The 57671-nt window shown below is 31.4% G+C and carries 60 protein-coding genes, 1 other RNA gene and 3 riboswitches (2 of these 64 cut by a window edge); of the genes, 59 read left to right on the top strand and 2 right to left on the bottom strand.

Translation table 11 applies throughout. From position 1 onward, the window contains the following. The 21 genes from hrcA to ppdK form a co-directional block, all read left to right on the top strand. Positions 1-29, top strand: partial view of a heat-inducible transcriptional repressor HrcA gene (gene hrcA, locus CLHOM_RS01830; protein WP_082204334.1) — the end only. The gene continues 1042 nt to the left of window position 1, outside the view; 29 of the gene's 1071 nt are visible here — the last part of the coding sequence; its start codon lies beyond the left edge, outside the window; the stop codon is at positions 27-29. 10 nt (positions 30-39) lie between these two features. Then, on the top strand, positions 40-657 hold the full coding sequence (gene grpE, locus CLHOM_RS01825) for a nucleotide exchange factor GrpE (protein WP_242846724.1): 618 nt from the start codon (positions 40-42) through the stop codon (positions 655-657). A 51-nt stretch (positions 658-708) separates the two neighbouring features. Beyond that, a complete protein-coding gene (dnaK, locus tag CLHOM_RS01820; protein ID WP_052219975.1) occupies positions 709-2559 on the top strand; it encodes a molecular chaperone DnaK in 1851 nt (616 codons plus the stop codon). A gap of 93 nt (positions 2560-2652) precedes the next feature. Next, complete coding sequence (gene dnaJ / locus CLHOM_RS01815) at positions 2653-3777, top strand: molecular chaperone DnaJ (protein WP_052219974.1); 1125 nt, start codon at positions 2653-2655, stop codon at positions 3775-3777. 123 nt (positions 3778-3900) lie between these two features. Continuing rightward, on the top strand, positions 3901-4836 hold the full coding sequence (prmA, locus tag CLHOM_RS01810) for a 50S ribosomal protein L11 methyltransferase (RefSeq protein ID WP_052219973.1): 936 nt from the start codon (positions 3901-3903) through the stop codon (positions 4834-4836). 15 nt (positions 4837-4851) lie between these two features. Continuing rightward, positions 4852-5607, top strand: coding sequence for a 16S rRNA (uracil(1498)-N(3))-methyltransferase (locus tag CLHOM_RS01805; RefSeq protein ID WP_052219972.1), 756 nt, complete (start codon positions 4852-4854; stop codon positions 5605-5607). Next, positions 5607-6911, top strand: coding sequence for a tRNA (N(6)-L-threonylcarbamoyladenosine(37)-C(2))-methylthiotransferase MtaB (mtaB, locus tag CLHOM_RS01800; RefSeq protein WP_052219971.1), 1305 nt, complete (start codon positions 5607-5609; stop codon positions 6909-6911). Before CLHOM_RS01805 ends, mtaB begins: the two co-directional genes overlap by 1 nt. A gap of 72 nt (positions 6912-6983) precedes the next feature. Continuing rightward, positions 6984-7328, top strand: coding sequence for a histidine triad nucleotide-binding protein (locus tag CLHOM_RS01795; RefSeq protein WP_052219970.1), 345 nt, complete (start codon positions 6984-6986; stop codon positions 7326-7328). A gap of 139 nt (positions 7329-7467) precedes the next feature. After that, a complete protein-coding gene (rpsU, locus tag CLHOM_RS01790; RefSeq protein ID WP_052219969.1) occupies positions 7468-7650 on the top strand; it encodes a 30S ribosomal protein S21 in 183 nt (60 codons plus the stop codon). A 27-nt stretch (positions 7651-7677) separates the two neighbouring features. Further along, positions 7678-8121 carry a GatB/YqeY domain-containing protein gene (locus CLHOM_RS01785; protein WP_052219968.1) on the top strand — a complete coding sequence of 148 codons (444 nt, stop codon included), beginning with the start codon at positions 7678-7680 and terminating at the stop codon, positions 8119-8121. A gap of 125 nt (positions 8122-8246) precedes the next feature. Next, positions 8247-8534 carry a sporulation protein YqfC gene (gene yqfC / locus CLHOM_RS01780; protein WP_052219967.1) on the top strand — a complete coding sequence of 96 codons (288 nt, stop codon included), beginning with the start codon at positions 8247-8249 and terminating at the stop codon, positions 8532-8534. After that, positions 8531-9712 (top strand): sporulation protein YqfD, encoded by a 1182-nt coding sequence (yqfD, locus tag CLHOM_RS01775; RefSeq protein WP_052219966.1) that lies wholly within the window; start codon positions 8531-8533, stop codon positions 9710-9712. The genes yqfC and yqfD overlap by 4 nt, the downstream gene beginning before the upstream one ends. A gap of 48 nt (positions 9713-9760) precedes the next feature. Continuing rightward, complete coding sequence (locus tag CLHOM_RS01770) at positions 9761-11797, top strand: HD family phosphohydrolase (RefSeq protein ID WP_052219965.1); 2037 nt, start codon at positions 9761-9763, stop codon at positions 11795-11797. Between the two features lie 17 nt (positions 11798-11814). After that, a complete protein-coding gene (gene ybeY, locus CLHOM_RS01765) occupies positions 11815-12315 on the top strand; it encodes an rRNA maturation RNase YbeY (RefSeq protein ID WP_052219964.1) in 501 nt (166 codons plus the stop codon). A gap of 8 nt (positions 12316-12323) precedes the next feature. Further along, positions 12324-13022 (top strand): diacylglycerol kinase, encoded by a 699-nt coding sequence (locus CLHOM_RS01760; RefSeq protein ID WP_052219963.1) that lies wholly within the window; start codon positions 12324-12326, stop codon positions 13020-13022. A 77-nt stretch (positions 13023-13099) separates the two neighbouring features. Further along, a complete protein-coding gene (locus CLHOM_RS01755) occupies positions 13100-13498 on the top strand; it encodes a cytidine deaminase (protein ID WP_052219962.1) in 399 nt (132 codons plus the stop codon). A gap of 9 nt (positions 13499-13507) precedes the next feature. Then, positions 13508-14395, top strand: coding sequence for a GTPase Era (gene era, locus CLHOM_RS01750; RefSeq protein WP_052219961.1), 888 nt, complete (start codon positions 13508-13510; stop codon positions 14393-14395). A gap of 67 nt (positions 14396-14462) precedes the next feature. Then, positions 14463-15209 carry a DNA repair protein RecO gene (gene recO, locus CLHOM_RS01745; RefSeq protein ID WP_052219960.1) on the top strand — a complete coding sequence of 249 codons (747 nt, stop codon included), beginning with the start codon at positions 14463-14465 and terminating at the stop codon, positions 15207-15209. Between the two features lies 1 nt (position 15210). Beyond that, a complete protein-coding gene (locus CLHOM_RS01740; RefSeq protein WP_052219959.1) occupies positions 15211-15858 on the top strand; it encodes a DUF4342 domain-containing protein in 648 nt (215 codons plus the stop codon). 148 nt (positions 15859-16006) lie between these two features. Then, a complete protein-coding gene (ccpN, locus tag CLHOM_RS01735) occupies positions 16007-16648 on the top strand; it encodes a transcriptional regulator CcpN (RefSeq protein ID WP_139205641.1) in 642 nt (213 codons plus the stop codon). Between the two features lie 93 nt (positions 16649-16741). Further along, complete coding sequence (gene ppdK, locus CLHOM_RS01730; RefSeq protein ID WP_052219957.1) at positions 16742-19369, top strand: pyruvate, phosphate dikinase; 2628 nt, start codon at positions 16742-16744, stop codon at positions 19367-19369. Between the two features lie 47 nt (positions 19370-19416). On the opposite strand, the gene CLHOM_RS01725 is transcribed toward ppdK, so the two are convergent. Continuing rightward, positions 19417-20478: a CotS family spore coat protein gene (locus CLHOM_RS01725; RefSeq protein WP_052219956.1), complete on the bottom strand. Its 1062-nt coding sequence runs from the start codon at positions 20476-20478 to the stop codon at positions 19417-19419. 151 nt (positions 20479-20629) lie between these two features. On the opposite strand from CLHOM_RS01725, the gene CLHOM_RS01720 reads away from it, so the two are divergent. From CLHOM_RS01720 to CLHOM_RS17785, 18 genes are all read left to right on the top strand, one after another. Beyond that, positions 20630-21658: a deoxyguanosinetriphosphate triphosphohydrolase gene (locus CLHOM_RS01720; protein WP_052219955.1), complete on the top strand. Its 1029-nt coding sequence runs from the start codon at positions 20630-20632 to the stop codon at positions 21656-21658. Positions 21659-21875: 217 nt separating this feature from the next. Next, positions 21876-23663: a DNA primase gene (gene dnaG, locus CLHOM_RS01715; RefSeq protein ID WP_052219954.1), complete on the top strand. Its 1788-nt coding sequence runs from the start codon at positions 21876-21878 to the stop codon at positions 23661-23663. A 4-nt stretch (positions 23664-23667) separates the two neighbouring features. Then, positions 23668-24783, top strand: coding sequence for an RNA polymerase sigma factor RpoD (rpoD, locus tag CLHOM_RS01710; RefSeq protein WP_052219953.1), 1116 nt, complete (start codon positions 23668-23670; stop codon positions 24781-24783). Positions 24784-24852: 69 nt separating this feature from the next. Continuing rightward, the gene (locus CLHOM_RS01705) at positions 24853-25743 is read left to right on the top strand and encodes a PH domain-containing protein (RefSeq protein ID WP_052219952.1); all 891 of its coding nucleotides are present in this window, start codon (positions 24853-24855) and stop codon (positions 25741-25743) included. 11 nt (positions 25744-25754) lie between these two features. After that, positions 25755-26444: a tRNA (adenine(22)-N(1))-methyltransferase gene (locus CLHOM_RS01700; RefSeq protein WP_052219951.1), complete on the top strand. Its 690-nt coding sequence runs from the start codon at positions 25755-25757 to the stop codon at positions 26442-26444. Beyond that, entirely contained in the window at positions 26435-27250 is an 816-nt protein-coding gene (locus tag CLHOM_RS01695) for a Nif3-like dinuclear metal center hexameric protein (RefSeq protein WP_052219950.1), read from the top strand. Before CLHOM_RS01700 ends, CLHOM_RS01695 begins: the two co-directional genes overlap by 10 nt. Positions 27251-27345: 95 nt before the next feature. After that, positions 27346-27756: RNase P RNA component class A (gene rnpB, locus CLHOM_RS02170), an RNA gene on the top strand. Between the two features lie 97 nt (positions 27757-27853). Then, positions 27854-27957, top strand: a riboswitch (THF riboswitch). Positions 27958-28019: 62 nt separating this feature from the next. Beyond that, on the top strand, positions 28020-28538 hold the full coding sequence (locus CLHOM_RS01690) for a folate family ECF transporter S component (protein WP_052219949.1): 519 nt from the start codon (positions 28020-28022) through the stop codon (positions 28536-28538). Positions 28539-28634: 96 nt separating this feature from the next. Next, on the top strand, positions 28635-28799 hold the full coding sequence (locus tag CLHOM_RS18440) for a hypothetical protein (protein ID WP_175478658.1): 165 nt from the start codon (positions 28635-28637) through the stop codon (positions 28797-28799). A 182-nt stretch (positions 28800-28981) separates the two neighbouring features. Beyond that, positions 28982-30052 (top strand): C40 family peptidase, encoded by a 1071-nt coding sequence (locus CLHOM_RS01685; protein WP_052219948.1) that lies wholly within the window; start codon positions 28982-28984, stop codon positions 30050-30052. Between the two features lie 153 nt (positions 30053-30205). Then, positions 30206-30577 (top strand): four-helix bundle copper-binding protein, encoded by a 372-nt coding sequence (locus CLHOM_RS01680; protein ID WP_052219947.1) that lies wholly within the window; start codon positions 30206-30208, stop codon positions 30575-30577. Positions 30578-30834: 257 nt separating this feature from the next. Beyond that, positions 30835-31554 (top strand): hypothetical protein, encoded by a 720-nt coding sequence (locus CLHOM_RS01675; protein ID WP_052219946.1) that lies wholly within the window; start codon positions 30835-30837, stop codon positions 31552-31554. A 116-nt stretch (positions 31555-31670) separates the two neighbouring features. Beyond that, complete coding sequence (locus CLHOM_RS01670) at positions 31671-31937, top strand: metal-sensing transcriptional repressor (protein ID WP_052219945.1); 267 nt, start codon at positions 31671-31673, stop codon at positions 31935-31937. Between the two features lie 21 nt (positions 31938-31958). Continuing rightward, positions 31959-32108 carry an LDCC motif putative metal-binding protein gene (locus CLHOM_RS18435; protein WP_175478657.1) on the top strand — a complete coding sequence of 50 codons (150 nt, stop codon included), beginning with the start codon at positions 31959-31961 and terminating at the stop codon, positions 32106-32108. A 19-nt stretch (positions 32109-32127) separates the two neighbouring features. Further along, positions 32128-34578, top strand: coding sequence for a heavy metal translocating P-type ATPase (locus CLHOM_RS01665; protein ID WP_074782842.1), 2451 nt, complete (start codon positions 32128-32130; stop codon positions 34576-34578). A gap of 45 nt (positions 34579-34623) precedes the next feature. After that, positions 34624-34839: a heavy-metal-associated domain-containing protein gene (locus CLHOM_RS01660; protein ID WP_052219944.1), complete on the top strand. Its 216-nt coding sequence runs from the start codon at positions 34624-34626 to the stop codon at positions 34837-34839. A gap of 130 nt (positions 34840-34969) precedes the next feature. Next, positions 34970-35272, top strand: a complete 303-nt coding sequence (locus CLHOM_RS01655) for a hypothetical protein (RefSeq protein ID WP_052219943.1) — start codon at positions 34970-34972, stop codon at positions 35270-35272. A 77-nt stretch (positions 35273-35349) separates the two neighbouring features. Beyond that, positions 35350-35559: a peptide-methionine (S)-S-oxide reductase gene (locus CLHOM_RS17785; protein ID WP_082204333.1), complete on the top strand. Its 210-nt coding sequence runs from the start codon at positions 35350-35352 to the stop codon at positions 35557-35559. Between the two features lie 84 nt (positions 35560-35643). Here CLHOM_RS17785 and CLHOM_RS01650 read toward each other — a convergent pair whose 3' ends face one another. Further along, positions 35644-35889: a BhlA/UviB family holin-like peptide gene (locus tag CLHOM_RS01650; RefSeq protein ID WP_052219942.1), complete on the bottom strand. Its 246-nt coding sequence runs from the start codon at positions 35887-35889 to the stop codon at positions 35644-35646. A 314-nt stretch (positions 35890-36203) separates the two neighbouring features. Between CLHOM_RS01650 and CLHOM_RS01645 the strand changes: the two genes are divergently transcribed. The 20 genes from CLHOM_RS01645 to CLHOM_RS01550 form a co-directional block, all read left to right on the top strand. Next, positions 36204-36491, top strand: coding sequence for a hypothetical protein (locus CLHOM_RS01645; RefSeq protein WP_052219941.1), 288 nt, complete (start codon positions 36204-36206; stop codon positions 36489-36491). Positions 36492-36649: 158 nt separating this feature from the next. Then, a riboswitch (glycine riboswitch) is annotated at positions 36650-36754 on the top strand. Positions 36755-36818: 64 nt separating this feature from the next. Further along, a complete protein-coding gene (locus tag CLHOM_RS01640; RefSeq protein ID WP_052219940.1) occupies positions 36819-38174 on the top strand; it encodes an alanine/glycine:cation symporter family protein in 1356 nt (451 codons plus the stop codon). A 377-nt stretch (positions 38175-38551) separates the two neighbouring features. Next, complete coding sequence (gene nifH, locus CLHOM_RS01635; RefSeq protein WP_052219939.1) at positions 38552-39373, top strand: nitrogenase iron protein; 822 nt, start codon at positions 38552-38554, stop codon at positions 39371-39373. Positions 39374-39417: 44 nt separating this feature from the next. Beyond that, positions 39418-39744: a P-II family nitrogen regulator gene (locus CLHOM_RS01630; protein ID WP_052219938.1), complete on the top strand. Its 327-nt coding sequence runs from the start codon at positions 39418-39420 to the stop codon at positions 39742-39744. An 11-nt stretch (positions 39745-39755) separates the two neighbouring features. Beyond that, entirely contained in the window at positions 39756-40139 is a 384-nt protein-coding gene (locus tag CLHOM_RS01625) for a P-II family nitrogen regulator (RefSeq protein ID WP_052219937.1), read from the top strand. A 23-nt stretch (positions 40140-40162) separates the two neighbouring features. After that, the gene (gene nifD / locus CLHOM_RS01620) at positions 40163-41770 is read left to right on the top strand and encodes a nitrogenase molybdenum-iron protein alpha chain (RefSeq protein ID WP_052219936.1); all 1608 of its coding nucleotides are present in this window, start codon (positions 40163-40165) and stop codon (positions 41768-41770) included. Next, entirely contained in the window at positions 41764-43134 is a 1371-nt protein-coding gene (gene nifK / locus CLHOM_RS01615; protein ID WP_052219935.1) for a nitrogenase molybdenum-iron protein subunit beta, read from the top strand. Before nifD ends, nifK begins: the two co-directional genes overlap by 7 nt. A gap of 95 nt (positions 43135-43229) precedes the next feature. Continuing rightward, positions 43230-44600, top strand: a complete 1371-nt coding sequence (gene nifE / locus CLHOM_RS01610; protein ID WP_052219934.1) for a nitrogenase iron-molybdenum cofactor biosynthesis protein NifE — start codon at positions 43230-43232, stop codon at positions 44598-44600. 17 nt (positions 44601-44617) lie between these two features. Beyond that, complete coding sequence (gene nifB, locus CLHOM_RS01605) at positions 44618-47248, top strand: nitrogenase cofactor biosynthesis protein NifB (RefSeq protein WP_052219933.1); 2631 nt, start codon at positions 44618-44620, stop codon at positions 47246-47248. Positions 47249-47288: 40 nt separating this feature from the next. Further along, positions 47289-47597, top strand: coding sequence for a 2Fe-2S ferredoxin (locus CLHOM_RS01600; protein ID WP_052219932.1), 309 nt, complete (start codon positions 47289-47291; stop codon positions 47595-47597). Positions 47598-47713: 116 nt separating this feature from the next. After that, positions 47714-48799: a homocitrate synthase/isopropylmalate synthase family protein gene (locus CLHOM_RS01595; RefSeq protein WP_052219931.1), complete on the top strand. Its 1086-nt coding sequence runs from the start codon at positions 47714-47716 to the stop codon at positions 48797-48799. Positions 48800-48804: 5 nt separating this feature from the next. Then, positions 48805-49635 (top strand): beta/alpha barrel domain-containing protein, encoded by an 831-nt coding sequence (locus tag CLHOM_RS01590; RefSeq protein ID WP_052219930.1) that lies wholly within the window; start codon positions 48805-48807, stop codon positions 49633-49635. 231 nt (positions 49636-49866) lie between these two features. Next, a riboswitch (purine riboswitch) is annotated at positions 49867-49968 on the top strand. 121 nt (positions 49969-50089) lie between these two features. Then, the gene (gene purE / locus CLHOM_RS01585) at positions 50090-50569 is read left to right on the top strand and encodes a 5-(carboxyamino)imidazole ribonucleotide mutase (RefSeq protein ID WP_052219929.1); all 480 of its coding nucleotides are present in this window, start codon (positions 50090-50092) and stop codon (positions 50567-50569) included. Between the two features lie 2 nt (positions 50570-50571). Continuing rightward, a complete protein-coding gene (gene purC, locus CLHOM_RS01580; RefSeq protein WP_052219928.1) occupies positions 50572-51279 on the top strand; it encodes a phosphoribosylaminoimidazolesuccinocarboxamide synthase in 708 nt (235 codons plus the stop codon). Positions 51280-51299: 20 nt separating this feature from the next. After that, complete coding sequence (purF, locus tag CLHOM_RS01575; protein WP_052219927.1) at positions 51300-52727, top strand: amidophosphoribosyltransferase; 1428 nt, start codon at positions 51300-51302, stop codon at positions 52725-52727. A gap of 8 nt (positions 52728-52735) precedes the next feature. Beyond that, entirely contained in the window at positions 52736-53731 is a 996-nt protein-coding gene (gene purM / locus CLHOM_RS01570) for a phosphoribosylformylglycinamidine cyclo-ligase (RefSeq protein ID WP_052219926.1), read from the top strand. Continuing rightward, the gene (purN, locus tag CLHOM_RS01565; RefSeq protein WP_052219925.1) at positions 53719-54333 is read left to right on the top strand and encodes a phosphoribosylglycinamide formyltransferase; all 615 of its coding nucleotides are present in this window, start codon (positions 53719-53721) and stop codon (positions 54331-54333) included. The genes purM and purN overlap by 13 nt, the downstream gene beginning before the upstream one ends. Positions 54334-54351: 18 nt before the next feature. Next, positions 54352-55854: a bifunctional phosphoribosylaminoimidazolecarboxamide formyltransferase/IMP cyclohydrolase gene (gene purH, locus CLHOM_RS01560; protein WP_052219924.1), complete on the top strand. Its 1503-nt coding sequence runs from the start codon at positions 54352-54354 to the stop codon at positions 55852-55854. A gap of 99 nt (positions 55855-55953) precedes the next feature. Beyond that, a complete protein-coding gene (gene purD / locus CLHOM_RS01555) occupies positions 55954-57210 on the top strand; it encodes a phosphoribosylamine--glycine ligase (protein ID WP_052219923.1) in 1257 nt (418 codons plus the stop codon). Positions 57211-57236: 26 nt separating this feature from the next. Next, positions 57237-57671 carry the 5' portion of a phosphoribosylformylglycinamidine synthase gene (locus CLHOM_RS01550; RefSeq protein ID WP_052219922.1) on the top strand. It continues 3324 nt past the right edge of the window, so only the first 435 of its 3759 coding nucleotides appear in the window; it begins with the start codon at positions 57237-57239; its stop codon lies beyond the right edge, outside the window.

Below are 57671 nucleotides of genomic sequence, written 5' to 3'. Positions count from 1 at the left end.
TAGATAAAAAATATTCGGATGATAGGTAGGAGTGAAAAAATGGTAAATGACGAAAATTTAAATGAAATTAAAGAAGAAGCAATAAATGAAGAGGATAATATGGTTGAAGAAACTCTTGAGGAGTCAGAAGTAAATGAAGATATTGAGTTTGAACAATTAGATCAAAAGGATAAAACTGAAAGTGAAATAGAAGGATTGACTTCTCAAAATAAAAGCTTGGCAGAAGAAAATAAGAAATTATCAAATGAAGTAGAAACATTAAAAGATAGACTTCTAAGAATAAATGCTGAGTATGAAAATTTTAGAAAAAGAACAGAAAAAGAAAAGAAAGCATTGTATACAGATGCATGCTCTGATGTTTTAAAGTATATGTTCCCTGTTTTAGACAATTTAGAGAGAGCTGCCGCTGCTGAAGGAAATGCAGAAGACTTGAAAAAAGGAATAGAGATAACTTTAAAACAATTTGAAGATGCATTAAATAAGCTAGATGTAGAAGAAATAAAAATAGAAGAAGGTTTTGATCCAAATTATCATAATGCAATTATGCATATTGAAGATGAGAGTTATGGAAAAAATCATATTGTAGAAGTATTTCAAAAGGGTTATAAAAAAGGCGATAAGGTTTTAAGATTTAGCTTAGTTAAAGTTGCAAATTAACTTATTTAATATATTTTTAATTAAATCACATATATTTTAGGAGGTAAAAAAATGGGAAAAGTTATAGGTATTGATTTAGGAACTACGAATTCATGTGTATCAGTTATGGAAGGTGGAAATCCAGTTGTTATAGCTAATGCTGAAGGATCAAGAACTACTCCATCAGTTGTAGCATTTAAAGAAAATGGTGAAAGATTAGTTGGTCAAGTAGCAAAAAGACAAGCGATAACAAATCCAGATAAAACAATAATTTCTATAAAAAGACATATGGGAACAGATTATAGAGTAAACATAGATGGCAAGAAGTATTCTCCGGAAGAAATTTCTGCAATGATTCTTCAAAAGCTAAAGGCGGATGCTGAAGCATATCTAGGGGAAACTATAACAGAAGCAGTTATTACAGTTCCAGCATATTTTAATGATAGCCAAAGACAAGCAACAAAAAATGCTGGAAAGATTGCAGGACTTGAAGTAAAGAGAATAATTAATGAGCCAACAGCAGCAGCTCTTGCTTATGGTCTTGATAAAATGGATAAAAACCACAAAATATTTGTATATGACTTAGGTGGCGGTACTTTTGACGTATCAATTCTTGAACTTGGTGATGGAGTATTTGAAGTAAAAGCTACTAACGGAAATACAAAGCTTGGTGGAGACGACTTCGATGATAAAATAATGAATTATATAGCAGAAGATTTTAAAGCTAACTATGGTATAGATTTAAGAAATGACAAAATGGCTCTTCAAAGATTAAAAGAAGCAGCTGAAAAAGCAAAAATTGAATTATCTTCATCAACAAAGACTAACATTAATTTACCATTTATCACTGCAGATGCTACAGGTCCAAAGCATATTGATATGGATCTTACGAGAGCTAAATTTGATGAAATTACATCAGACCTAGTAGAAGCTACAATCGAGCCAATGAGAAAGGCTTTAAGTGATGCAGGCTTAACTATAAGCGATATAGACAAAGTTGTATTAGTTGGAGGTTCAACTAGAATTCCAGCTGTTCAAGAAGCTGTTAAAAAGTTTACAGGTAAAGAACCTTCAAAGGGAGTAAACCCAGATGAAGTTGTTGCTATGGGTGCTGCAATACAAGCAGGTGTTTTAACTGGAGATGTTAAAGATATTTTGCTATTAGATGTTACACCTCTTACACTTGGAATTGAAACAATGGGAGGAGTTGCAACTCCACTTATTGAAAGAAATACAACAATTCCTACAAGAAAGAGCCAAATTTTCTCAACTGCAGCAGATGGTCAAACTTCAGTTGAAATTCACATAGTTCAAGGTGAAAGAAAAATGGCTGGAGACAATAAAACTCTAGGAAGATTCCAATTAAGTGAAATTCCAGCTGCTCCAAGAGGAATTCCTCAAATTGAAGTAACTTTTGACATTGATGCTAATGGAATTTTAAATGTTTCAGCTAAAGATAAGGGAACAGGAAAAGAGGCTAATATAACAATTACAGCTTCAACAAACTTAAATGATTCTGAAATTGATAAGGCAGTTAAAGAAGCAGAAATGTTTGCTGCTGAAGATGAAAAGAGAAAAGAATCAGTAGAAGTTAAAAATAATGCAGACTCAGTAGCATATCAAACTGAAAAGACTTTAAAAGAATTAGGAGATAAAGTATCTGCTGAAGATAAACATCAAGTTGAAGAAAAACTAGAAGCATTAAAGAAAGTGAAAGATGGAACTGATACTGAAGCTATTAAGAAAGCTACAGAAGATTTAACACAAGTATTTTATGCAATATCATCTAAGATATATCAACAACCAGGTGCAGAAGCTGGTCCTAACATGGGAGATATGGGAGGAAATGCTGGTAGTGCTGGTGCAGAGAAAAAAGATGATAACGTAGTTGATGCTGATTTCAAGGTTGAAGATGACAAATAAATTGTGTATACTAGAAAAGGCAAGATATTAAGGGGATGGTTTTTAACCTTCCCTTAATTTAAGTTTTAGAAAGCAGTAGGTGGTGAAAAAAGGATGGCTAATAAAAACTTCTACGATGTTTTAGGAATACCAAAAGGTGCAAGTGAAGATGAAATTAAAAAGGCATATAGAAAGCTTGCTATGCAATACCATCCAGATAGAAATCAAGGCAATAAAGAGGCAGAAGAAAAGTTTAAGGACATAAATGAAGCATACCAAGTACTTTCAGATCCTCAGAAAAAAGCTCAATATGATCAATTTGGAACTACTGATTTTAGTGGAGCTGGCGGAGCTGGTGGTTTTGATTTCTCAGGAATGGGAGGATTTGAAGATATATTTGACTCTTTCTTTGGAGGATTTTCTTCTCAGAGAAGAAGAAATGGTCCAGAAAGAGGAGCAGATTTAGAGTATACAATAAGTCTTACTTTTGAAGAAGCGGTTTTTGGTGTGGAAAAGGAAATATCTATATCCAAAAATGAAAATTGTGATACTTGTAATGGAACAGGAGCAAAGCCAGGCACAAGTCCAAAAACCTGTGATAAATGTGGTGGAACTGGTCAAGTAAAATATCAAAGAAGTACTCCATTAGGCAGCTTTGTAACAACGAGTACCTGTGATAAGTGTGGAGGAAAGGGAAATATTATTGATAGTCCTTGTACTAGTTGCCACGGTAAGGGAACTGTAAGAAAAAATAAAAAGATAAAAATAAAGGTACCAGCTGGAGTAGATACAGGCAATGTACTTCCTCTTAGGGGACAAGGTGAACCAGGTAAAAATGGTGGACCAAGTGGAGATTTATATGTAAATATTAGAGTAGCTCCACATCAAGTATTTTCAAGAAAAGGATTTGACATATCCATCGAAGAACACATTAGTTTTGGTAAGGCAGCTTTAGGAACTGAGATAAGGGTTCCTACTATTGATGGAGATGTAAAATATAAAGTACCAGCAGGAACACAACCAGGAACTATTTTTAGATTAAAGGGTAAAGGTGTTCCAAAAGTCAATGGACATGGAAGAGGAGATCAATATGTTAAATTGATTGTGGATGTTCCTAAAAACTTAGATGATAAGCAAAGAGAAGCACTAATAGCATTTATGGAAGCTACTGGAGAAAAGGTTTCTGAAGGTAACAATAAGGAGTCTTTTGTTGATAAAATTAAGAAAAATTTTAAGTAAAAAACTTGTTTCTCTCCTTATGAGAGAAACAAGTTTTTTAAGTTTACATATAAGGTCAGTTGAATTATAATAAGTTAATATCGAATATTGAGAAGATATGAGGATAAAAGGAGAGATACTTGGATGGATAAAGTATGGTTAGAGGTAGAAATCGTTACTAGTAGTGAAGCAGCAGAAGCGGTGACTGGAATATTGTATAATACTGGAGTGCATGGTGTTGCGATTTTAGATGCTCAAGATATTAAAGAAAAGAAAGAGAGTAACGATGGCTTTGACTGGGTAGAGGTGGACTTTTTAGATAGAGTAGAAGGAGCAGTAATAAAGGCCTATTATAAAGAAGATGAAAAATTCAATGGTTATTTACAATACATAAAAGAAAGTTTAATGAATTTAGATAAATTCGGTTTTGATAAGGGTGAAGGAACAGTAACTGTAAAAAGAGTTGATGAAGAGGATTGGGAAAATAATTGGAAGGCATATTATAAAACAACAAGAGTAGGGGAAAATATAATTATTAAACCTGTATGGGAAAAATACGAAAAATCTGAAGGGGAAGTAATTGTTGAATTAGATCCAGGTATGGCCTTTGGAACAGGAACTCATGAAACAACTAGACTTTGCATTCAGGCCTTGGAAAAGTATGTAAACAGCAATTCAACTATATTTGATATAGGAACAGGTTCTGGAATACTTGCAATTACTGCTGGTAAACTGAATGCAAAAAAAGTTATCGGAGTTGATCTAGACCCTGTAGCAGTAGATTCTGCAAGAGAAAATGTTAAGCTTAATAATTTAGAAAATATTGAAATATTATATGGAAATTTGATGGATGTAGTAGAAGGAAAGGCTAATATTATAGTTGCTAATATTCTTGCTGATATAATCATAATACTCTCTGATGATGTGAAAAAGTTCATTGAAAAAGGAGGCTATTTCATATCTTCTGGAATTATATTAAGCAGAAAAGATGATGTTATAAATAAATTAGAGCAGTTAGGATTCACTATTGAAGAAATCAATACAGACGGAGAATGGTGCTGTATTATTGCAAAGGCTTAGAAAAGGAGAAGTACTATGCATAAATTTTTTGTAAGCCAAGATAATATAGATGATGATATAGCAGTTATAGAAGGCGAAGATGTAAAACATATATATAAGGTTTTGAGGCTTAAAGAAGGAGAAAAAGTAAACATAAACAATTGCCAAGGAGAAGAATTTATTGGAGAAATAATTGATATTAATAAAAATAGTGTACAGGTAAAACTGATAGATAAATTAGAAATCAATAATGAAAGCCCAATTGAAGTTTATCTTTACCAAGGATTCCCTAAGGGGCCTAAAATGGATTTAATTTCTCAAAAGTGCACAGAATTAGGGGTAAAAGAAATTACTCCAGTGATTACAAAACGTGTGCTGTCCTCTTTAGGGGAAATTAATAAAGACACTAAAAAGTTGGATAGGTGGAATAAAATCGCCTTTGAAGCTTGCAAACAAAGCAAAAGGACCATTGTTCCAGTTATTAATGATGTTATAGATTTTAAGGAACTTATTAATCAGCTAAAGTACATGGATTTAGTAGTAGTTCCTTATGAAAATGCAGAAGGTTATGGAATTAAGCAAATGGTTAATAGTATAATAAAAGAAGTTAAAAGAGTTGCTATAGTAATCGGTCCTGAAGGCGGCTTTGAAGAGGAAGAGATAGCTTCACTTAAAGCTACAGGTGCTAATATTATAACCTTAGGTCCTAGAATATTGAGAACTGAGACTGCTGGTTTTATCTGTTTAGGCTTAATTATGTACGAATTAGGAGATTTAGGAGGAAAACTTTAATGAAGGTTGCTTTTGCTACATTAGGTTGCAGAGTAAATCAATACGAATCTGAAGCAATGGCTGAAAAATTTATAAAAAGCGGATACGAAATTGTTGATTTTGAAGATGCTGCAGATGTTTATGTTATTAATACCTGTACGGTTACAAATATGAGTGATAAAAAATCTCGTCAAATGATTTCTAGGGCAAAACGAAGAAACAGTGATGCAATTATTGCTGCTGTAGGGTGTTATACTCAAATAGCTCCAGAAAAGGTTTCTGAAATAGGAGATGTGGATGTTATTTTAGGAACTAGAAACAAAGGAGAAATAGTTTACTGGGTTAATAGAGCAAGAGAAGAAAATAAATCAATTGTAATGGTTAATGAGGTATTAAAAGATAAAGTATTTGAAGACCTGAGAATAGAAAATTATCAAGAAAAAACTAGAGCTTTCTTAAAAATTCAAGATGGATGTAATAATTTTTGCTCTTATTGTCTTATTCCTTTTGCTAGAGGAGCAGTATGTAGTAAAAATCCAGAAACTATAATAAATGAGGTAAAAGAACTTGCAATACATGGATTTAAAGAAATTATTTTATCTGGTATTGATATTTCTTCCTATGGAGTTGATTTAGAAGGTAACTGGAATCTATTGAAGGTTCTACAAGAAATTGAAAAAATTCAAGGAATAAATAGGATTAGAATTGGTTCTATAGGTCCTGAATTTTTTAGTCAAGAAGTAATAGGTAATATAGGTAAGCTAAAAAAACTGTGTCCTCATTTTCACTTATCTCTTCAAAGTGCTTGTGATGAAACTTTAAAAAGAATGAATAGAAAATATAATACAGAACAATATAAGATAATAGTAGATTCTCTTAGAAAGAACGTTAAAGACGTTTCTATTACAACAGATATTATTGTAGGTTTTCCAGGAGAGACTGAAGAAGAGTTTAATAGAACCTATGAATTTTTAAAAGAGATCAAGTTATCTAAAATGCACATATTTAAGTTTAGTCCAAGAACTGGAACAAGAGCTGCTGTGTTTGAAGATCAAGTTGATGGAAAGGTAAAAGAAGAAAGAAGCAAAAGGCTTATAAAGCTCAATGAAGAAAATGAGAAAGAGTTTATGAATAAATTTATTGGAAGAGAAATGAGCGTACTTTTTGAACAAGGAAGTAATTATATGGAGAACTCTTATGAAGGGTATACTCCAAATTATATTAAAGTAGTTGCAGAAAGTAAGGAAGATTTAACTGGAAAAGTTATAAATGTTATTCTTAAAGAAGTAAAAGAAGATTTTATTTTAGGAGAAATAATTTTATAAAAATAGTCCTTTTTAGAAGGAAAATCTATTATAATGTTGAATATAAGATAAGTAGTTAAGGAGGTGATAAACATGGAAGATTGTATCTTTTGCAAAATCATAAAAGGTGAGATACCATGTAAAAAAATATATGAAGATGATATGGTACTTGGTTTTGAAGATATTAATCCAACAGCTCCAATTCATGTTCTCCTAATACCTAAAAAGCACATAAAGGATATAAATGAGATTGCTAATGAGGATTTGAATTTAATGGCTCATTCTTTAGGAGTTATAAAAGATATTGCAAAGCAAATGAATATCAAAGAAAACGGATATAGAGTTGTACTAAATTGTGGCAAAGACGGAGGACAAGAAGTACCACATATTCATTTTCATATAATCGGTGGAAGAAAATTGAATTGGCCACCAGGTTAATAATATGAAAATTTAGTAAAGTGCTGAAAACAGTTGACAGCTTGTAAAATTATGTTGTATAATTACCAATGTGCTATTTTGCCCTCGTACACTTCAAAGTACTTAGGTTTTAATACTGCTATGGAGGGAGGGATAATCGGTGTCAGAAGTTAAATTAAGAGAGAATGAAACATTAGAAAGTGCATTAAAGAGATTTAAAAGATCTTGTGCAAAAGCAGGGGTTTTATCAGAAGTTAGAAAAAGAGAACATTATGAAAAACCAAGCGTAAAAAGAAAGAAAAAATCAGAAGCAGCAAGAAGAAGAAAGACAAAGGTAAGATAAGAATTATTGAAAGAGGGTAGCTCAGGTATGTCTCTTAAAGAAAAATTACAAGAGGATTGGAAAGTCTCAATGAAAAACAAAGATAAATTGAGAGCCAGTACTATAACTATGGCAAAAGCTGCAGTTTTGCAGTCCGAAAAAGTTGACAATAGAACTTTAGATGATGAAGAAATTATTGAAGTTCTCTCTAGGGAAGTAAAACGCAGAAAAGAAGCCGTTGCCGAATTTGAAAAGGCAAATCGACAAGACTTAGTTGATCAAACTAATTCTGAAATAGAGATTTTATTGGAGTACCTTCCTAAGCAGTTGACCCAAGAAGAAATTGCTGATATAGTTCAACAAGTAATTTACGAGACCGGGGCGAATAGTATAAAAGATATGGGAAAAGTGATGTCACTTGCTATGACAAGACTAAAAGGTCGTGCAGATGGCTCCCTTGTAAGCTTATTGGTAAAACAGAATTTAAGTTAATATAATAGCTGTATAGCTTGTATAAGATCCAGTGTAAACTGGGTCTTTTATTTTGCCTTAATTTAGTAATTTATTATTAATTAGATTCATAAATTATTATGTAACAATTAATAAGGGGAACATAAATGAGAGGCAAATTTTATAATACAAAGGAAAACTTTGCAGAAAAGCTGGGGCTTCCTAGAGATGTTGTTTTGAACATACCCAAAATTATTATTACTGGGGATAGTGAAATAGTTATCGAAAACCATAAAGGTATAATAATATTTGAAGAAAATGAAATAAAAATAAACTCCAATGTTGGGGTAGTATCGCTTCGAGGGAAAAAGTTAGAAATAATATTTATTGGTGGAAGCACTATTATCATCGGAGGAAAGTTCAAAGATATTATTTATGAGGGGAATAGTTTATGAAAAATTTCAGCTTTAGCAAATATAAAAAAGGTATTATCAAAATAGAAATTAAATCAATAATGCCAGAAAAATTTATTAACCTTTTATGGAAGAATAATGTTAATCTAAGGAATATAAATAAAAAAGATATTACTACTGTTCATTTTGACAGTAACTTAAAGGACTACAGCACTATAAGTGAAATAGCTAAAAAAACTGGAACAAGAATTATAATATTAAATAGAAGAGGCATATCCTTTTTTATACTCAAAACTAAAAAAAGACAAACTCTTATTATAGGTGCAATATTATTTGCTGCAATAATTTATTATCTTTCAAATTTTATTTGGAGAATAAATATTGAAACAGAAAAAAACATTTCTCCTTATGAGATAAGAAGCCAATTAAAAAATCTAGGAATAAGGTCTGGAATTTATAAGGACAAGATAGATGTTTATAAACTAGAAGAGAAGCTTGTAATGGAAAATTCAGATATTATGTGGGTAAGAGCAAGAATTGAAGGGACTTCATTAAATATTAAGCTTGCAGAAAGGCAAGGACCTCCAGAAGTAGAGAATGAAAATACACCGAGTAATATAGTTGCTAATAAAGATGGAGAAATTGTTAGAGTTTATAGCAAAGCAGGAACAGCTGTAGTAAAGAATGGAGATATTGTAAAAAAAGGAGATGTTTTAGTCAAAGGAGAACAGGGTGCAGAAGGTAAAACTTATTTAGTACATGCAGAAGCAGATGTAATAGCAAGGACTTTCTATGAGGAAGTAGCATATGTAAATACAGTAATTAAGGAAAAGAAAAGAACCGGTAATGAAGAAAAAGAAATATATGTAAACTTATTCGGTAAGAACATTTTTATAAAAAAAGCTAAAAATAAATTTAAAATATATGATAAAGTAGAAGCAAATAAGTTTTTTATAAAAGAAAATATATATTATGAATTGGAAGAAAAGACAAAAAAACTAGATGAAAAGGAAATAATAGATGCGGTATCAAAAGAACTTTTAGATAACATAATTGTAAAATTAGATAAATCTGTTAGAATAGTAGATAAGGTTATAGATTCAAAATTTGAAGAAGATAAGTATAAAGTTCGAGTAGTATTAATTGTTGAGGAAAATATTGCAGAATCAAAAAAACTTGAAAATAATACGGAAAGTAATGAAAACATAAAAACTAACTAATCTAAATTAAACTTGAGAAAAGGATAAAATTTAAGGACGTGATATAAGATGATTAAAATTAGAGATACTATTGAAAGAAATCATTTTAAGAGAATACTCACCTTTATTTTTACTTTTATTTTTTTATCAGCAATAATAGTCACTTCCCTTGTTACTAAAAAATACGCCTTAAAAGAAGGCGATATTGCAAAGGTTGATATAAAAGCAACAAAAGAAGTTACAGACACTTTAAAGACTGAAGAAAAGCAGCAACAAAAGGCAGAAGCTGTACCATTGCAATATAATAAAAATTTAGAAATAAAGAATCAAGCTATTGACCAGTTAGATAATCTTTTTTTTAAAGCAAACAAGCTAATTGATACTACTTTAAGTGAAGATGCAAAAATTGAACAATTAAAAAAAGAAACTCAAGTTAATTTATCTGAAGATGAACTAAGGGTTTTGGTAAGTCTTAATAAAGCTCAGCTAAAAACACTACAAGAAAACTTGAATAATATTATGGATAAGGTATTAGATTTAGATATTAGAAAAGATAATGAAGAGGATTTGAAAAAAGCTCAAGATGCTATTTCCGTAAATTTCAATAGTTCAAAGCTTTCAAGAAGCCTTAGAGATTTAGGAATAAGGATTGGTACTCTAGAAATTAAGCCAAACTTTTTTTATGATGAAGAAAAAACTAATGAGTTAAAGGCAGATGCTAAAAAGTCTGTTCAACCAATTACTATTAAAAAGGGGCAAATTATTGTTAAAGAAGGAGAACCAGTAACAGAAAGAGATTTGATAATATTAAGAGATTTAGGCCTTCTTGATAATAATGACAATAAATTTACTTATATCTCTGTTGCAGTACTAGTATTATTATCTCTGTTTTTACAATGGTTTTATCTTTATAGATACTATAGAGAAATTTATTTAGACTCAAACAACATGATTCTAATCAGCATTTTAACTTGTTTATCTATTTTGCTGGCTAGAACTATAGCTATTATTTCACCTTTTTTAATTCCTTTAGCATGTGTTCCTATGCTTTTTACACTGCTAATTAATTATAAGGTTTCAGTCACCTCAAACATTATCAACTGTATTTTAATTAGTGCTGTAGTACAATTTAATATTGAAATAACTTTGTTAGCAATAATTAATAGTATTCTTGGAGCAGTAGCTTTAAAAAAGCTTCAGCAAAGAAATGATATTTTATATGCAGCATTATTTGTAGGAGTAATGAATGTAATTTTAACCTTAAGCGTAGGATTTTTACTTAGCAATAATGCTATTGAAGTATTAAAAAAAGCAGGATATTCCTTTGCAGGAAGCATAACTGCAGCGATTTTTACAATAGGCTTTTTACCTATATTTGAAAGTACATTTAATATTGTAACTACTATAAAGCTTCTAGAGCTATCTAACCCTAATCATCCGGTTCAAAAGAGATTACTTTTAGAGGCACCAGGTACATATCATCACAGTGTTTTAGTTGCAAATCTTGCAGAGGTGGCTACTGAAAAGGTAGGAGGAAATCCTGTACTTGCTAGAGTCTGTGCATATTATCATGATATCGGAAAGATAAGAAGACCAATGTTCTTTAAAGAAAATCAAGTAACAAAAGACAATCCTCATGATAAAATTAATTCTAATTTAAGCACTCTTATAATTACCTCTCATATTAAAGATGGGGTTGAGATTGCAAAAGAATATAAACTTCCAAAGGAAATAAGAGATGCTATACAACAGCACCATGGGACTTCTCTTGTAAAGTATTTTTATATTACTGCAAAGAATAATAGTGATAAACCTGAAGAAGTAAAAGAGGATGATTTTAGATATCCTGGCCCAATTCCTACGAGTAAAGAAATAGCTATCTTAATGCTAGCTGATGCGGTGGAAGCGGCTGTAAGATCAATAAGTGAGCCAACAAAAGGTAAGGTTGAGGAAATGGTTAATAACATAATAAAGGCAAGGTTAAACGAAGGACAATTAGATAATTGTGATCTTACATTAAAAGATTTAAATAATATTAGAGAAGCTTTTCTAAAGGCACTTTCTGGAATTTATCATCAAAGAATAGAGTATCCTACAGAGAAATAAAAGGAGATATTTTTGAAATGATTTATATAGACAATAGACAAAATAAGATACCGGTAGGAGAAGAATTAATTCAGAATGTAGAAAAAATAATTGAATATACTCTAGATAAAGAACAAGTTAATATTAAAACAGAAATAAGTGTAATATTTATTGATAATGAGAAAATTATGAAAATTAATGGAGAACAAAGAGGGATTAATAAGGTGACGGATGTGTTATCCTTTCCAATGCTCCATTATCCAAAGGGTAAGGTATATAAGGAAGTATATTTAGACTTTAAATTTGGAACTGAAGACTTGAATGAAGGCGAACTAATTCTAGGAGATGTTGTAATTTCTTTAGAAAAGGCAAAAGAACAAAGTGAAGAATTTGGGCACTCATTTTTAAGAGAGGTATCCTATCTTACTGTCCATTCTATACTTCATTTATTAGGGTACGACCATATGGCTGAAGAGGATAAGGCTAAAATGAGGCCTAGAGAGGAAGAAATACTAGAAAACTTTAATATAAGAAGGTAGTGATCTAAATTAAAAAAGTAAAAAAACTTGTAGATAGTTTTAACTATGCTATTCAAGGAATAATATATGCTGCTAGAACTCAAAGAAATATGAAAATACATATAATTGTGTCATTGATAGTACTTAGTGCATGTTTTTTTTACGATTTAAGTAAAGTTGAACTGTTAGTAATTACCTTAACAATAACAATGGTATTATTAGCAGAAATGATTAATACTGCTGTAGAGTGTGCAATAGACTCGACAACAAATTACTACCATCCCTTGGCTAAAATAGCTAAGAATGTGGCTGCTGGAGCTGTATTAATTACTGCAATAAATTCTGTTCTTGTTGGGTATATTATATTTGGAGATAGATTAATGCCCTTTACTTTTATTGTTATCAGAAAAGTGAAGGATTCAAATCCATATATGATTTTTTTAAGCTTGGTGATAGTTTCTTTAGCAACGGTTATTGTGAAGGCTATATTTGGGGAAGGTACTCCTCTTAAAGGGGGAATGCCAAGCGGCCATAGTGCTATAGCCTTTTCTATAGCTACAACAATAGCATTGCTAACAGAAGATCCTACAGTTATTATACTTAGTTACATTATGGCTTTTATAGTTGCACAAAGTAGAGTAGATTCAGAGGTTCACTCCATATTGGAAGTATTAGTTGGGGGAATATTTGGTTCCTTACTTACATTGCTTATATTCAAAATATTATAATATTTTGAAATGGACTAAATACATGGTATAATTTATACACTTAGTATATTTAATAAATTATCCTGTGGAGGAAAAATATGAAATATAATAAATTAATAAAAGAAGCCTTAAAATATAGAGAGAGAGCTTATGTGCCCTATTCTAAATTCAAGGTTGGGGCAGCAGTTCTTATGGAGGACGAAAATATATATGGTGGATGCAACATAGAAAATGCTTCTTTTGGTGCAACAAATTGTGCTGAAAGAACTGCCATATTTAAAGCAGTAGCTGAAGGAAATAAAAAATTAAAGGCAATAGCTGTGGTTGGAGATTTATCAACATATACATCACCTTGTGGTATATGCAGACAAGTGATTAGTGAGTTTGGAAGTAAAGATACAGATATTATTTTAGTAAAAAGTGAAGAAGACTATATAATAAAAAAGTTAGAAGATATGCTGCCGAAGGCATTTACTAAAGAGGATTTGGAGAAATAAGGAGGAAATATGTTTAAATCAGGATTTATTACTGTCTTAGGAAGACCAAATGTAGGTAAGTCTACACTAATAAATAGCATTATTGGAGAAAAACTTTCTATAGTGTCTTGTAAGCCTCAGACTACAAGAAATAATATAAGAGCAATGCTTACAAAGGAAGATTTTCAAATTATATTTGTGGATACTCCTGGTATTCATAAACCGAGACATAAGCTTGGAGAATACATGGTTAAAAGTGCAGAGGATACTGTAGGAGAAGTGGATTTAATTGCATTTATGACTAATCCACAAGAAGAGATTGGAAAAGGAGATGAAAGGATTCTAGAAGGATTAAGAAATACTAATAAGCCAGTATTCTTAATAATTAATAAAATAGATGAAAATCCTCCAGAATTAGTTGCTAAAACTCTTCAAGTATACTCTCAATATATGAATTTTGCTGAGGTAATTCCTATTTCTGCAAAGAAGTCAAAAAATATTGATTTACTTGTAGACTTAATGGTTAAATATATGCCTGAGGGACCTAAGTACTATCCAGAGGATATGATAACAGATCAGCAAGAAAGATTTGTAATTTCAGAAATCATTAGAGAAAAAGCCTTAAAGTTATTATCAGAAGAAGTCCCACATGGAATAGCTATAGAGATACTAACAATGAAAAAAGATTCTAAAGGTATGTATAATATAGATGCAAATATATTATGTGAAAAAGATTCACATAAAGGAATAATAATTGGTAAGGGAGGTCAAATGCTTAAACGTATTTCTACCTATTCAAGACAAGATATGGAAAAGTTCCTTGGAGCAAAGGTAAACCTTCAAGTTTGGGTAAAGGTTAAAAAAGAATGGAGAGATAGTAGCTTTCTTTTGAAGGAACTTGGTTATAAGGAAAAGTAAAAAAGAATCAAATAATTTAGTTATTTATTCCTAATATTAGGTTATAATATAATTAGGGGATGGTAGTCTGTCAATATTTAAAACCAATGCTATTGTACTTAAAACTCAAGACTATAAAGAAAATGATAAGTTAGTATGGATTTTTACTGATAAACTAGGAAAAGTATCTGCTATTGCACGAGGTGCAAAACGAAGTAAAAGCAAATTTCTATCATCCACTCAACCCTTTTGTTTTGGAGAATTTATTTTATTCAGAGGAAAGAATTTATATACTATAAATGAAGTGGAAATAATTGATTCTTTTCAAGGTATACTAAAGGATATAAATTCAATTACATATGGTACCTATCTTTGCGAACTAATAATAATTGCATTACAGGAAGAAGAAAGTGATAGAGAGTTGTTTAAGGATCTTATTAAATCATTTTATCTAATTTTAAATAATGCAGTAGATTTGGAGATTCTTGCAAGAGCTTTTGAACTGAGAATATTAAAATCTACAGGATATGGATTTAATTTCGATAAATGCTGTATTTGCAATAAAACAATAAATAAATCTAATTATTTAAGCATACAATATCATGGTGGAACCTGTAGTGAGTGCAATAAGTTAAATGGGCTAAATTTGAGCTATGGTTCCTATAATGTATTAAAATTTTTAGATAGGGTCACAATAGAAAATATACCTAGGCTTAATGTAACAGAAGAAATAAAAAAGGAAATATCTAAAATTTTAAGTATATTTATTTCTCAATGTTATTCAAAGAAGCCAAGTAGCCTAGAAATACTAAACTATTTAAAAGGGAGTGAATAAAATGGGTGAAATATCCTTAGAAAAAATCGACATAATAAGAGAAAGAACAGAAGTTACTTACACAGAAGCTAAAGAGGCATTAGAAGAATGTGATGGAAACGTAGTAGATGCTCTTATTTACATTGAAAATAAGCAAAAAGTTTCAAGAGATGATTTGTATACTACTAAAGATGAATTTGTTAAATGGATTAAAGATGTTGTAAATAAAGGAAATGTAACAAGAATAAGAATTAAGAAAGACAATAAAGTTTTAACAGATATTCCTGTAAATGCTGGTTTAGCAGCAGGAGTAGTTGCTCTTATATGGCCGCCTATCCTAGCTTTAGGAGTTGTAACAGCGGTATTTACAAAAATAACTATAGAAATAGTTAAAAGTGATGGTTCTGTAGAAATTGTAAACAAAATTATAAAAGATAAGGCTAAGGATGCAAAAGTTAAAGTTGAAAATATGACTTATGATGTAAAGGAAAAGGTTGATGATTTTAGATCTGACGTGAAAGAAAAAGTTGAAGATATTACCTCTGATGTAAAAGACAAATTTGATAAAAAGGTTGAATCATCAAATAAAGAGGAAACTGTATATAAATATACAGTTACTTTTGATGATATGGACAAAAGGGAAGAAGATAATAAACAAGACGGCAGATAATACTGTCGTTTTTGTTTTTAACAACGCATAATGACTAATTAGTATATTATTCACCTGAAAAATTAGTAAAAATGATATATAATTTGATAAAAAGTGCTATACTATTTAAAAAGTTTTTGATATAATTATGAAGGTGGGTAAAAGGAAGGTGAAAAAAATTAATTTATCAACTAGACAAAAAGATATTATTGAGTTAGTTAAAGCAAATCAGCCTATAACAAGTGAGCAATTAGCAAGTAAAATTGGTGTTACAAGAGCGGCATTAAGACCAGACCTAGCTATTCTTACTATGACAGGAATACTTGAAGCGAGACCTAAGGTTGGGTATATATGTTCTCAAAAGTCCTCCTCAAGTTTGATTTACGACTACATACGAAAGATAAAAGTTAAAGATGTCATGACTAAACCAGTTACCATTGATGAGCAAACTACAGTGTATAACGCTATAGTAAATTTGTTCTTAAATGATGTGGGTACAATATTTATTGAAAACAATGGTTATTTAGTCGGAGCAGTATCAAGAAAAGACTTCCTTAAAACTGCTATTGGTGGTACTGATATTAATAAGGTTCCTGTTGGTATTATTATGACTAGGATGCCTAACATAGTATTTGTAGAACCAGAAGATTCAGCTTATGAAGCTGCTAAAAAGATTATTGAAAGGGAAGTAGACAGTCTTCCAGTTATTGAAAGAATTTCAGAAGGAAACGGGGATAAGGTAAAGGTTATTGGAAAACTATCTAAAACTAATATAACTCGTTTATTTCTAAAACTCAGTGAAAACACCTAGAAATTTGTTGGACGATTTGGGATTTGGTTCTATTTTAAATGGGGTGACCCGAAACAAATATAAATATTATTATTGCAAAAGGGGAGTTTCAGGATGGATAATAAATTTGTTTACCTTTTTAGTGAAGGAAATGCAGAAATGAAAAATCTCCTTGGGGGTAAAGGTGCAAACCTTGCAGAGATGACTAATTTAGGAATACCTGTTCCTCAAGGATTTACAATTACTACAGAGGCATGTACAAAATATTATGAAGATGGAGAAGTAATTTCCAATGTAATAGTTGAGCAAATAATGCAAGCTCTTGCAAAAACAGAAGAGATTACTGGAAAAAAATTTGGAGATTTTAACAATCCTCTTCTAGTGTCTGTAAGATCTGGAGCAAGAGCATCTATGCCTGGAATGATGGATACTATTTTGAATTTAGGTCTAAATGATAAAACTGTTGAAGGAGTCGCAAAATTAACTGGAAACGAAAGATTTGCTTATGACTCTTATAGAAGATTTATTCAAATGTTTTCAGATGTTGCAATTGATATTGAAAAAAGAAAATTTGAAAATATTTTAGAAGAAATAAAAGAATTAAAAGGCGTCCAATATGATACAGAATTAGATTCTGAAGACTTAAAGAAAGTTGTGCAAAGATATAAAGAATTATTCCTTAAAGAAATGGGTAAAGAATTCCCACAAGATCCAAAAGAACAATTAATGGATGCAGTTAAAGCTGTGTTTAAGTCTTGGAATAATCCAAGGGCTATAGTTTACAGAAGATTAAATGACATACCTTCTAGCTGGGGAACAGCAGTAAATGTACAATCTATGGTTTTTGGTAACATGGGAGATAACTCAGGTACAGGTGTTGCATTTACAAGAGATCCTGCAACTGGAGAAAAAATAATTTTCGGTGAGTACTTAATTAACGCCCAAGGTGAAGACGTTGTTGCTGGTATAAGAACACCACAACCTATAACTAAACTTGAAAAAGAATTACCAGAATGTTATAGAGAATTTATGTCAATAGCTAATAGACTTGAAGCTCATTATAAAGATATGCAGGACATGGAATTTACTATCGAACAAGGTAAATTATATTTCCTTCAAACTAGAAATGGTAAAAGAACAGCACCAGCTGCATTAAAAATTGCAGTTAATTTAGTTGAAGAAGGGGTTTTAACTAAAGAAGAAGCTCTCTTAAAGGTAGAACCAAAACAATTAGATACATTACTTCATCCTGCTTTTGATGCAGATGAACTTAAAAAAGCAGTTCCAATAGCTAAAGGATTACCTGCTTCACCAGGAGCAGCATGTGGAAAGGTATACTTCACTGCTCAAGATGCAAAGGAAAAACACGAAAAAGGTGAAAAAGTAGTTTTAGTAAGACTTGAAACTTCACCAGAAGATATTGAAGGAATGGTAGCCGCTGAAGGTATTTTAACTGGAAGAGGTGGAATGACATCTCACGCTGCAGTTGTTGCTAGAGGAATGGGTACTTGCTGTGTTGCAGGCTGCGGTGAAATAAAAATAGATGAAGAAAATAAAGTATTTATAGCTAATGGAGTGACATATAAAGAAGGAGATTATATTTCTCTAGATGGAAGTACTGGAAATGTATATGGAACTGCTATTAAAACAGTAGCTCCTGAAATTACAGGATATTTTGGTACATTTATGGCGTGGGCAGATGAAATTAGAAAGTTAAAGGTTAGAACTAATGCTGACACTCCTAGGGATGCAAAGCAAGCTATAGGCTTTGGTGCAGAAGGAATAGGACTATGCAGAACAGAGCATATGTTCTTTGATGAAGCTAGAATTCCAGCTGTACGTGAAATGATTGTATCAGAAAATGAAGAACAAAGAAGAAAAGCTCTTGCTAAGCTATTGCCAATGCAAAGAGAAGATTTTATCGGAATATACGAAGTTATGGAGTATAGACCGGTTACAATAAGATTCCTTGATCCACCACTACATGAATTCTTACCTACAGAGGAAGAAGACATTCAGGATTTAGCTAAGGAAATGGGAATCAGTTTTGAACATTTAAAATCAACTATTGAATCTTTACACGAATTTAACCCTATGATGGGACACAGAGGCTGTCGTCTTACTGTTTCATATCCTGAAATAGCTGAAATGCAAACAAGAGCTGTAATTGAAGCAGCAATCAAGGTTAAGAAGGATAAGGGATATAACATAGTTCCAGAAATAATGATTCCTTTAGTTGGTGAGGTTAAAGAATTAAAATATGTTAAAGATATTGTAGTTAAAACTGCAAATGAAATTATAGCTTCAGAAGGAATAGATTTAAAATATTTAGTAGGAACTATGATAGAAATACCAAGAGCTGCTCTAACAGCAGATGATATTGCAAAAGAAGCTGAGTTCTTCTCTTTTGGAACAAATGATTTGACTCAAATGACTTTTGGCTTCTCAAGAGACGATGCTGGTAAGTTCTTAAATAGCTACTATGAAAAGAACATTTATGAATCAGATCCATTCCAAAAACTAGATCAAACTGGAGTAGGAAAACTTGTTGAAATGGCAGTTAAGCTAGGTAAGAGTGCTAGAGAAAATATTAAGTTAGGAATCTGTGGTGAGCATGGTGGAGATCCTTCATCAGTTGAATTCTGTCACAATGTTGGATTAAACTATGTATCTTGTTCTCCATTTAGAGTACCTATAGCAAGACTTGCTGCTGCACAAGCACAAATTAGAAATCCAAGATAAACTTAAAAAGAAATAAGTATAAAATAAAGTCACCAATATAGGTGGCTTTATTTTATACTAAATTTATTATTAATATATTGGTTAAAGGAATCTACAAACTTAATTTGATCATCAATGTCCCTTAGTGATTTACTTAGAATATTTATAAAACTTTTCTTATTGCATTTATTTATGTTTTTATAGTAATCTCTAGATATTTTCCAGTATTTTTGGGGGAAGGCTAGATAACCTAATAAATAGCTGTATTCATTAACATTCAAAGGCTTTATTTCTTCATAGGCTTTCAGACATTCTAAAAGAATGTCTATATTCCAACTACTTCGTTCACGTCTTAAAACTCTTCTTAAAGAATAAGATAAATCGTAAATACAGTAATCGATTCTACATTTATCAAAATCTATTGTCCATAAGTTATCGTTTTTATCATAAATTAAATTTTTACTTACATAATCCATATGACAAAGAGAGATACTTAATTTATCAAAATCCGTTAAGTTTAGCGATGCCAAGGAAGCATTAGCTAAGTATAGAGCTTTTTCAAAATAATTTAAGTATATTTTAGAAAACATGTCTTTTTCTTTAAAAGCTAAATTTGAGTTTATAAGCAGATTTTCAAAGTGCTTATTTATGGATAAAAATAAATTGTTACATCCTTTTCTATAAGTACTTCCACTAACAGGGAAAAAACCTTTAGATAAAAAGTGCATATTGGCTAAATTTTTATAGGAATATAGAGTCTGGTTCTTTGAGGAATAATTACATTTAGGGCCATCAATCCATGGAGTTAATATAAAAAGCATATCTTCATATTCAACAAAGCGTCCCTTATCTTTATTTGGGAGTATTCTAGGGACATATATATTGTTTCTATAAAGCCATTCGATGGCTGAATAAACAAAAAGAAGTTCATCTTTGTCAAAATACACTTTTTTTAAGCAAAAATCACCATTAGAAGAGGTGATTTTATAAACAGCTCTTTGCTTATCAGTATCTTTAAATTTTATTGCTGTAACCTTAGAATTTTCTAGATTATAGTAAGGAAGAATATTTATTTTTACATTTTCCTCAGATAATAAATTAACATCATAGGAATTAGCGGGTAAGGGCATAACAACACCTCACTTAATAGAAATCTCATTATAAAGATATTATAAAAGTTTATATAATATACATTAAATTAAAAAGGATTTATCTTGTTAATATAGAAATACTAAAATATAGGATAAATTAGAGGCTTTATAATTTAGGAGGAGTTTCTAGATGAAAGTACGAGAGAGAATCCAAAATAATGAAAAACTAACCTTAATAAAGTATGCAACCTTTTCTAATAGTAGTTTAGGAAGAAAAGTAAAGGAAAAAGAAGATGATATAAGAACAGTATTTATGATTGATAGAGATAGAATTATACATAGCAAATCTTTTAGAAGATTAAAGCATAAGACACAAGTATATATAAAAACTTTTGGAGACCATTATAGAACTAGACTTACACATACTTTAGAGGTAGCCCAAATTGCAAAGACCATTGGGAAGGGTATAGGTCTAAATGAGGATCTGATAGAAGCAATTGCTTTAGGGCATGATATTGGCCATGTTCCTTTTGCGCATAATGGAGAAGATGTATTAAATAAGCTTAATCCAAATGGATTTAGACACAATGAAAATAGTGTAAGAGTTCTCACTAAAATAGAAAAGGGAGGAATAGGGCTTAACTTAACCTCGGAAGTATTAGATGGTATCTTACACCACAGTGGTTTTTCTAAATTATCTAATAAGGCATTTACACTTGAAGGACAAGTGGTTAGATATAGTGATAAAATTGCATATGTAAATCATGATATTGATGATTCTATAAGAGCAGGCTTACTTAATGAAAATTCTATTCCAGAGGAATATGTAAAGACTCTTGGAAAAACTCATGGAGAGAGAATAGGAAAGCTAGTTGAAGATTGTATATACAATACTTTAAATAATATTGAGAATAACAAAATACAAGTTTCACTAAGTGATGAAATTGAGAATTGTCTTTCTGGATTGAGAAACTTTATGTTTAAGAATATATACAATGGAGAAATTCTAAAAAAGGAACGAGATAAAGCCAAATTTGTACTGGAACAGGTATATTTATACTTTTTAAATAATCCAAATAAAATGCCGGAGTTTTATAGAAGTATAGTTGAAGAAGAAGGGCTTTACACAGGAGTAACTGATTATATTGCAGGTATGAGTGATGACTACTGTTTATGCTTATTTAATGATTTATTTGTGCCTAAATTGGTTATTTTCTAATTTAAAGTATAATATTTACAAGTATAGGTAAAATATATTTGTCAATAGTAATTAAAGAATATAAAAAATTGAAGGATATTTGTATTTTATAAAGAATATAATAAAAGATGAATATAAGGCAATAAAAAAATATATATATTAAAGAAGGAAAATAAGTTTTTTTGTCGAATATAAATAAGGTTCGTGTAAAAATTATTAAACAGGTGGTAATGCTTCATTGATAAGTGAAGAAATAATTCAGAGAATTAAAGATGAAAATGACATAGTTGATGTAGTATCAGAAACTGTTAAGTTAAAAAAAGCCGGGAGAAACTATTTAGGACTTTGTCCATTTCATCATGAAAAAACTCCTTCTTTTAGTGTTTCTCAAGAAAAACAAATTTATAAATGTTTTGGGTGTGGAGAAGTAGGTAATTCTATTACCTTTATAATGAAAACTAAAAATCTACCCTTTATTGAAGCAGTAAAATATTTAGCAGAGAAAGCAAATATAAATATTGAGTCTACTTATGGTAAAGAAAATCCTAAAATTAAAGAGAAGAATTTAAGACTCTATGAAATAAATACAGAAGCTGCAAAATTTTATTTTAAAAATTTGCAAGGAAATAAAAAAGTTATAGAGTATTTTATGAGAAGAGGATTAGTTAATAAAACCATAAGGAAATTTGGATTAGGATATGCTGAAGAAGGGTGGAAAAATCTTATATTTTATTTGAAAAAAAAGGGTTATACTGAATTAGATTTACTGAATGCTGGGTTAATCATTAAGGGTAATAATAATTCTTATTATGACAGATTTAGAAGCAGGGTTATTTTCCCGGTATTTGATATTAAAGGAAGGGTCATAGGTTTTGGGGGAAGAGTTTTAGACGATTCTAAGCCTAAATATTTAAATTCTCCAGAGACTGAGGTTTTTAAAAAGGGTATAAATCTATATGCTTTAAACTTTGCAATTAAAGATAATAAAGATAGAACTATGATTATTGTAGAAGGCTATATGGATTGTATATCTTTACATCAATATGAAATAACTAATGTTGTAGCTTCACTAGGAACTGCATTAACCGTTGAACAAGCAAAGCTTTTAAAAAGGTATGCTGACAAAATTATAATTTCCTATGATTCTGATTTAGCAGGACAAAGTGCAACAAGTAGAGGATTAGAAATATTAAGGAAAGAAGGCTTTGAAATAAATGTATTATTACTTCCGGAAGGCAAAGATCCGGATGAATATATTAGAAATAATGGGAAAGAAGCTTTCTTAACTTTGATAAATAATTCTATACCATTTTTAGAGTATAAAATTAAAGCTGCAAGAAATGGCCTGGATTTAAGAAATAAAGAAATGATGATAAAATATATGGAAAAAGTATGCGAAATAGTATCTGACTTAGATCCAATTGAAAGGGATGTATATATTAAAAAAGCTTCAGAAGAAACAGGTATAAAAGAGCAGGCAATTTACGACTTACTAAATGAAAGAAACAAAAAAAATGTAAATAAACTGAAAAAAACGTATATTATGGATAAAATTGGACAAAATTTATATTTAGAACCGGCTTATATTAAAGCGGAACGAAATTTACTTAAAATGATGCTTGAAAATATAAATAACTACACTTATGTTATAGAAAATATTAATGAAGATGATTTAATATTAGATGCTCATAAGAAAATATTCAGCTTGATAAAACAATTTATTGAAGAAGATGTTGAGAATATAAGTGAACATATTGAAGCAAATTGCAATACTTTAGAAAGTTCAAAAGAATGGATTAGTATTCGACATTCAGAAGTTTTATATGGCGATAATTATAGAGAATTGATTAGAGATTATATTAGAGAAATAAAAAAATCTAAGCTAGAGGAGTCGAAGAAGGAAATCATGATTAAAATTAAGGAATATGAGGACCAAGGTTTGTTTAAAGAATCTTTGCGACTTGTAAAAGAACTCGATTTAATACAAAAGGCAATAATGGAAATAAGTCTTACAGAGAGGAGGTAGCAGCATGGTAGAAAACAAAAAGATTGATAATTCTAAGAAGGTCAATATAAAAGACAACAGTGAAAAAATGAAAATAATAAAGAATCTAATTGATAGAGGAAAGAAAAATGGAAGTTTATCCTACAAAGAAATCATGGATGAATTAGACAGTGTAGAATTAAATCCTGATCAAATAGAAAAAATTTATACTGTACTTGAATCTATGGACATAGAGATAATTGGCGACATGAAGGATATGGAGATAGAAGTAGAAGTAGAAGAAGAGATTGATCTTTCTGTTCCAGAAGGTATCTCTATTGATGATCCTGTAAGAATGTATTTAAAAGAAATAGGTAAAGTACCCCTACTTTCTCCAGAAGAGGAAATTGAACTTGCTAAAAAAATAGAAAATGGAGATATGAGTTCCAAAAAGAAATTGGCTGAAGCTAATTTAAGATTAGTTGTTAGTATAGCTAAAAGGTATGTAGGAAGAGGAATGCTATTTTTAGACCTAATTCAAGAAGGAAATTTAGGTTTAATTAAAGCAGTAGAAAAATTCGATTATAGAAAAGGGTATAAATTTAGTACTTATGCAACTTGGTGGATTAGGCAGGCAATAACTAGAGCCATTGCAGATCAAGCAAGAACTATTAGAATTCCTGTTCACATGGTTGAAACAATAAACAAACTAATTAGAGTTTCAAGACAACTGCTTCAAGAGCTAGGTCGTGAACCTTTGCCAGAAGAAGTTGCTGAGATAATGGAAATGCCTGTAGATAAGGTTAGAGAAATTATGAAAATAGCTCAAGAACCTGTTTCTTTAGAAACTCCTATAGGCGAAGAAGAAGATAGCCACTTAGGCGATTTTATTCCTGATGATGAAGCACCAGCACCAGCGGAAGCAGCAGCTTTTACCATGTTAAAGGAACAACTTATAAATGTACTTGATACACTTACTCCAAGGGAGGAAAAAGTATTAAGATTGAGATTTGGTCTTGATGATGGAAGAGCTAGAACTTTAGAAGAGGTTGGTAAAGAATTTAATGTTACAAGAGAAAGAATAAGACAAATAGAGGCTAAAGCCTTAAGAAAGCTGAGACATCCGAGCAGAAGCAAAAAGCTAAAAGACTATTTAGATTAATTTATATAAAAGGAGTAGAGGTTAACTTTGCTCCTTTTTTATGATATAATATTTTAAAGAGGTGATAGAGTGGAAATATTTAGAGCAAGCAAAGGTATAGGACATTTTTTCGTTGTTCTACTAATAATAGTTTCAAATTTAGGAATTTTATTGCTTAGTAAATTAATTGATTTATATGTAATATTATCTCTAATAAAAATATTTCTCATAGTATTTAATATTTATGCAATCTACTATTTCCTTTTAGCTATTTCTTTAAAGTATAAGATTGATGATGAAAGCTTATCCATTATAGGCATATGGGGTTTAAAAAAAGTTATCATACCTTTTAATAAGATAGAAGCTTATAAATCCTCTCTTGGTATACTAAATGGAGTAAAGCTGTCAGGTATAGGGAAAAATAAATTTGCCTTTGGAAGATACGTTTTAGATAAAATAGGAACCACTAGAATGTTTGTAACGAATAATCAAACAGTGGTTTACCTAAAGGCGGAAGAAATTAATTTTGGAGTATCACCTGAAGAAATGGAAAGGTTTACAAAAGCTTTAGAAAAGAAAAATATACCTAAGGTTGATTGGGAAAATGTTAAGAAGAAAGAAGTAAGTTTGCATAAGGATAGACGCTTTATGCTTCCTTTTATATTAGTAAGTATAATTATAGTGCTGCAAACCCTAATACCTTTAATTTTATACATAAAAGGATTACTTCCAAATGAAATCCCTTTAAGCTTTAATGATCAATTCCAGCCGCTGAAAATGGGAACTGCAAGACAATTTGCTTCAAAGCAAACAACATATGGAGTATTAAATATGGCTATCTTACTTTGCATGTACTACGCAGCTCATTTCCATGCAAAATATGATAGGAAAACTGCTCAAACATATATATATGTATCCTTAGCAGTCTCATCAGTATTTTTTTTAATGTTAATTAAGACTATTTTTAGGTTTGTTATATAGGAGATTAATAAATGAATATAAGCACTAGACTTAAGGCTATAGCATCACTTGTGGATAAATGTGATAAGCTTGCTGATATTGGGACAGACCATGGATATTTACCAATATATTTAATAGAAAATCACGTTTGTAAAAAAGCTATTGCATCTGATATAAATAAAGGGCCTGTTGAAAGAGCAAAGGAAAATATCGTAAAAGAAGGCTTAGAAGATAATATTTCCTGCAGACTAGGTCCAGGAATGAAGACAATAAAACCACATGAGGTGGATTGTGCTATTATTGCTGGGATGGGTGGAAATTTAATAAGAGATATAATTGAACAAGATAAAGAAGTATTTAAAAGTCTACAGTATTTAATACTACAGCCTGTTCAAAATCCAGATGTACTTAGAAAATATATTTATGACAGTGGATATGAAATTATAGAAGAAGAACTATGTATTGATGAAAATAAATACTATGAAATTATTAAAGTCAAATATGGTGAAAAATCACAGAAACCCGATCCTATATACTATGAAATTAGCAGTAAATTAATTGAAAGGAAACATCCTCTCATAAAAGAGTATATTGATTTTAAAATAAATAAATATAATAATATTTTAAGCTATATATCTGAAGACACAGCTTTAGCTGATGAGAGAAAGATACAATTAAAGCATAAGATAAATAAACTGGAGGAGAAGCTAGAATGCCTTTAAAAGTTAAGGATATAAAAAATATTATTGAAGGATTTGCTCCTGTAAGATTAAAGGAAAGTTATGATAATGTTGGACTTATGGTAGGAGATTTAGATGCAGAGGTTACTTCTATCCTTATAGCCTTAGATTGTACTTTAGAGGTTATAGAAGAGGCAATAGCAAAGAAATGCAGCTTAATTATAACTCATCATCCTTTGCTATTTATAAAACCATCTACAATAACTACAGAAACCTTAACAGGTAAGAAGGTAATACAGCTTATAAAAAATAATATTAATTTATATTCAGCACATACAAATTTAGATTCTGTAGAGGGCGGAATTAACGACAGCTTAATGAAGATTTTAGGATTTGAGCAATATGATATAATTGAGATTTCTAAAAATATAAACTCGCAGGAAGAGAAAAGTGGTATTGGAAGAATAGCTGTTTTAAACAAACCTACTACCTTATTAGAATTAAGTAAAAAAATTAAGGAAACCTTAGAGCTGCCCTTTGTAAGGTATAGTGGTAAAGAATCTTTAGAAATAAATAAAGTGGCAATAATTAATGGAAGCGGACAAGATTATTTTCATCTTGCTAAAAAACTAGGAGTTGACTGCATCATTACTGGGGATACTACATATCATTATGTAAGTGACTTTAGAGAAGAAGGCATTGGAATAATAGATGCAGGACACTTCGGAACTGAATGGCTGCCTTATAAAAAAATAGGAGTTATTATTAGTGAAAAGCTAAAAGATATGGGATTTAGTAATCAGATTATCTTTTCAAATATAAATAAAGAACCTTACAACATCATTTAGTAAATATTATTTTAAACGTAATTATGCAAATTATTACTAGCCTGGAATTAAAAATAATTTGATTTTTATATTATATTATGTTAATATGAATTTTGCGAGTAAGCCAGATGGTCGCTGCTGCATAAAAGCAGGAGAGGAAAGTCCGAGCTCCATAGGGCAGGGTGCTGGGTAACACCCAGTGAAGGCAACTTCAAGGAAAGTGCAACAGAGATATACCGCCTAAGTTTATAGGAATACATTCTAACAAGTTAGAATGCATAAGTTCCACAAGCCAAATCATAGATTTGGAGTGTCACTTAGGTAAGGGTGGAAAGGCGAGGTAAGAGCTCACCAGCGCACTGGCGACTGTGCGGCTATGTAAACCCCATCTGGAGCAAGATCGAATAGGAAGACGTAAGGGGCTGCCCGTCCCGTCTTCGGGTAAGATCGCTTGAGTCTATTGGTAACAATAGACCTAGATAGATGACCGTCTAATACAGAACTCGGCTTATAGGTTTAGTCGCATATTGAAAACACAACCTTTGAAGGTATGTGTTTTATTTTTTTTGCTTGCAAAAATTTAATTATTTTACTATAATTAATTAAAAATATTTTTGCAATTCAGGCAGAGTAGGTATATGTGCGTTAAGTGCTGGTAGAACGGGAAGTTGTCTACTTGACGAAAAATGGAGTTTCCATTTGCGGTACATATATTGCATTCCGCTGCCATTAAAGGGACAAGTATTACCCTCTTTTTGGCATATTGCATTTAAGAAAGGAGGGTGTTATTTTGAACAAGGTCAATAAAATAGTCTATTTAGGGCTGCTCATATGCTTAGAGGTTATCTTTACTAGATTTTTATCTATACAGACACCGATTATTAGGGTAGGCTTTGGGTTTTTGCCAATTGCAGCTGCAGGTATATTATTAGGACCACTTTGGGCCGGAATTGCAGCAGCTATAGCAGATATTTTAGGAATGATGATTTTCCCAAAGGGAGCATATTTTCCTGGATTTACTGTAAGTGCTTTTGTTAGTGGATTGATATATGGTATTGCTTTTTATAAGAAGCCTATATCATTATTTAGAAGCACCATAGCAGTTGTAGTTATCATTGTAATTATAGACTTGTTTATGAATACTTATTGGCTTACTATAATTACAGGAAAAGCAGCAAAGGTAATTTTGTATCCAAGACTAATAAAAACAATTATAATGCTGCCTATACAGACAGTTCTAATCTTTTCCTTATGGAAAGTGATAGAAAAATTAGACTTCTTAAGGAATTTTAAAAGAGCACAAAACTAAAATCAGCACTTGGAGCTAATAAAGAAGCTTCCAAGTGTTTTTTATACCCCATTAATTATCGCTAGCCTCACGTATATAAAATGGGGAGGGGTAAATATGAGAGTAAATAAAATAATAGAAATGAATAAACATTATGAACACAGAGGAGAAATCGAGTTTAAACCTAAGAAGGATAATTCTAATAATGAGAATATATCCTTTTCTGAAATCTTAAATAAAAACATGAAAAAGATTGAGAGAAAGATATCCACCCAAAGTTGAAGAATTAAAAGAAGAAACTAAATAAAATAAAAATCTTTTAAAAGGGTCATTTGAGAATAAAACACTTCTATTCATATGATCCTTAAATTTTATATTACTATATCTTCATATGTTCTTCATAATAAATTGATATTATATTACAAGCATTCTATTAAAAACTTAAACATTAAAAGGAGGAAGGAATGAAAAGGATACTGATGAAAAAACTTCTGAGATGCTTTATTTTAGTTTTTATTTTAGCAATTTCACTACATAAACCAGTTTTAGCTGACCCGCCAGCTGAACAAAGAGGGAATCAAAGATTTGAAATAGAACAAAATATCGAGAAGCTAGATATGCAAATAGAAGAAGTGATGGGTAAAATAAAAGAGAATAATGATAAAATTGCTAGGATACAGGAAAATAAAAAATCTACAGAAGCAGAATTTGAGAAGGCAGAAGAAGAAGTTAGAAATGAGCAAGAATTATATAATGAAAGAATACGAGTTATGTACATGAATGGATCTGTAGGATATTTAGATGTAATTCTTGGTGCAGAAAACCTAAGTGACCTATTTCAAAAAATTGAGGCTGTTAAAAAGATAACTCAGTTGGATAAAGAATTAGTTCAAGAATTAAAAGAAAAACAGGAATATTTAAAGAGTAAAAGAGATGAATTAAATAAGCAGCAGGATGAGCTAGTAGAATTGAATAAGGAAAATAATGAAAAATTAAATAATTTAAAAACTAAAAAGAATGAACAGAAGAACCTAATTGCAGAAGCAGAAAGACAAGACAGGTTAAATGCAGCTTCTTTTGAGGCAAGTCAAAGCCAAGTTGATAAAACTTTACAAGGTATAATGTCTAATAAAAAGGCATCAGAAGCTAAGGTTAGGTTATCAAGAGGAGGCACAGGAGTTTCTAGTAGCGAAATAATAGCTTATGCATCAAAATTTTTAGGTACACCATATTTGTGGGGCGGAACAACACCAGAAGGTTTTGATTGTTCTGGATTTACTCAATATGTGTACAAGCATTTTGGAATATCCTTAGGAAGAACTACAAAGGATCAAATATACGATGGTGTTGGAGTTTCAAGAGATCAGCTTCAACCGGGAGATTTGGTTTTTTATGGGAAAGGTGGAGTGCCAAGCCATATGGGTATTTATATTGGCAACGGAATGTACATACATGCTCCAAGAACAGGAGAGGTTATTAAAATTTCATCCTATGGAAGAGCAGACTATATAACAGCTAGGAGAATCATAAGATAGAGGGACAGAATATTTTCTGTCTCTTTTTTTTGCACTTATAAGAAATTACTATAGGTTTATTAAAATTTTAGAAATATTTTTTTGTAATAATTTAAATTCTAAAGTAAATAATAAGTTTTGGGACAAAAAATAAATTTTTAGGAGGAAGAAATTATGCCAGTTACAATGAATATGCCAACAGTATCACTTATATCAGGTGGTAATCCTTATCAAGCTTGTATTGATGCATGCATGAAATGCGCTCAAATATGTGAAGAATGTTTTGATTTATGTCTATTAGAAGCTGATGTAAAAGCAAGAAAGGATTGTATTAAAAGTCTTCAAGATTGTGCTGAAATTTGTTCAACAGCTGCTTGCTTTATGTCAAGAGGAAGTGGAAGTATAAAAGCAATATGCAATGTATGTTCTACAATATGTGATAGATGTGCTACTGAATGTGATATTTTTAGTGATCAACATTGTAAAGCTTGTGCAGATACCTGTAGACAATGTGCAACAGAATGCAAAAACATGGCAAGTATGTAATAGCTTATAATGGTAACTAAGTAAATTATAATGCATAATGAAATGAGCCTAAAGCCTTTGAAAAAGTAATAGAACGTAGGTGGATTTGTGAAAGTACAAATATGTCTACGTTCTCAAATTAGATAAATGTTTTTCCAGTACATATATTACAATTAATATAAATGTTAAGATAGTATAAAAATCTTCATATAATCTTCATATAATTTAATTATTATGTATCTATAGAAAAAATAAAATAGTTTAAGGAGTTTGATTATATGAAGAAAACTAAAAAAATAGTAGCAATAATTGTTGCTTCAATAGTATTACTATCCTTAGCAGGTTGCAATAGAAGGATAACTGGAAGTAAAGAAGCAGACAATGCTTTAACAGCTTTTAACGAAATTGTTAAAGCTTACCCAGAAAATAAGGGTTTTCATAGTGCATTGCAGCACTGGGGCTTTAAACTTCCAACAGGAGAAAAGTTTGAATGGAGCAAGGATATGTCATCAAACAAAGCAGATTTTGCAATGGTAATGCTTGCAGATCCATTAATTAAAGCAGGATTAGATGTAAATAAACTTGATAAGAATGAATGGTTATATGAACCAGCTGGTAAAGATGATAAAGGACAAGATTTACCAAACCGCTTAATTAAGCCATTTAACGTAAGTGATAAAAAGGAAGCTTCCAATGGATCAGAGGATTCTATGAGAAGACTTTTAAAGGTTGATCCAAACATTGTAAAGTATCATAAAAATCAACAACATTATGGATTAAAGCTTGGAGATGGAAATGAGGTACAATGGACTGAAACCATGGGATTAAATGATGCAGATATGATATTTGTTCTTAAAGCTGAGCCGCTTGTAAAAGCAGGATTAGACATAAATAAACTTCAAGGAAGTGGATGGGTATTTAAGGAAGCAAGTAATGATGATATGGGCATAGGACCAAATCCAGACCAAATAGTAAAGATTTTTGATATAAAGAAATAAAAATATTTACCTTTTAAATATTATAAATATTTCTCTTGACAGTTTTTGATGAAGGGAATATATTATAAGTATACCACCCCCACATAGGGAGGGGGTGGTAGTGGAGGAGGATATTTATGAACGAAGAAAAAAAGAAAGCCCTGGTATCATTAAAGACTGCTAAGGGACAAATAGAGGGAATCATCAAAATGCTCGAAGACGGTAGATATTGTGTTGATATTTCTAATCAAATTATTGCAGCGCAGGCTCTGTTAAAAAAGGCAAATATGCTAATCTTAAAGCAGCATATGCATCATTGTGTAAAAGATGCTGTAAAGGAAGATAAAGCTGATGAAAAGATAGATGAAATAATAGATATTTTAGAAAAAATTATTAAAAAATAAATTTTAGGGAGGTAATGTACTATGTTAGATTCTTTAAAAAACTATTTTAAAAAATCTATAAAAAAAATGGCAGAAGAAAATAGTAAAACTTTTGGTAATGGTAAAATGGATTGTTGTGATTTGAATAGAGCAAATAATGCAGTAAAGAAACAAAATAATAGTGGTAAATAACCAAAAAGAGGTGGAGGTTTTGGATAAAAATCTTAAAATAGAAGGAATGACTTGTGCGGCCTGCGCAAAGGCTGTAGAAAGAGCATCTAAGAAGTTACAAGGTGTTAATGAAGCAAATGTTAACTTTGCTACAGAAAAACTTACTATAAATTTTGATGAAACAAAAGTTTCTATACCAGATATTCAGGCTGCTATTGAAAAAGCAGGTTACAAGGCTCTTGTTGAAGCAAATATAAAATCATTAAAAATAGAAGGAATGACCTGTGCTGCTTGTGCTAAGAATATCGAAAGAGTTACAAAAAAATTAGATGGTGTTGTAGAATCAAATGTAAATTATGCAACTGAAAAACTAAATATAACCTATGAGCCTTCTAAAGTTAGAGTTTCAGATATTAAAAAAGCAGTAGAAAAGGCTGGATATAAAGCTATTGAAGAAGAAGTAAATGTAGATACAGATAAGGAAATGAAAGAGAAAGAAATAAAGTTGCTTTGGAAAAAGTTTATTATTTCTGTGATTTTTTCAGTACCACTTCTAGTTATAACAATGGGGCATATGTTTGGTGAAGCTATTGGATTTCAACTTCCGCAGTTCATAGATCCAATGATGAATCCAAGGACCTTTGCTATAGTACAATTGATTCTTGTATTGCCGGTTATTATAGCTGGGCATAGATTTTTTACAGTTGGTTTTAAATCTTTAATTAGAAGAAGTCCTAATATGGATTCTTTAATTGCTATGGGTACCAGCGCAGCATTCTTGTATGGAATATTTGCTATAGTACAGATTTTTAAAGGTAATATAGACTATGCTTATGATTTATATTTTGAATCAGCAGCAGTAATTATTACTCTTATTACACTGGGTAAATATTTAGAAGCTGTTACAAAAGGAAAAACTTCTGAAGCAATAAAGAAGCTCATGGGACTTGCACCCAAAACAGCCATAATAATAAGAGACGGTAAAGAAGTAGAGACTCCTATTGAAGAAGTTGAGGTTGGAGATATAATACTTGTTAAACCAGGTGAAAAGATGCCTGTTGATGGTGAAGTGATAGAAGGTATGACCTCTGTAGATGAATCAATGCTAACTGGAGAGAGTATACCTGTAGAAAAGAATGTAGGAGATAAAATAATAGGTGCAAGTATAAATAAGAATGGTTCAATTAAGTATAAAGCTACTAGAGTTGGTAAAGATACTGCTTTAGCTCAAATTATAAAACTAGTAGAGGATGCTCAAGGGTCTAAAGCTCCAATTGCAAAAATGGCTGATATTATTTCTGGGTACTTTGTTCCTGTAGTTATAAGCATTGCTCTTATTTCAGCATTTGCTTGGTATATGTCAGGAGAAACTGGAGTATTTTCTCTAACAATATTTATTTCAGTACTTGTTATTGCATGTCCATGTGCATTGGGACTTGCAACTCCAACAGCTATTATGGTTGGTACAGGTAAGGGTGCAGAATATGGAATTCTAATAAAGAGCGGTGTGGCATTAGAAACTGCTTATAAAATAAAAACTATTGTATTTGATAAAACAGGTACTATTACTGAGGGTAAGCCGAAAGTAACAGATATAGTTGTTACAGAGGAAATAACTAAAGAATATTTATTACAATTAGCTGCATCAGCAGAAAAAGGTTCAGAACATCCTCTTGGAGAAGCTATTGTAAAAGAGGCTGAAGAAAAAGAGGTAGAATTCAAGAAGCTTGACTTCTTTAAAGCTATACCAGGGCATGGAATTGAAGTTAAGATAGATGGCAAAACTATACTATTGGGAAATAGAAAACTTATAGCTGAAAGCAATATATCATTTGAAAATCTAGAAGAAACTTCACATAAGCTAGCTGAAGAGGGTAAGACTCCAATGTATGTAGCTATTGACGGTAAGATGGCAGGAATTATTGCAGTAGCTGATATAGTAAAAGAAAATAGCAAAAAGGCTATCGATAAGCTTCATAAAATGGGTATTGAAGTTGCCATGATTACTGGAGATAACAAGAGAACTGCAGAAGCTATAGGAAAGCAGGTTGGAATTGATAGAATATTAGCTGAAGTTCTTCCACAAGATAAAGCAAATCAAGTGAAAATACTTCAAGGGGAAGGTAATAAAGTTGCTATGGTTGGGGATGGTATAAATGATGCTCCAGCTCTAGCACAAGCAGATATAGGTATTGCGATAGGCTCAGGTACAGATGTTGCCATGGAATCCGCTGATATAGTTCTTATGAGAAGTGATCTTATGGATGTTCCAACAGCTATACAATTAAGTAAGAAAACTATATTAAACATTAAAGAAAACTTATTTTGGGCATTTGGATATAACACTCTGGGCATACCTGTAGCTATGGGAATACTATATATATTTGGAGGACCACTTCTAAACCCAATTATAGCAGCAGCAGCAATGAGTTTTAGCTCAGTATCCGTTTTATTAAATGCTTTAAGATTAAAGGGATTTAGACCAAATTAGTCAAAATAAATTATTTAAATAAATAACTTTTAGGAGGAGTAAAAAATGAAAAAGAAAATATTAATTGAAGGTATGAGCTGCGGACATTGTGTTAAACACGTTAAGGATGCATTAAGTGAACTTAATGGTGTTACAAATGTAGATGTAAATTTAGATTCAAAGACAGCTATACTTGAATCTAACCTAGATGTAAAAGATGAAGAAATTAAATTTGCTGTTGATGATGCAGGATATGATGTAGTTGGAATAGAAAACCTATAATTATCTTTTAAAAGTCTGAAATAAATATTTCAGGCTTTTCTGTTTTCTTCATATGTTCTTCATAAGAATTATGTAAAATTTATTTAAAGCATTAGCTTTAAAATGAAGTAGACATATTGGAGGGATTAGTATGAATTGTCATTCAGATAATAAAGGAAAACAAGGTGCTCACAATCATAGTCCATTAAAGCATATGCTGCATATGATTCTATGCTGCGGGTTACCTATAGTTATAATAGGAGTTCTGCCATTAGTTGCTAGGTTCAGTCCTACAGTTGCTAAAGGGCTTGGATCAATAGCGCCGTTTATATGTCCATTGATGATGCTAGCAATGATACCAATGATGCTTGGAAATAATAAGAAAAGAAGCTGTTGCAGCAATGAAAATGAAAAACTTGATAAAAGCATAGAACTAAATAAGCCTGTAGAATAATAAATAGAAAATAACAAATACTACCTTAGAATAAAAGGTAGTATTCGTTTATGTACGAATAAGTAAAATATGTAGATATAGATGATGGAGAAACAATAATAGAGTCCGTTAGAGAACTTCAAAAAAGGTACCATAATCCTATTGCAATAGAGGTTTTGCCGCTTAAAAACTACTATAAAGCAGAGGAATATCACCAAAAGTATTTGGATAAAGACCCTGGAGGTTACTGTCATATTGGTATAGACAAATTTGAAAAAGCTAAGAATGCAACTTATCATAAATTATAATTATTATTCTTAAGCTTCAAATAGGATAAGAACCCCTATTGAAGCTTAAGAGTTTTTTATATTTTGGATAAAACTTGAATTGTTTTATACTTTGTCATTTTGATTTTTGGGAGTTATTTGTTCTTTTATATCCTTAACATCTTTTCTTACTTCTTCTATTAAGGTAAATTTTTCTGTGAGTTCTTCAATTATATTTTGATAATTTTTCTCTCTTTCTTCTTGCTTTAGGTCACGCTTTTCCTGAGCTTTTAATATATAGAATATAAGCGCTACCGATAGAGCAGCCCAAACACCTTGAGATGAAGCAAGTTTTATTAATTCACTTTCCACTAGTTCCACCTCCATTTTAATAGTTTGTTATAGCTACATTAATGAAGCTATAAGTAATAGAGGTAAGAATTTTAAAACTTTCCTTCAATATTATTTATATGAATAGAATCAATTTTAGTTTATTAAAATTACTGTTATAATATAAATATAATAAATATTATTAATAAAAAAAGACAGGGTTATGTAAAATGAAAAAGGTAATTTTATTGCTAAGTATAGAGGAATTTTAATTTTACTATTTAAAAAAATAAATTTTAATATATAATTATATATAGTGGTTTTATAAATCTATCTACAGAAAAGGAGAGGTTATTATGGATGTAGCAATGAATTATGCACTAGTAGCTTTAGGAATAATAGAAATAGTATTAGGAATTAACATGGATAAATTCACTAGAAATAAATACTCATCACAAAAAGTGAAGGATATAGAGGGACTAATAAAGTGGGAAAAGTTCACTAGTATTATTTTAGGTATTTGTATACTAATAATGGCTTTTGTTGGATTAATGGGTAGTTATGAACAATACAGTAACATATTTATAATGATCATACTTGCTTTATTAATAATAACTTTCTTTGGGAAAAGAAGATTTATTTAAAGTCACCATTGTATTGCTATTATAATTTTATTATAATAGTAAACGATTAATCTAAAACTAAATATGAGTTCGGATGATAATAACGGGAGAGAGATGAATTTTTCATCCACCGAAGAGGAAAAACTTTCAGGTAGTTTATTTAACTGATGACCGTTATTGGACGAGCCTCTGGAGAGATCCATTTAGTTGGGCACCGAAGGAGAAAAACAGCATTAATGTATGATGCTGTTGAAACTCTCAGGTAAAAGGACAGAGGATAGAATTATTAGAGAATAATTCAAGTTCTCCTCCGTTCTAATTAATAATAATTATCAGGAGGAATTTTTTATGTCAAAATTACTAGAAGTTTTTAACAAAATTGATTCAGTTGTATGGGGACCACCTCTATTAATTCTATTAGTTGGTACAGGTATTTACTTAACCATTAGACTTGGTTTATTACAAGTTATTAGATTACCTTTAGCCTTAAAATATGTCTTTGGAAAAGATGATGAGCTGGAGGAAGAGGGGGATGTTTCTAGTTTTGGTGCTTTGTGTACTGCTTTATCAGCTACTATAGGAACAGGTAATATAGTAGGAGTTGCAACAGCAATTCAAGTAGGGGGACCAGGAGCATTATTTTGGATGTGGATGGCTGCTTTTTTTGGTATGGCCACTAAATATGCAGAAGGGTTACTTGCCATCAGATTTAGAGTTACTGATGAAAATGGACAAATGGCTGGTGGACCTATGTACTATATAGAAAGAGGTCTTGGAAACAAATGGCTGGCTAAAATGTTTGCTATTTTTGGGGTAGCAGTAGCCTTCTTTGGGATAGGAACATTCCCGCAAATAAATGCTATAACTCAGGGTGTAAAACTTACCTTTAATATACCTATTATTATTACAGCTTTAGTAATAACAATTATAGTAGCTTTAGTTACTTTAGGTGGTATTAAAAGTATAGCAGCTGTTTCAGAAAAGATTGTTCCGCTTATGGCCATATTTTATATTGTTGGATCTATTACAATATTAATTGCTAACGCAGGAGCTTTACCTGAAACAATTAAAATGGTAATAGAGGGAGCGTTTACTACAACTGCAGCAGCAGGAGGTTTTGCTGGAGCAGGAGTAATGCTTGCTATAAGAAGTGGTGTTGCAAGAGGCGTATTTTCTAATGAATCAGGACTTGGTAGTGCACCGATTGCAGCAGCAGCGGCTAAAACAAAATCTTGTGTTCGTCAAGGACTTATATCTATGACTGGTACATTTTTTGACACTATTGTAATTTGTACCATGACAGGACTTGTGTTAATTTCTACTGGAGTGTGGAATTCTGGATTAAAGGGAGCAGCTATGACAAATCAAGCCTTTAGAACAGGATTATCTTCAATGCCTTATATAGGAGAATTGATTGTTACAGTAGGACTTATATTCTTTGCCTTTACAACAATCTTAGGATGGAATTATTACGGAGAAAGATGTGCTGTTTATCTTTTTGGAGTAAAAGGTATTATACCTTATAGAATAATTTATATTGGACTTGTTGCTGTAGGTGCATTTCTAAAACTTGATCTTATATGGATACTTGCAGATATTGTTAATGGACTAATGGCAATACCAAACTTAATTGCAATTGTAGGACTAAGTGGAATCATAGTTAGTGAGACAAGGCAGTTTTTTAAAGAATTGAAAATGAAATAACGAAATAATTAATATATTATAATAAATTCAATAATAAGGGTTAATATTCGTGATGGAACGAATATTAACCCTTATTTTGTTTTTGTAAACGTTGGCTTAAACATGATTTTGGGAATTTATTTATGAATTATCAAGTTCTAAATAATTCATTTTCATAATAAACTATTAAAAAAATAGGCACATAATTATCGATTTATCAATAATATAATATAAAAAATGATAAATTATCAAAAAACCTCTTGCTATTGTTTCTTGAAAATGATATATTCTTTATAACAAATAAAGCTAATGAATTTTGATATTTTTATTAGGAATGTTAGGATATCAAAATTTTAAAATATTAACTTATTACTTTAAATCAAGGAGGAGGAAATATTATGAGACAAGTAGCTATTTATGGAAAAGGTGGAATTGGAAAATCAACCACAACACAAAATTTAACAGCAGGTTTAGCTGAAATGGGAAAAAAAGTAATGGTAGTAGGCTGTGACCCTAAAGCAGACTCAACAAGACTTCTTTTAGGTGGACTAGCACAAAAGACTGTATTAGATACCTTAAGAGAAGAAGGCGATGATATTGAATTAGATGCAATATTGAAGGAAGGCTATGGTTCAATAAAATGTGTTGAATCAGGTGGACCTGAACCAGGAGTTGGATGTGCAGGTAGAGGTATAATAACTTCAATCAGTATGCTCGAAAATTTAGGAGCTTATGAAGCTGATTTAGATTATGTTTTTTATGATGTATTAGGAGACGTTGTATGTGGAGGATTTGCAATGCCGATCCGTGAAGGTAAGGCTCAAGAAATTTATATAGTAGCCAGTGGAGAAATGATGGCATTATATGCTGCCAACAATATTGCAAAAGGTATTCAAAAATACGCAAATACAGGTGGAGTTAGATTAGGTGGAATTATTTGCAACAGTAGAAAAGTTGATAACGAGAGAGAATTATTAGAAGCTTTTGCAACTGAATTAGGAAGTCAATTAATTCATTTTGTACCACGTGACAATCAAGTTCAAAGAGCAGAAATTCATAAAAAGACTGTTATAGATTTCTCTCCAGAAGCTGAACAAGCTGATGAGTATAGAGCACTTGCTAAAAAGATAGAAGAAAATAAAATGTTTGTTATTCCAAAACCAATGACTCAAGACAGACTAGAAGAAATCTTAATGGCACATGGACTTATGGATATTTAACCAAAATAATATTTAAAATATTAAAAAATAGGGGGTTAATTAATATGTTAATGATTAGAGCAATCGTAAGACCAGAAAGAGTTGAGCACATACTTTCAGAACTTTCAGATGCAGGTTTCCCAGCTGTAACAAAAATTGATGTTGTAGGAAGAGGAAAGCAAAGAGGAGTAAAGGTTGGAGACATTCATTATGATGAAATACCAAAAGATATGTTAATGATAGTAATCAAGGATGAAGATAAGGATGACTTAATAAGTTTAATAGTAAGAAATGCAAAAACTGGAGAAAAAGGTGCTTTTGGAGACGGAAAAATATTCATAACAGAAGTAAAAGAGGCTTACACTATTAGTTCAAATACTAAAGGACTATAGGAGGATCAGTTATGAAAGAAATAATGGCTATAATTAGAATGAACATGATAAACAAAACAAAAGATGCATTATTAAAGGAAGGTTTTCCATCATTCTACTGTAGAAAAGTAATGGGAAGAGGTAAGAAAAAAGTAGATTTCTCAATATTTGATACTTCTTTAAATGTTGAAGATTTGGCTTCATCAAATATAGTTGGTGAAATTGTAGAAACTCAAAGGCTTATACCTAAGAGAATGATATCACTAGTTGTTAATGATGAAGATGCTGAAAAAGTAGTTAAAACTATTATTGATATAAATATCACAGGAAATCCTGGAGATGGAAAAATATTTGTTATGGATATTCCAGAAACTATCAGAATTAGAACTGGAGAAGTTAACGAAGAGGCAATTTAAAATATTGAAGAGAGGTGACAAGAGTGAAGAAAATAGTAGATAAAGTGTTAGAAAAGTATCCTGCAAAAACCTTTAAAACAAGGAAAAAGCATATTATAGTTAAGGATGATTCTTATGAAATACCACAAATAGAGGCAAATACAAGAACTATTCCAGGTATAATAACTAACAGAGGATGTTGTTATGCTGGATGTAAGGGTGTTGTTGTTGGACCTATTAAAGATATGGTTCATATAGTTCATGGACCTATAGGCTGCTCTTATTATGCTTGGGGAACAAGAAGAAATAAGGCAAAGGCAGAAGATGGAGAAGATAATTTTATTCAGTATTGTTTTTCAACAGATATGCAAGAGAGCGATATAGTATTCGGTGGAGAAAAGAAACTTAGACAAGCAATTAAAGAGGCAATGGATCTATTTAATCCAAAAGCTATTTCTATATCTGCAACTTGTCCTGTAGGACTTATTGGTGACGATATAAATGCGGTTGCTGCAGAAGCAGAAAAAGAATATGGAATCCAAGTTCTAGCTTTCAATTGTGAAGGATACAAAGGAGTAAGCCAATCAGCCGGACATCATATTGCAAATAACAATTTTATAAAAAATGTTATTGGAAAAGGTGAAAGAAAATACGATAAAAAATGGAATATAAACTTACTTGGTGAGTACAACATCGGTGGAGATACTTGGGAGATAGAAAGAATTTTAAAGAAAATAGGTTACAATGTTGTAGCAACTTTAACAGGTGACGGATCTATTGAGAATATTAGAAATGCTCACAAAGCTAATCTAAACTTAGTTCAATGTCACAGATCAATAAACTATATTGCTGAAATGATAGAAACAAAATATGGAATACCTTGGGTAAAAGTTAATTTTATAGGAATAGATGCTACTATTCAAACTTTAAGGGATATGGCTAAAATTTATGATGATCCTGAATTAACTAAGAGAACTGAGGAAGTTATAGCAGAAGAAGTAGCTGCAATAGAGGGTGAATTAGTTTATTTAAAACAAAGGCTTGAAGGCAAAACGGCTTTCTTATATGTTGGTGGATCAAGATCACATCACTATCAAAATCTTCTTGCTACTTTCGGTGTGGAAACAGTACTTTCAGGATATGAATTTGCTCACCGTGATGACTACGAAGGAAGAGATGTTATTCCTACAATTAAGCCGGATGCAGATAGTAAGAATATTGAGGAATTAAAAGTTGAGAAGGATGAAGAAAACTACAGAATTATTTTATCAGAAGAAAGATATGAAAAATTAAAGAAGGATGTACCAAGCTTAGGAAACTATGCTGGACTTATAAAGGAATCAAAAAATAACAACATCATAATTGACGATTTAAATCATTATGAAACAGAAACCTTTATAAAAGTACTAAAACCAGATATGTTCTTCTCAGGAATAAAAGATAAATATGCTGTGCAAAAGATGGGTGTAATGTCAAAACAACTTCATTCTTATGATTATTCTGGACCATATGCTGGATTTAAAGGAGCAGTTATATTTGCAAAGGATGTACTTGCAGGCGTATATACTCCAGGCTGGAGATATGTAACTCCACCTTGGAAAACAGAACCATTAATTGAAGGGACAATAGAAAAGGAGGGAGCAGCATGTTAGATAAAACACCAAAGGAATTGTATGAAAGAAAAGCATTAAGAATAAACCCAGCTAAAACTTGTCAGCCAATCGGAGCTATGTATGCTGCTTTAGGTATTCATAAATGCTTACCTCACAGTCATGGATCACAAGGTTGTTGTTCTTACCACAGAATGCAGCTTACTAGACACTTCAAAGATCCTATAATGGCTTCAACTAGTTCTTTTACAGAAGGTTCTTCAGTTTTTGGAGGAGGAAGTAACCTTAAAACAGCGATAAAGAATGTATTTTCAATATATGAACCAGATATGATAGCTGTACACACAACTTGTCTTTCTGAGACCATAGGAGATGATCTTAGAACAATCATTAGCCAAGCGGAAAGCGAAGTTCCAGAAGGAAAATATGTTATCCACGCTAATACACCAAGTTATGTAGGGTCACATATTACTGGATTCTCAAATATGATAAAGGGTGCTGTTACCTACCTTTCTCAAAATACTGGAGAAGCAAATGGAAAAATAAATGTTCTTCCTGGATTTATTAGCCCTGGTGATATGAGAGAAATAAAGAGAATTTTAAATGTAATGGATATACCTTTTATAATGCTTCCAGACACTAGCGAAGTTGTTGATACACCTATGACAGGTACATTTGAAATGTATCCTAAAGGTGGTACTAAAATTAAAGATATAATTGATGCTGGAAATTCAAATTATACCTTGGCTTTAGGTAAATTTTCATCAGAAGCAGGTGCTGTAGCTTTAGAGAAAAAGTGTAAAGTGCCTATGGAAGTAATGAATATACCATTAGGAATAGAAGCAGTTGATAAATTTATTACAGAGTTAAGTAAAATTACTGGTAAAGAAGTACCTTATGAAATTGAAGAAGAAAGAGGTCAATTGGTAGACTTGATGTTAGACAGCCATTCTTATTTCTTCGGTAAAAAAGTAGCTGTATTTGGTGATCCTGATACAGTAATAAGCCTAACAGAGTTCATTATCAGTCTTGGAATGATTCCTAAATATGTAGTAACAGGAACTCCTGGTGACAGCTTTGATAAAGAGATTGGAGAAATGCTTGAAAAAGCAGGAATTAAAGACAGCATAGTTAAAAATGCTGGAGATTTATTCGAACTTCATCAATGGATAAAAAATGAACCTGTAGACTTACTAATTGGAAATACCTATGGAAAGTATATTGCGAAGGCAGAAGATATTCCTTTTGTAAGATTCGGTTTCCCAATCTTAGATAGATTTGCTCATCATTATTTCCCAACAACAGGATACAAAGGAGCAATTAGATTAGTTGAAATGATTGCTAATGCAATTATGGATAGAATTGATAGAGATGCTGAAGATGAAGATTTTGAGTTAGTAATGTAAATTTCAAATGAAGTTATATTTTTAGTGATAGAGCCAATTAAACTGCTCTATCACAAAATTTTAATAATAAATTAATGATAAAAGGGGTTGAAAATATGAAAAGTTTCGAAAGTGGAAGCAAACTAAAACATGAAATAATAAATGATAAAAATCTAATTAAAGAGAGACAAGGATTTGTTTGTTACAATTCAAAAGGTGACAACTCTAAGATTAGATGTGATGCAGATAGTGTTTCAGGATCCGTAAGTCAAAGAGCTTGCGTATATTGTGGTGCTAGGGTAGTTTTAAATCCAATAGCAGATGCTTTTCATATTGTTCATGGACCTATAGGCTGCGCAAGTTATACCTGGGATATTAGGGGAAGCTTAAGCAGCGGACCAGAAACCTATAGAAATAGTTTTTCCACAGATATAAGAGAAAATGATGTGATTTTTGGTGGAGAGAAAAAATTAGCAGCTGCAATAGATGAAATTGTTGAGAAGTTTTCACCTAAAGTTATCTTTGTATATTCTACTTGTATAGTAGGAGTTATAGGTGATGACGTTGAAGCAGTATGTAAACAAGCTGAAATAAAGCACTCCATTAGAGTTATATCTGTTAAGTCTCCAGGATTTGCAGGGAATAAGTCTATGGGATATAAAGCTGCATGTAATGCATTAATTGAGCTTATGGAAGATAATAATGGAGAAGAAATTGATGGAGTAAACTTTTTAGGAGATTTCAATTTAGCCGGTGAAATGTGGATTATACAAGATTATTTAAAACAAATGGGAATAAATGTAGTTGCAAAAATAACCGGTGATGGAAGGTGCGAAGAAATAAAGAATGCTCCTAAGGCTAAATTTAATATTGTGCAATGTGCAGGTTCTATGACTTATTTAGCAAAAAATATGGAAAGCTTATATAGAATACCATATATAAAAGTAAGTTTTTTCGGAGTTGAAGACACGAAATTATCACTGATGATGATTGCTGAAGCTACTGGGAATAAGAATATTGTAAGAAGAGCGGAAGAATTAATTGAGAAGATGGAAAAAGAATTAGGTAATAAACTTGATTTTTATAGAGAAAAGCTAAAAGGGAAAAAAGCTGCAATTTATGTTGGAGGAGGCTTTAAAGCCATTTCTCTTATAAAACAGTTTAAAGATCTAGGGATGGAAACAGTAATGGTAGGGACTCAGACTGGAAAAGAAGATGATTATGAAGTTATTAGAAATATAAGTGACGAAGGTACGATTATTTTAGATGACTCTAATCCATATGAGTTGGAAAAATTCATTAAAGAGAAAGAGGCAGATATTCTTGTTGGAGGGGTTAAGGAGAGACCTCTTGCGTATAAGCTTGGTGTTGGATTTTGTGACCATAACCATGAGAGAAAGATACCACTTTGCGGCTTTCAGGGAGCACTTAATTTTGCTAAAGAGATTCATTTAACTGTGAATAGTCCTATATGGGATATGCTTTAATATGGAGGGTGATTGAAATGAAAAGTAGAAATTTTGTAAATATGAATATAAATCCATGTAAAATGTGTATGCCTATGGGAGGGGTTATGGCCCTAAAGGGAATAGAGAATAGCATGGTTATATTGCACGGCTCTCAAGGCTGCAGTACTTATATTAGAAGACATATGGCAACACATTATAATGAGCCAATAGATATTGCTTCTTCATCCTTGACAGAACAAGGTACGGTTTTTGGAGGAGCAGAAAACTTAAAAAAAGGAATAAAAAATGTTGTTAAGTTATATAATCCAGAAATCATTGGAGTTTTTACAACCTGCCTTGCAGAGACAATTGGTGAGGATATACAAAGAATTGTAGGTGAATTCTATGAAGAGGTTGAAAAAGATGATGAATATAAAAATTTAAAAATCCTACCAGTAGCTTTACCAGGTTACGGCGGCACGCAAGCGGAAGGGTACTACAAAACCCTAAGAAAAATAGTAGAAACCTATAGTGAAGACAATAGTCCAAATGAAAAGATAAATATTATATGTGCAAACTTAAACCCTGGTGATGTTAGAAATATCAAAGAAATATTAGAAGATTTTGGTGTTGAATATATACTACTGCCTGATGTTTCAGATACATTAGATGCACCATACTTAAAGGAATATAAAAGAATACCAGAGGGTGGGACAAAATACAGCGATATTAAAATTATGGCAGGAGCAGCTGCTACTATTGAAATGGGATTAACCATTTCGGACAGCGAATCTCCAGGAGAATATTTAGAGGAGGTATTTGGAGTACCGCTTCATAAATGCCCTATTCCTATAGGAATTAAAAATACAGATAAATTTTTAAAATTAATTTCAGAGATAAGTGGAAAATCAATTCCGGATAAATATAAACTCCAGAGAAATAGATTTTTAGATGCTATGATAGATTCCCATAAATATAATGGAGAAGCAAGAGCGATTATTTATGGTGAACCAGAACTAGTATTAGCCATTTCAGATATTTGCTTAGAAAATGGAGTAACTCCTCTATTAATAGCAACTGGAGCTAAAAATTTTAGATTAAAAAGCTATCTTGAAGAAATTACTTCAAATTTAGAAGATAAAGTATTGATATTAGATGACACGGATTTTGAAACTATAGAAAAATATGCAAAAGAGCTTAAGGCTAATCTTATGATAGGAAATTCTGATGGAAGAAGAATAGAAGAAAAACTAGAAATTCCTTTGATTCGTATTGGGTTCCCAGTTCATGATAGAGTTGGTGCTCAAAGAAAAGTATTTACTGGATACTCTGGTTCTATCTCTTTAATAGATGAAATTGCTAATTCCATACTTGAAATTGCAGAAAAAAGCTTTAGAAAAACAGCTTTGAATGATTATTATAAAGAAATAAAAATGGAGGAAGAATCTATGGATAATAAGGATAAAACAGCATTCCATCCATGTTATAGTGAAGGAGCTCATAAATATGCTAGAATGCACATACCTGTAGCTCCGAAGTGTAATATAAGTTGTAATTATTGTAATAGAAAATATGATTGTGTAAATGAAAGCAGACCGGGAGTAACCAGTGAAGTATTAAAACCAGAAGAAGCACTAGAAAAATTCAAATTAGTGAAAAGCAAAATGGAAAACCTAACTGTAGTGGGAATTGCAGGACCTGGAGATGCATTAGCAAATTTTGAAGAAACAAAAAAATCTATAGAATTAATTAAAAATGAATGCCCAGGAACCACTTTCTGTTTATCTACAAACGGATTAATGCTTCCTTTCTATGCAAATGAAATAATAGACCTTGGAGTTTCACATGTCACTATTACAATTAACACTGTTGATCCAAAAATAGGAGCAAAACTTTATAAAGAGGTTAATTATTTAGGAACTAAGTTCACTGGAGAGACAGGTGCTACTATACTATTAAATAATCAATTATATGGACTTAAGTATCTTTCATCAAGAGGTATAATATGCAAGGTTAATATTGTAATGGTTAAGGGTGTAAATGATGAAGCTATAGAAGAAGTTGTTAAGACTGTTAAGGAGCATGGAGCATTTATGACAAATATAATGCAAATGATACCAGCTTCAGGAAGCGTCTTTGAAAATATGCCTCTTGTAAGTAATATTGAATTAAATGAGATGAGGAAAAAATGTGAAGTTGATCTAAAACAAATGTATCACTGCAAACAATGTAGAGCTGATGCCATAGGAACTCTTTCACATGATTGCTCCATTGATTTTAGAAAAACTGGCTGTGGCGGTGCAGGATGCAGTAGTGTTAAAGCTGTAGAGGTGAAGAAAAAACAATATAAGTTCGCTATTTCTTCTAAGAGTGGTGTTAACATTGACCAACATTTTGGACATGCTGAAGAGCTTTATATTTATGATTATGTAGATGGAAATGTGAAGTTTTTAGAAAAAAGAATTGTTAATAAGTATTGCAGCGGGGCAGAGGAATGTGACGATGAGCACGAGGACAAAATCACAAAGATAATAAAACTTGTGAAAGATTGCAATGCTGTACTAACTTTAAGAGTAGGCTTTGAACCTGCGAAGAAGCTTGAAGACAATGGAATTAAAATATTCCAGATGTATGAAGGAATAAATAAGGGAATTGAAAAAGCTATAGAACTATTAGAAGCCAGCTAAAGAATTTAAGAATTTAAGAATAATTAAGGAGTGGAGATAGATGTTAAAACCTAAATATCATATTTTCGTATGTACTAGCTGTAGAATAAATGGTCAACAAAAAGGATATTGTCATACAAAAGGATCTGTAGATATTACAACTAAATTTATGGAGGAAATAGAAGACCGAGATTTAGGTGGAGAGGTTATGATTACAAATACAGGTTGTTTTGGGATATGCAATGATGGACCAATAGTTGTAGTTTATCCTCAAGGAGTTTGGTATGGTGCTGTAAGTGAAGATGATGTAGAGGAAATTATAGAATCTCATATTGAAAATGGGAAGATAGTAAAGAGGTTGTTAATTTAAAATTTGGATGGAGAAATAAAAATTGTGTTAACTTTTGAAGGTAGGAATAGATAATAATTCAGTTAAGCTTTTATTGAACATATATTCCTACCTAGATTAATTAGGGGGGGATTAAAGTGGAATTAGTTAATAATAAAAATAAAAAATTAATAATAGATAGAACAATTCCAGAAATATTAAAAAAAAATCCCTACGTAAGCCAAAGTAAGCTTATTAAATTTTCTTATTTATTAAATGAAGTAGGGGTAAATTTAATAGAGATAGATAGTGATGTACTTAAAATAATAGAAAAATTGCCTAAGGATTTAAACTTCATTTACAGAATAAAAAAACAAGAGATTATTACAAGAAACCTGCTAAAGAATTTTAAGCACGTGGTTATTAGAGTGAATGATTTTTTAAATTTCAAGCTAAAGGATATTTATAAGCTTAAAGAAATGAAAATAATTTTTGAAGTTGATATAGATGATTTGAAGAAAATAAAAGATAAAGAAGAATTATGTATAGATATTACAAGCCAAAAACTTAAATTTGTAAAGGATATTTTAAAATTAAATAATGAAAGTTATATAAGAATTAACGGATTAAGTAAAAGTATTCTAGGGGATTGGGAAAGCACGATAGGTACTCTTAAAAATAATTTTAATATGAAAATTGATGTTTGCCCGGGAAATAAATTTAAAATGGCTACAGCTGTTGCCTTAGAAGCATTTAATGAGGATACTGACTCTATAACTATGAGCTTTCTAGGAAATGGAGATAAATATGGGTTTGCAGCTATGGAAGAAGTAATTTTGGCATTAAACAAGATATACGGCTATAATTTAGGAGGAAATACTTGCCTTTTTTCAGAGCTAAGTAAAGAATACCAAGATGTTACTGGAAATATAATACCAGGTTCAAAACCGATTTTAGGAAAAGATATCTTCAAATATGAATCTGGCATTCATGCAGATGGTATAGATAAGAGTCCAAATACTTATGAGCCTTATGATCCAAAGGATGTTGGACAAAGCAGAAAAATGATAATTGGTAAACACTCTGGCTCTGTATCGGTTATGAAAAAGCTTAGAGAGCTTAATATAAATTATGAAAAAATAAACATCAAAGCACTGCTGGAGGAAATAAGGGAGAGAAGTATCCAGCTTAAAGGAGAAATTATAGATGAGGAGTTAATTAAATTATCTATGAATTGCAGGTGATAAATATGGATATAAAAATTGTAGACACTACTTTACGAGATGGAGAACAGAAGGCTGGAATAGCATTATCTATTAAAGATAAAATTCAGATAGCTAAAATTTTAGATAAAGTAGGAATTTATCAAATTGAAGCTGGTATTCCATCCATGGGGGGAGATGAGAAAAAAAGCATAAAAAATATTGTGGAGTTGGGGTTAAAAAGTAAAATTTCAACTTGGAATAGAATGAATATTGAAGATATTAATGATTCAATTGATTGTGGCGTTGATATAATTCATATATCTGTACCTTCGTCAGATGTTCAAATTAAATCAAAATTAAACAAAGATAAGCATTGGATTGTTGAAAATGTGAGAAGATGTATAAGTTATGTAAAGAATAAAAGTATTGAAGTTACTATAGGTTTTGAGGATGCTTCAAGAGCGGATATAAATTTTTTAATAAATCTTAGCAATATTGCTAAAAAGGAAGGCGCAGATAGAATAAGGTATGCTGATACAGTTGGAATTTTGTATCCAAAAAGAACCTACGAAGAGATCAAAAGAATAAAGGCGGAAACTGGTATAGAAATAGGAATCCATGCTCATAATGATTTTGGTATGGCAATTGCCAATTCCATAGCAGCAGTAAAAGGTGGAGCAAAATATATAGATTGTACCTTTGGAGGTATTGGAGAAAGAACGGGGAATTGCAATTTTAATGATTTTATTCTAGTGGCAAAAGAAATGTTAAATTATAAAACAAAGATTCAAGTTGATGATATTTTAAAGGCAGAAATCGACATTATGAATATAGTAAGTTTACCAAGAAAAAGCCTGCCAATTGCTTTCGAATAAATGAGGATTTTAGATTAAATTTATCTAGAAGCCTCATTTTTTTATTGAAATTTTGTTATTTTCTGCTGGAGCAAAATTATGAAAGTCAATTATAATTCAAATAAAATTCTGCACGTAACGAACTTTAGAACTATTTTTCGGAGTCATTCTCCTTAGTCAATGCGAATATTATTCTCTTACTAAGTAAAAATATATTGACTTTTAATAATCCTGGTGGTAACATGAAACTAACAAAAATTGAATAATTTCATCTATATAATCCTAATAATATGGTTTGGGAGTTTCTACGAAAGGGCCGTAAATCCTTTGTCTATGGGTGAATCTATATGGGGCATGATGATAGAAGTTTATTGTCATGTTAAGTTCCATGCGGACATTTTTATACCATCAGATTTACTCTTATTCTGGTGGTATAGTTTTTATAGAAATAAAAATTTCGGGGGTGTATTTTTTAATGAAAGTTGCTATTATTTTTGGAAGTAAATCTGACACTAGCAAAATGAAGAACGCAGCAAATATACTTAAAGAATTTAATGTGGAGTACAAAGCTTTTGTATTATCAGCTCACAGAGTTCCTGAGGAATTATCTAAGACTTTAAGAAATCTTGAGGATGATGGTTATGAATGTATAATTGCAGGAGCTGGACTTGCTGCTCATCTTCCTGGTGTTATTGCTTCTCAGACTATTCTTCCAGTTATAGGTGTTCCAATAGATGCAGCAGTAAATGGACTTGATGCACTCTTAGCAATTGTGCAAATGCCAAAGCCAATTCCAGTGGCAACAGTTGCAATCAACAATAGCTTTAATGCTGGAATGCTTGCAATCCAAATTTTGGCTTTAAAATACCCACAAGTTAAAGAACAATTAATAGAATATAGAAAAAATATGAAAAAACAATTTATAGAAGAAAATTCAGAAGGGGTGGAATTATAATAATGGAAAACAAAATGTTATACGAAGGAAAAGCAAAAAGAGTATTTGAAACAGAAAAAGCTGATGAGGTTATCATTTATTACAAGGATGATGCTACAGCATTTAATGGAGCAAAAAAATCACAAATAGATCATAAAGGAATTTTAAACAATAGTATAACTTCAGCAATATTTGAAATGCTTCATAAGAACGGAATAAAAACACATTTCATTAAAAAGCTAAGCGATAGAGAACAATTATGTAAAAAAGTTGAGATTGTTCCTGTAGAAGTAATAGTTAGAAATGTAGCAGCAGGAAGCATGGCAAAAAGACTTGGAATTGAAGAAGGAACTGCACTAAAAACAACTATTTTTGAAATATGCTATAAAAATGATGAACTTGGAGATCCATTAATAAACGACTATCACGCAGTAGCAATAGGACTTGCAACATTTGATGAGTTAGAGCAAATTTATGCAGCTACAGCAAAAATCAATGAAGTTTTAAAAGAATTCTTCTTAAAGCAAAACATTAAATTAATAGATTTCAAATTAGAATTTGGAAGATTCAACGGAGAAATAATATTAGCTGATGAAATTTCACCAGACACTTGCAGACTATGGGATGCAACAACAAATGAAAAATTAGATAAAGATAGATTCAGAAGAGATTTAGGAAATGTTGAAGAAGCTTATGTAGAAATATTAAACAGAATATCCAATGTAAAATAGTGAACTAATTGGAGGATAAAATGATAAATTTAGAAAATGAAATTTTTGATTTAGAAGCGGATAAATTTAAAGAAGAATGCGGCGTTTTTGGAGTTTACTCTAAATCAGGTTTAGATGTAGCTACCTTAACTTATTATGGCCTTTATGCACTTCAACATAGAGGACAAGAAAGTGCTGGAATAGCTGTGTCAGATGGAGAAAAAATTATTTGCCACAAAGATATGGGACTAGTTTCTGAAGTGTTTAGAGATTCAGTTCTTGAAGGTATGAAGGGTAAATCTGCTATTGGACACGTTAGATATTCCACTACAGGAGGCAGCAGAGCTGGAAACGCACAACCGCTAGTTAGTGAATTTAAGCTTGGTTCCATTGCAATTGCTCACAATGGAAATTTAGTTAATGCAGATGTTATAAGAGAGCTTTTAGAAGATGGTGGAGTACTATTTCAAACTTCAATAGATACTGAAGTAATTTTAAATTTAATTGCTAGAAAAGCTAAAAAAGGAATAGAAGCTGCAGTTGTTGATGCTGTTCAAGCAGTGAAAGGTTCTTATGCAATTGTTATGCTTACAGGAGATAAATTAATTGGAATAAGAGATCCATATGGAATAAGACCTATGTGTATAGGGAAAATTGGAGAAGACTATATTATGTGTTCAGAAAGCTGTGCACTAGATTCTGTAGGCGCTGAATTTGTAAGAGACGTAGAACCAGGAGAAGTAGTAATAATTGATGAAGATGGATTAAAATCTATTCAGTTTGCTGAAAAGACAAAATGCATGACTTGTTCTTTTGAATATATATATTTTGCAAGACCTGACAGTACAATAGATGGTATTAGCGTATATGAAGCAAGAGTTGAAGCAGGTGGACATTTATATCATGAATCTCCAGTGGATGCGGATTTAGTAATTGGAGTACCAGATTCAGGAATACCTGCAGCAGTAGGATATGCAAAGGCTTCAGGAATACCATACGGAATTGGTTTGATTAAAAATAAATATGTAGGCAGAACCTTTATAGCTCCAAATCAAAAGATGAGGGAAAGAGCTGTAACAGTTAAATTAAACGTTTTAAAAGTGAATGTAGAAGGCAAAAGAGTAGTGCTTATTGATGACTCTATTGTAAGAGGAACTACAAGTAAAAGACTTGTTGAAATTCTACGCAGAGCAGGGGCAAAAGAAGTACATTTTAGAGTATGTTCTCCAATAGTTAAATATCCATGCTATTTTGGAATAGATACACCTTACAGAAAAGACCTAATTGGAGCACAGAAAACTGTTGAACAAATAAGAGAACTTATAGGGGCAGATAGCCTTGGATATTTAAGTACTGATGGATTATTAAGCAGTTTAAAAGGGAAACAAGGTTTTTGCCTTGGTTGCTTTAGTGGAGAGTACCCAATGTCAGCTCCAATTGAACACTCTAAAGAAAGTTTAGAAAGGTAGGTACTAATATGGCAACTTATAAAGAAGCTGGTGTAAATATAGAAGAAGGCTACAAAGCTGTAAACTTGATGAAGGAGCATGCAACTAAAACATACAGTTCAGCTGTATTAAATAACCTTGGAAGCTTTGCTGGTATGTATGAACTTCCTAAATTAAAAAATCCTGTGCTTGTTTCCGGTACTGATGGAGTTGGAACAAAGCTGAAGGTAGCTTTTGATATGGGAAAATATGATACAGTTGGGATAGACTGTGTAGCAATGTGCGTTAATGACGTTCTTTGTCATGGTGCAACACCTTTATTTTTCTTAGATTATATAGCTTGCGGAAAATTAGATTCAGAGCAAGCAGCGGATTTAGTAAAAGGGGTAAGTGACGGCTGCTTAGATTCAGCATGTTCACTAATTGGTGGTGAAACTGCCGAAATGCCAGGTTTCTACAAAGCGGGTGACTATGATGTAGCTGGCTTTTGCGTAGGAGTTGTAGAAAAAGATGAGATAATTGACGGAAGTACAATAGAAGAAGGAGATGCACTTATTGGAATAGCTTCTTCTGGTGCTCATAGCAATGGTTTTTCATTAATAAGAAAGCTAATAACAGACCTACAAGCAGATTTTAACGGAGAAAAGATAGGAAACGTACTTTTAACTCCTACTAAGATATATGTAAAAACAGTATTGGAATTAATGAAAAAATATAAAATAAAAGGAATGGCTCATATAACTGGGGGCGGTTTTTATGAGAACATTCCAAGAATGTTCAAAGGTGACTTTAAGGCTGTAATTAATAAAAATAGCTTTGAAATTTTACCTATATTTAAGCACTTAATGTCTTTAGGTGTTGAGGAAGAGCATATGTTTAATACCTTTAACATGGGAATAGGCTTTGTTATTTGTATTAACAAAAAAGATGCTGCTTCTATGATAAAGGATATTGAAGCTATGGGCAATAAGGCTTATGAAATAGGATATGTAGAGGCTGGAGGCAAAGGGGTATGTATAAAATAGCAGTTCTAATTTCCGGGGGCGGGACAAATCTGCAATCTATAATTGATAGTATCAATAACAAGTACCTTGAAAATTGCAGTATAGAATATGTTATAAGTGATAAAGTGGGGGCTTTTGGAATAGAGAGAGCGAAAAATAACAATATTAAAACTTATGAATTAGATAAAAAACAATATAAGGATTCACTTTCAGATAAAATACTTGAGATAATTGACGGAAAGGTTGATTTACTAGTACTTGCAGGATATCTCTCAATTTTAAAGGGAGATCTTCTAAAAAAGTTTAAGGATAGAATAATTAACATTCATCCGTCTCTTATACCAGCCTTTTGCGGAAATGGAATGTACGGATTAAAGGTTCATGAAAAGGCTTTAGAATATGGGGTTAAGGTTACTGGATGTACAGTTCACTTTGTTGATGAAGGTACAGATACAGGAAGCATAATAATTCAAAAGGCTGTAAAAGTAGAAGATGATGATACACCAGAATCCTTGCAAAAGAGAGTGTTAGTTGAAGAACATAAGGCTTTACCAGAGGCTATAAAATTACTTTCAGAGGGAAAGATAAGCTTCAAGGGAAGAAGAGTTGTTGGTGAGCAATAATTTTTAAGGAGGTACCAAATGTTAAAGAGAGCATTAATAAGCGTTTTCGATAAAGAAGGTATATTAGACCTTGCAAAATTCTTAGTAAATAGAGGAGTAGAAGTAATATCTACAGGTGGTACATACAGACACCTTAAGGAAAATAATATTCCTGTTACTGAAGTAAATGAAGTTACAGGCTTTGATGAAATATTAGATGGAAGAGTTAAGACTCTTCATCCTATTATTCATGGTGGAATACTTGCTATAAGAGAAAATCCTAAGCATATGGAAACTATTCAGAATAAGGGAATAGAACCAATTGACATGGTTGTTGTAAATTTATATCCTTTCTTTGAAAAGGTTAAGGAAGATTTAGAATTCGAAGAAAAGGTTGAGTTTATAGATATTGGTGGTCCTACAATGATAAGAGCAGCATCTAAAAACTTTAAGGATGTTATTGTTCTTACAGATACAAAGGATTATAAAAATGTAATGGAGCAAATTGAAACAAATGGAGATGTAGACTACAATACAAGAAAGAGACTTGCAGGAAAAGTATTTAACCTAATGTCAGCTTATGATGCAGCAATTAGTAACTTCCTTTTAGAAGATGAAGAATATCCAGAGTATTTATCTCTATCATATAAAAAATCAATGGATTTAAGATATGGTGAAAATTCTCACCAAAGTGCTGCTTACTACACAGCAACAAATGGTACAGGAGCAATTAATAACTTTGAAATTTTAAATGGAAAGCAGCTTTCCTACAATAATATTAAAGATATGGACATAGCATGGAAAACAGTTTGGGAGTTCGACGAAATTGCCTGCTGTGGACTTAAGCACAATACTCCATGTGGAGTTGCCATTGGAGACAATGTTTATGATGTATATGAAAAAGCTTATTCTTGTGACCCTGTTTCAATTTTTGGTGGAATAGTTGCAGTAAACAGCAAGGTAGATAAGAAAACAGCAGAAAAAATGGCAGAAATTTTCTTAGAAATAGTAATTGCACCAGACTACGATGAGGATGCTTTAGAAGTATTAAAACAAAAGAAGAACTTAAGAGTAATTAAATGCAATATTAAACCAGAAGACAAATTCAATCTTGCAAAGGTTGACGGTGGAATTTTAGTTCAAAGCGAAGATACATTATTTGCAGAAAAGATGGAAGTTGTTACAGAGAAAAAACCTTCTAAAGAAGAATTAAGAGACTTAGAATTTGCTATGAAGGTATGTAAATATGTAAAATCAAATGCTATTGTTGTTGCTAAGGATGGCATGGCTACTGGAATAGGCGGAGGCCAAGTTAATAGAATTTGGGCTGCAACTGAAGCTCTTGAAAGAGCAAAAAATGGTGGAGTATTAGCATCAGATGCTTTCTTCCCATTTGATGATGTGGTAACAGAAGCTGCTAAGTGGGGAATTAAGGCTATTATCCAACCAGGCGGTTCTGTAAGAGATGAAGATTCTATTAAGGCATGTAATGAAAATAATATAGCAATGGTGTTTACAGGAATTAGACACTTTAAGCATTAATCATTTTTTTAGAGAGTTTAGGGTTTACAAGGTAAACTTTGTAGACTCTCTAAAATTTACTGAAAATACAATTTAAATATTAATAAGGAGTGTGGAACTGTGAAGGTTTTAATAGTTGGCTCAGGTGGTCGTGAACATGCAATTGCTTGGAAGGTATCTCAAAGCAATTTAGTAGATAAAATTTATATTGCTCCAGGAAACGGTGGTACTGATAAAGAAGAAAAGTGCGAAAATGTTAATTTAGAAAATAATGTAGATGTTTTAAATTTTGCAAAGGATAATAAAATAGACCTTACAATAGTAGGGCCAGAAACTCCGTTAGTTGATGGTATAGTTGACATGTTCAGAGAGCATAACTTAAAAATCTTTGGACCATCTAAAATAGCAGCAGCTCTTGAAGGAAGTAAAAGCTTCTCTAAAGACTTTATGAAAAAATACGGTGTTAAAACTGCTGAATACGAAGTTTTTGAAGATGTAAATAAAGCCCTTGAATATTTAAATGAGTGTCCTTATCCTACAGTAGTTAAGGCAGATGGATTAGCTGCAGGAAAAGGCGTTGTAATATGTGCAAATAAGGAAGAAGCAGAAGCTGCTATAAATGATTTTATGGTAAAAGACATTTTTGCTGGTGCAGGTCTTAGAATAGTTATTGAAGAATTTTTAGAGGGTGTTGAAGCTTCTATTCTTTCTATAACTGATGGGAAAACCATAATACCATTTATATCAAGCAAGGATCACAAGCAAATATACGACAATGATAAGGGACCAAACACTGGAGGAATGGGAGTTATAGCTCCAAACTTCTACTGTTCTGAGGAAGTACTAGAAAGCTTTAATAAAGAGATTCTAGAAACTACTCTTAAGGGAATTCAAACTGAAAATATGGATTATATAGGAACAATCTTCTTTGGAATTATGATAACTAAAAAGGGAGTTTATCTTCTAGAATACAATGTAAGAATGGGAGACCCTGAAACTCAAGGAGTTTTATCTCTTATGGAAAGTGATTATGTAGAGCTTATACTAAAAGCTATAGACAAAGAACTTGAAGGATATACTGTTAAATGGAAAGATGCTCATGCTTGTTGTGTAACAGCTGTTTCAAAGGGCTATCCAGGAAGCTACGAAAAGGGCTTTGAAATCAAGGGAATAGAAAATGTAGACTGCAAAGTATTTGTTGCAGGAGCAAAAGAAAAGGACGGAAAGCTTTTAACTTCTGGTGGAAGAGTTTTAAATATAGTTGCAGTAGGAGAAACATTAGATAAGGCTAGAGAAATAGCATATAGAGAAATAGAAAAAGTAAACTTTGATGGAATTTATTACAGAAGAGATATAGGCGTAAAGAAGAGTCTATAAAATAAATTTGGTAAGGAGACAGGTACATGAAAACAACAGTTAAAAGAATATTTGTAGAGAAAAAATCTCCTTTTGATGTTGAAGCAAAAGGATTGTTAAAAGAAATAAGAGAAAACCTTAATATTGTCTCAATAGAGGACTTAAGAATTTTAAATCGTTATGATGTATCTGGAATATCAGAAGAAGAATACTCTAAGGCCAAGGGCACTATTTTTTCAGAGCCTGTAGTTGACTCTGTTTATGATGAAGAAATTAAAATAAATGCTGATGAAAAGGTATTTGCAGTAGAATATCTTCCAGGACAATATGACCAAAGAGCAGACTCAGCTGCTCAATGTATTCAGATATTAACTCAAAGTGAAAAACCTATTGTTAAATGTGCAAAGGTTATTATCCTTAAAGGAAAGGTTAATGAAGAAGAGCTAGTAAAAATCAAGGATTACTATATAAATACAGTAGAT

It is taken from the genome of Clostridium homopropionicum DSM 5847 (assembly GCF_001263795.1).
Taxonomy (GTDB): domain Bacteria; phylum Bacillota; class Clostridia; order Clostridiales; family Clostridiaceae; genus Clostridium_H; species Clostridium_H homopropionicum.
Note: the sequence above shows the minus strand (reverse complement) of the source record. Positions and strands in the feature narration are given on the sequence as shown.

Bases quoted from the DNA above. Each gene is read 5' to 3' on its own strand.
- purE (WP_052219929.1), top strand. From the start codon at position 50,090: ATGAAAGTTGCTATTATTTTTGGAAGTAAATCTGACACTAGCAAAATG.
- CLHOM_RS01680 (WP_052219947.1), top strand. From the start codon at position 30,206: ATGCCAGTTACAATGAATATGCCAACAGTATCACTTATATCAGGTGGT.
- purM (WP_052219926.1), top strand. From the start codon at position 52,736: ATGGCAACTTATAAAGAAGCTGGTGTAAATATAGAAGAAGGCTACAAA.
- CLHOM_RS01600 (WP_052219932.1), top strand. From the start codon at position 47,289: ATGTTAAAACCTAAATATCATATTTTCGTATGTACTAGCTGTAGAATA.
- nifB (WP_052219933.1), top strand. From the start codon at position 44,618: ATGAAAAGTAGAAATTTTGTAAATATGAATATAAATCCATGTAAAATG.
- CLHOM_RS01695 (WP_052219950.1), top strand. From the start codon at position 26,435: ATGCCTTTAAAAGTTAAGGATATAAAAAATATTATTGAAGGATTTGCT.
- CLHOM_RS01740 (WP_052219959.1), top strand. From the start codon at position 15,211: ATGGGTGAAATATCCTTAGAAAAAATCGACATAATAAGAGAAAGAACA.
- CLHOM_RS01755 (WP_052219962.1), top strand. From the start codon at position 13,100: ATGAAATATAATAAATTAATAAAAGAAGCCTTAAAATATAGAGAGAGA.
- CLHOM_RS01630 (WP_052219938.1), top strand. From the start codon at position 39,418: ATGTTAATGATTAGAGCAATCGTAAGACCAGAAAGAGTTGAGCACATA.
- CLHOM_RS01720 (WP_052219955.1), top strand. From the start codon at position 20,630: ATGAAAGTACGAGAGAGAATCCAAAATAATGAAAAACTAACCTTAATA.
- CLHOM_RS01805 (WP_052219972.1), top strand. From the start codon at position 4,852: ATGCATAAATTTTTTGTAAGCCAAGATAATATAGATGATGATATAGCA.
- CLHOM_RS01770 (WP_052219965.1), top strand. From the start codon at position 9,761: ATGATTAAAATTAGAGATACTATTGAAAGAAATCATTTTAAGAGAATA.
- purC (WP_052219928.1), top strand. From the start codon at position 50,572: ATGGAAAACAAAATGTTATACGAAGGAAAAGCAAAAAGAGTATTTGAA.
- CLHOM_RS01640 (WP_052219940.1), top strand. From the start codon at position 36,819: ATGTCAAAATTACTAGAAGTTTTTAACAAAATTGATTCAGTTGTATGG.
- CLHOM_RS01645 (WP_052219941.1), top strand. From the start codon at position 36,204: ATGGATGTAGCAATGAATTATGCACTAGTAGCTTTAGGAATAATAGAA.
- yqfD (WP_052219966.1), top strand. From the start codon at position 8,531: ATGAAAAATTTCAGCTTTAGCAAATATAAAAAAGGTATTATCAAAATA.
- nifH (WP_052219939.1), top strand. From the start codon at position 38,552: ATGAGACAAGTAGCTATTTATGGAAAAGGTGGAATTGGAAAATCAACC.
- CLHOM_RS01675 (WP_052219946.1), top strand. From the start codon at position 30,835: ATGAAGAAAACTAAAAAAATAGTAGCAATAATTGTTGCTTCAATAGTA.
- nifE (WP_052219934.1), top strand. From the start codon at position 43,230: ATGAAAAGTTTCGAAAGTGGAAGCAAACTAAAACATGAAATAATAAAT.
- ybeY (WP_052219964.1), top strand. From the start codon at position 11,815: ATGATTTATATAGACAATAGACAAAATAAGATACCGGTAGGAGAAGAA.
- CLHOM_RS01625 (WP_052219937.1), top strand. From the start codon at position 39,756: ATGAAAGAAATAATGGCTATAATTAGAATGAACATGATAAACAAAACA.
- mtaB (WP_052219971.1), top strand. From the start codon at position 5,607: ATGAAGGTTGCTTTTGCTACATTAGGTTGCAGAGTAAATCAATACGAA.
- CLHOM_RS01795 (WP_052219970.1), top strand. From the start codon at position 6,984: ATGGAAGATTGTATCTTTTGCAAAATCATAAAAGGTGAGATACCATGT.
- grpE (WP_242846724.1), top strand. From the start codon at position 40: ATGGTAAATGACGAAAATTTAAATGAAATTAAAGAAGAAGCAATAAAT.
- purH (WP_052219924.1), top strand. From the start codon at position 54,352: ATGTTAAAGAGAGCATTAATAAGCGTTTTCGATAAAGAAGGTATATTA.
- purF (WP_052219927.1), top strand. From the start codon at position 51,300: ATGATAAATTTAGAAAATGAAATTTTTGATTTAGAAGCGGATAAATTT.
- purN (WP_052219925.1), top strand. From the start codon at position 53,719: ATGTATAAAATAGCAGTTCTAATTTCCGGGGGCGGGACAAATCTGCAA.
- ppdK (WP_052219957.1), top strand. From the start codon at position 16,742: ATGGATAATAAATTTGTTTACCTTTTTAGTGAAGGAAATGCAGAAATG.
- CLHOM_RS01725 (WP_052219956.1), bottom strand. From the start codon at position 20,478: ATGCCCTTACCCGCTAATTCCTATGATGTTAATTTATTATCTGAGGAA.
- rpoD (WP_052219953.1), top strand. From the start codon at position 23,668: ATGGTAGAAAACAAAAAGATTGATAATTCTAAGAAGGTCAATATAAAA.
- CLHOM_RS01700 (WP_052219951.1), top strand. From the start codon at position 25,755: ATGAATATAAGCACTAGACTTAAGGCTATAGCATCACTTGTGGATAAA.
- era (WP_052219961.1), top strand. From the start codon at position 13,508: ATGTTTAAATCAGGATTTATTACTGTCTTAGGAAGACCAAATGTAGGT.
- CLHOM_RS01655 (WP_052219943.1), top strand. From the start codon at position 34,970: ATGAATTGTCATTCAGATAATAAAGGAAAACAAGGTGCTCACAATCAT.
- CLHOM_RS01590 (WP_052219930.1), top strand. From the start codon at position 48,805: ATGGATATAAAAATTGTAGACACTACTTTACGAGATGGAGAACAGAAG.
- yqfC (WP_052219967.1), top strand. From the start codon at position 8,247: ATGAGAGGCAAATTTTATAATACAAAGGAAAACTTTGCAGAAAAGCTG.
- CLHOM_RS01685 (WP_052219948.1), top strand. From the start codon at position 28,982: ATGAAAAGGATACTGATGAAAAAACTTCTGAGATGCTTTATTTTAGTT.
- CLHOM_RS01785 (WP_052219968.1), top strand. From the start codon at position 7,678: ATGTCTCTTAAAGAAAAATTACAAGAGGATTGGAAAGTCTCAATGAAA.
- CLHOM_RS01670 (WP_052219945.1), top strand. From the start codon at position 31,671: ATGAACGAAGAAAAAAAGAAAGCCCTGGTATCATTAAAGACTGCTAAG.
- nifK (WP_052219935.1), top strand. From the start codon at position 41,764: ATGTTAGATAAAACACCAAAGGAATTGTATGAAAGAAAAGCATTAAGA.
- CLHOM_RS01660 (WP_052219944.1), top strand. From the start codon at position 34,624: ATGAAAAAGAAAATATTAATTGAAGGTATGAGCTGCGGACATTGTGTT.
- CLHOM_RS18435 (WP_175478657.1), top strand. From the start codon at position 31,959: ATGTTAGATTCTTTAAAAAACTATTTTAAAAAATCTATAAAAAAAATG.
- dnaK (WP_052219975.1), top strand. From the start codon at position 709: ATGGGAAAAGTTATAGGTATTGATTTAGGAACTACGAATTCATGTGTA.
- CLHOM_RS18440 (WP_175478658.1), top strand. From the start codon at position 28,635: ATGAGAGTAAATAAAATAATAGAAATGAATAAACATTATGAACACAGA.
- dnaJ (WP_052219974.1), top strand. From the start codon at position 2,653: ATGGCTAATAAAAACTTCTACGATGTTTTAGGAATACCAAAAGGTGCA.
- prmA (WP_052219973.1), top strand. From the start codon at position 3,901: ATGGATAAAGTATGGTTAGAGGTAGAAATCGTTACTAGTAGTGAAGCA.